Source organism: Virgifigura deserti, from assembly GCA_003576685.1.
GTDB lineage: Bacteria > Pseudomonadota > Alphaproteobacteria > Dongiales > Dongiaceae > Virgifigura > Virgifigura deserti.
The window spans coordinates 1-57671 of the sequence record QOZR01000014.1 but is presented as its reverse complement, the minus strand read 5'-3'; the positions used below and the strand labels follow the sequence as shown (position 1 = coordinate 57671).

General features: G+C 65.7%; 51 protein-coding genes (1 of these 51 running past the window's edge). 23 read left to right on the top strand and 28 right to left on the bottom strand.

What is annotated here, in order from left to right:
• The 4 genes from DT069_RS21045 to DT069_RS21030 form a co-directional block, all read left to right on the top strand.
• Positions 1-1101 carry the 3' end of a vitamin B12-dependent ribonucleotide reductase gene (locus DT069_RS21045; RefSeq protein WP_119462309.1) on the top strand. The gene continues 2577 nt to the left of window position 1, outside the view, so only the last 1101 of its 3678 coding nucleotides appear in the window; its start codon lies beyond the left edge, outside the window; the stop codon is at positions 1099-1101.
• A 276-nt stretch (positions 1102-1377) separates the two neighbouring features.
• On the top strand, positions 1378-1542 hold the full coding sequence (locus DT069_RS25080; protein ID WP_425450441.1) for a hypothetical protein: 165 nt from the start codon (positions 1378-1380) through the stop codon (positions 1540-1542).
• A gap of 95 nt (positions 1543-1637) precedes the next feature.
• Positions 1638-2105 (top strand): RidA family protein, encoded by a 468-nt coding sequence (locus DT069_RS21035; protein ID WP_119462308.1) that lies wholly within the window; start codon positions 1638-1640, stop codon positions 2103-2105.
• Between the two features lie 88 nt (positions 2106-2193).
• Complete coding sequence (locus DT069_RS21030; RefSeq protein WP_119462307.1) at positions 2194-3354, top strand: GNAT family N-acetyltransferase; 1161 nt, start codon at positions 2194-2196, stop codon at positions 3352-3354.
• Between the two features lie 56 nt (positions 3355-3410).
• Here DT069_RS21030 and clpA read toward each other — a convergent pair whose 3' ends face one another.
• From clpA to DT069_RS21010, 4 genes are all read right to left on the bottom strand, one after another.
• Entirely contained in the window at positions 3411-5756 is a 2346-nt protein-coding gene (gene clpA / locus DT069_RS21025) for an ATP-dependent Clp protease ATP-binding subunit ClpA (RefSeq protein WP_119462306.1), read from the bottom strand.
• Positions 5757-5763: 7 nt separating this feature from the next.
• Entirely contained in the window at positions 5764-6090 is a 327-nt protein-coding gene (clpS, locus tag DT069_RS21020; protein WP_119462305.1) for an ATP-dependent Clp protease adapter ClpS, read from the bottom strand.
• 202 nt (positions 6091-6292) lie between these two features.
• Complete coding sequence (locus DT069_RS21015) at positions 6293-6817, bottom strand: phasin family protein (RefSeq protein ID WP_119462304.1); 525 nt, start codon at positions 6815-6817, stop codon at positions 6293-6295.
• 136 nt (positions 6818-6953) lie between these two features.
• Positions 6954-7634: a hypothetical protein gene (locus DT069_RS21010; RefSeq protein ID WP_119462303.1), complete on the bottom strand. Its 681-nt coding sequence runs from the start codon at positions 7632-7634 to the stop codon at positions 6954-6956.
• 314 nt (positions 7635-7948) lie between these two features.
• Here DT069_RS21010 and DT069_RS21005 point away from each other — a divergent pair, with 314 nt between their 5' ends.
• Positions 7949-9208 carry a serine hydrolase gene (locus DT069_RS21005; RefSeq protein WP_119462302.1) on the top strand — a complete coding sequence of 420 codons (1260 nt, stop codon included), beginning with the start codon at positions 7949-7951 and terminating at the stop codon, positions 9206-9208.
• Between the two features lie 136 nt (positions 9209-9344).
• Here the strand turns inward: DT069_RS21005 and dmeF are convergent, their stop codons facing one another.
• The 8 genes from dmeF to DT069_RS20965 all read right to left on the bottom strand — a co-directional run bounded on the left by dmeF (position 9345) and on the right by DT069_RS20965 (position 18669).
• Positions 9345-10292, bottom strand: a complete 948-nt coding sequence (dmeF, locus tag DT069_RS21000) for a CDF family Co(II)/Ni(II) efflux transporter DmeF (protein ID WP_119462301.1) — start codon at positions 10290-10292, stop codon at positions 9345-9347.
• Between the two features lie 99 nt (positions 10293-10391).
• Positions 10392-11792, bottom strand: coding sequence for a phosphoglucomutase/phosphomannomutase PgmG (gene pgmG / locus DT069_RS20995; RefSeq protein WP_119462300.1), 1401 nt, complete (start codon positions 11790-11792; stop codon positions 10392-10394).
• Complete coding sequence (locus DT069_RS20990; RefSeq protein ID WP_119462299.1) at positions 11789-13123, bottom strand: UDP-glucose dehydrogenase family protein; 1335 nt, start codon at positions 13121-13123, stop codon at positions 11789-11791. The genes pgmG and DT069_RS20990 overlap by 4 nt, the downstream gene beginning before the upstream one ends.
• 39 nt (positions 13124-13162) lie before the next feature.
• On the bottom strand, positions 13163-14062 hold the full coding sequence (gene galU / locus DT069_RS20985; protein WP_119462298.1) for a UTP--glucose-1-phosphate uridylyltransferase GalU: 900 nt from the start codon (positions 14060-14062) through the stop codon (positions 13163-13165).
• A 102-nt stretch (positions 14063-14164) separates the two neighbouring features.
• A complete protein-coding gene (locus DT069_RS20980; RefSeq protein ID WP_119462297.1) occupies positions 14165-14938 on the bottom strand; it encodes a DnaJ domain-containing protein in 774 nt (257 codons plus the stop codon).
• A 9-nt stretch (positions 14939-14947) separates the two neighbouring features.
• Positions 14948-15661 (bottom strand): vWA domain-containing protein, encoded by a 714-nt coding sequence (locus DT069_RS20975; protein ID WP_119462296.1) that lies wholly within the window; start codon positions 15659-15661, stop codon positions 14948-14950.
• Between the two features lie 42 nt (positions 15662-15703).
• Positions 15704-16612 (bottom strand): division plane positioning ATPase MipZ, encoded by a 909-nt coding sequence (locus DT069_RS20970; RefSeq protein WP_425450440.1) that lies wholly within the window; start codon positions 16610-16612, stop codon positions 15704-15706.
• Positions 16609-18669, bottom strand: a complete 2061-nt coding sequence (locus DT069_RS20965) for a molybdopterin oxidoreductase family protein (RefSeq protein WP_119462294.1) — start codon at positions 18667-18669, stop codon at positions 16609-16611. Before DT069_RS20965 ends, DT069_RS20970 begins: the two co-directional genes overlap by 4 nt.
• 138 nt (positions 18670-18807) lie before the next feature.
• Here DT069_RS20965 and DT069_RS20960 point away from each other — a divergent pair, with 138 nt between their 5' ends.
• From DT069_RS20960 to DT069_RS20950, 3 genes are all read left to right on the top strand, one after another.
• Positions 18808-19797, top strand: coding sequence for an aldo/keto reductase (locus DT069_RS20960; RefSeq protein WP_119462293.1), 990 nt, complete (start codon positions 18808-18810; stop codon positions 19795-19797).
• 86 nt (positions 19798-19883) lie between these two features.
• Positions 19884-20801, top strand: a complete 918-nt coding sequence (locus DT069_RS20955; protein ID WP_119462292.1) for a DMT family transporter — start codon at positions 19884-19886, stop codon at positions 20799-20801.
• A complete protein-coding gene (locus DT069_RS20950; RefSeq protein ID WP_119462291.1) occupies positions 20798-21901 on the top strand; it encodes an NAD(P)/FAD-dependent oxidoreductase in 1104 nt (367 codons plus the stop codon). Before DT069_RS20955 ends, DT069_RS20950 begins: the two co-directional genes overlap by 4 nt.
• Positions 21902-21932: 31 nt before the next feature.
• Here DT069_RS20950 and DT069_RS20945 read toward each other — a convergent pair whose 3' ends face one another.
• On the bottom strand, positions 21933-22313 hold the full coding sequence (locus DT069_RS20945) for a PRC-barrel domain-containing protein (protein ID WP_162913336.1): 381 nt from the start codon (positions 22311-22313) through the stop codon (positions 21933-21935).
• A gap of 162 nt (positions 22314-22475) precedes the next feature.
• Positions 22476-24374: a potassium/proton antiporter gene (locus DT069_RS20940; RefSeq protein WP_119462289.1), complete on the bottom strand. Its 1899-nt coding sequence runs from the start codon at positions 24372-24374 to the stop codon at positions 22476-22478.
• A gap of 399 nt (positions 24375-24773) precedes the next feature.
• On the opposite strand from DT069_RS20940, the gene DT069_RS20935 reads away from it, so the two are divergent.
• On the top strand, positions 24774-26318 hold the full coding sequence (locus tag DT069_RS20935; RefSeq protein WP_119462288.1) for an amino acid permease: 1545 nt from the start codon (positions 24774-24776) through the stop codon (positions 26316-26318).
• Between the two features lie 93 nt (positions 26319-26411).
• Here DT069_RS20935 and DT069_RS20930 read toward each other — a convergent pair whose 3' ends face one another.
• Positions 26412-27128: a YoaK family protein gene (locus DT069_RS20930; RefSeq protein WP_162913335.1), complete on the bottom strand. Its 717-nt coding sequence runs from the start codon at positions 27126-27128 to the stop codon at positions 26412-26414.
• Positions 27129-27261: 133 nt separating this feature from the next.
• Between DT069_RS20930 and DT069_RS20925 the strand changes: the two genes are divergently transcribed.
• The gene (locus DT069_RS20925; RefSeq protein ID WP_119462287.1) at positions 27262-28653 is read left to right on the top strand and encodes an aldehyde dehydrogenase family protein; all 1392 of its coding nucleotides are present in this window, start codon (positions 27262-27264) and stop codon (positions 28651-28653) included.
• 95 nt (positions 28654-28748) lie between these two features.
• Complete coding sequence (locus DT069_RS20920) at positions 28749-29924, top strand: iron-containing alcohol dehydrogenase (RefSeq protein ID WP_119462286.1); 1176 nt, start codon at positions 28749-28751, stop codon at positions 29922-29924.
• 24 nt (positions 29925-29948) lie between these two features.
• Here the strand turns inward: DT069_RS20920 and DT069_RS20915 are convergent, their stop codons facing one another.
• From DT069_RS20915 to phnD, 6 genes are all read right to left on the bottom strand, one after another.
• Complete coding sequence (locus DT069_RS20915; RefSeq protein ID WP_425450439.1) at positions 29949-30929, bottom strand: MBL fold metallo-hydrolase; 981 nt, start codon at positions 30927-30929, stop codon at positions 29949-29951.
• Between the two features lie 41 nt (positions 30930-30970).
• Entirely contained in the window at positions 30971-32119 is a 1149-nt protein-coding gene (locus tag DT069_RS20910; protein ID WP_119462285.1) for an acyltransferase family protein, read from the bottom strand.
• Between the two features lie 170 nt (positions 32120-32289).
• Positions 32290-33090, bottom strand: a complete 801-nt coding sequence (phnE, locus tag DT069_RS20905; protein ID WP_119462284.1) for a phosphonate ABC transporter, permease protein PhnE — start codon at positions 33088-33090, stop codon at positions 32290-32292.
• Positions 33091-33116: 26 nt separating this feature from the next.
• Entirely contained in the window at positions 33117-33926 is an 810-nt protein-coding gene (gene phnE / locus DT069_RS20900; protein ID WP_119462283.1) for a phosphonate ABC transporter, permease protein PhnE, read from the bottom strand.
• Positions 33923-34720: a phosphonate ABC transporter ATP-binding protein gene (gene phnC, locus DT069_RS20895; protein ID WP_119462282.1), complete on the bottom strand. Its 798-nt coding sequence runs from the start codon at positions 34718-34720 to the stop codon at positions 33923-33925. The genes phnE (DT069_RS20900) and phnC overlap by 4 nt, the downstream gene beginning before the upstream one ends.
• Positions 34721-34790: 70 nt before the next feature.
• Positions 34791-35813: a phosphate/phosphite/phosphonate ABC transporter substrate-binding protein gene (phnD, locus tag DT069_RS20890; protein WP_425450438.1), complete on the bottom strand. Its 1023-nt coding sequence runs from the start codon at positions 35811-35813 to the stop codon at positions 34791-34793.
• 271 nt (positions 35814-36084) lie between these two features.
• On the opposite strand from phnD, the gene DT069_RS20885 reads away from it, so the two are divergent.
• On the top strand, positions 36085-36297 hold the full coding sequence (locus DT069_RS20885) for a (2Fe-2S)-binding protein (RefSeq protein WP_119462281.1): 213 nt from the start codon (positions 36085-36087) through the stop codon (positions 36295-36297).
• 228 nt (positions 36298-36525) lie between these two features.
• Here the strand turns inward: DT069_RS20885 and bfr are convergent, their stop codons facing one another.
• Positions 36526-36990, bottom strand: coding sequence for a bacterioferritin (gene bfr, locus DT069_RS20875; RefSeq protein ID WP_119462279.1), 465 nt, complete (start codon positions 36988-36990; stop codon positions 36526-36528).
• Between the two features lie 99 nt (positions 36991-37089).
• Complete coding sequence (locus tag DT069_RS20870) at positions 37090-37593, bottom strand: hypothetical protein (RefSeq protein WP_119462278.1); 504 nt, start codon at positions 37591-37593, stop codon at positions 37090-37092.
• A gap of 153 nt (positions 37594-37746) precedes the next feature.
• Here DT069_RS20870 and DT069_RS20865 point away from each other — a divergent pair, with 153 nt between their 5' ends.
• Positions 37747-38244: a hypothetical protein gene (locus DT069_RS20865; protein ID WP_162913334.1), complete on the top strand. Its 498-nt coding sequence runs from the start codon at positions 37747-37749 to the stop codon at positions 38242-38244.
• Positions 38245-38330: 86 nt separating this feature from the next.
• A complete protein-coding gene (locus DT069_RS20860) occupies positions 38331-39374 on the top strand; it encodes a Fe(3+) ABC transporter substrate-binding protein (protein ID WP_119462276.1) in 1044 nt (347 codons plus the stop codon).
• 75 nt (positions 39375-39449) lie between these two features.
• Here DT069_RS20860 and DT069_RS20855 read toward each other — a convergent pair whose 3' ends face one another.
• Entirely contained in the window at positions 39450-41150 is a 1701-nt protein-coding gene (locus DT069_RS20855) for an ABC transporter permease (protein WP_119462275.1), read from the bottom strand.
• 288 nt (positions 41151-41438) lie between these two features.
• Between DT069_RS20855 and DT069_RS20850 the strand changes: the two genes are divergently transcribed.
• Positions 41439-41879, top strand: coding sequence for a hypothetical protein (locus DT069_RS20850; protein WP_119462274.1), 441 nt, complete (start codon positions 41439-41441; stop codon positions 41877-41879).
• A gap of 32 nt (positions 41880-41911) precedes the next feature.
• Here the strand turns inward: DT069_RS20850 and DT069_RS20845 are convergent, their stop codons facing one another.
• From DT069_RS20845 to DT069_RS20835, 3 genes are read right to left on the bottom strand one after another with little or no spacing between them, the layout of a single operon-like run.
• Positions 41912-45145: an error-prone DNA polymerase gene (locus DT069_RS20845; protein WP_119462366.1), complete on the bottom strand. Its 3234-nt coding sequence runs from the start codon at positions 45143-45145 to the stop codon at positions 41912-41914.
• A gap of 14 nt (positions 45146-45159) precedes the next feature.
• The gene (locus tag DT069_RS20840) at positions 45160-46794 is read right to left on the bottom strand and encodes a Y-family DNA polymerase (protein WP_119462273.1); all 1635 of its coding nucleotides are present in this window, start codon (positions 46792-46794) and stop codon (positions 45160-45162) included.
• Positions 46679-47521, bottom strand: coding sequence for an ImuA family protein (locus DT069_RS20835; RefSeq protein ID WP_162913333.1), 843 nt, complete (start codon positions 47519-47521; stop codon positions 46679-46681). Before DT069_RS20835 ends, DT069_RS20840 begins: the two co-directional genes overlap by 116 nt.
• Positions 47522-47742: 221 nt before the next feature.
• Here DT069_RS20835 and DT069_RS20830 point away from each other — a divergent pair, with 221 nt between their 5' ends.
• Both DT069_RS20830 and DT069_RS20820 read left to right on the top strand, forming a co-directional pair.
• Entirely contained in the window at positions 47743-48672 is a 930-nt protein-coding gene (locus DT069_RS20830; protein ID WP_162913332.1) for a PhnA-like protein, read from the top strand.
• A 437-nt stretch (positions 48673-49109) separates the two neighbouring features.
• Complete coding sequence (locus DT069_RS20820; RefSeq protein WP_119462269.1) at positions 49110-49544, top strand: PaaI family thioesterase; 435 nt, start codon at positions 49110-49112, stop codon at positions 49542-49544.
• Between the two features lie 319 nt (positions 49545-49863).
• Here the strand turns inward: DT069_RS20820 and DT069_RS20815 are convergent, their stop codons facing one another.
• Positions 49864-50643 carry an enoyl-CoA hydratase/isomerase family protein gene (locus DT069_RS20815; RefSeq protein ID WP_119462268.1) on the bottom strand — a complete coding sequence of 260 codons (780 nt, stop codon included), beginning with the start codon at positions 50641-50643 and terminating at the stop codon, positions 49864-49866.
• A 134-nt stretch (positions 50644-50777) separates the two neighbouring features.
• Between DT069_RS20815 and DT069_RS20810 the strand changes: the two genes are divergently transcribed.
• The 6 genes from DT069_RS20810 to DT069_RS20785 all read left to right on the top strand — a co-directional run.
• Positions 50778-51473, top strand: coding sequence for an orotate phosphoribosyltransferase (locus tag DT069_RS20810; RefSeq protein WP_119462267.1), 696 nt, complete (start codon positions 50778-50780; stop codon positions 51471-51473).
• A 73-nt stretch (positions 51474-51546) separates the two neighbouring features.
• Positions 51547-53229 carry a peptide ABC transporter substrate-binding protein gene (locus tag DT069_RS20805; RefSeq protein WP_119462266.1) on the top strand — a complete coding sequence of 561 codons (1683 nt, stop codon included), beginning with the start codon at positions 51547-51549 and terminating at the stop codon, positions 53227-53229.
• 92 nt (positions 53230-53321) lie between these two features.
• The gene (locus DT069_RS20800; RefSeq protein WP_119462265.1) at positions 53322-54650 is read left to right on the top strand and encodes an NAD(P)/FAD-dependent oxidoreductase; all 1329 of its coding nucleotides are present in this window, start codon (positions 53322-53324) and stop codon (positions 54648-54650) included.
• Positions 54651-54666: 16 nt separating this feature from the next.
• Positions 54667-55635, top strand: coding sequence for an ABC transporter permease (locus tag DT069_RS20795; RefSeq protein WP_119462264.1), 969 nt, complete (start codon positions 54667-54669; stop codon positions 55633-55635).
• Positions 55632-56603 (top strand): ABC transporter permease, encoded by a 972-nt coding sequence (locus DT069_RS20790; RefSeq protein WP_119462263.1) that lies wholly within the window; start codon positions 55632-55634, stop codon positions 56601-56603. The genes DT069_RS20795 and DT069_RS20790 overlap by 4 nt, the downstream gene beginning before the upstream one ends.
• 113 nt (positions 56604-56716) lie before the next feature.
• Positions 56717-57671, top strand: a 955-nt coding sequence (locus DT069_RS20785; protein ID WP_119462262.1) for a mannose-1-phosphate guanylyltransferase/mannose-6-phosphate isomerase, incomplete at its 3' end; no start/stop codon positions are given.

Genomic DNA, 57671 nt, shown 5'->3' with positions numbered 1-57671 from the left:
GAGAGCCACATCCGGATGATGGCGGCGGCACAGCCCTTCATCTCCGGCGCGATCTCGAAGACCATCAACATGCCGAACCCGGCGACGGTCAAGGACTGCAAGGACGCCTACATGCTGTCCTGGCGCCTGGGGCTGAAGGCCAACGCGCTCTATCGCGACGGCTCGAAGCTGTCGCAGCCGCTCTCGTCTTCGATCCTCGGCGACGAGGAGGACGATCTCGACGAGATCATCGAGGCGCCGGCGGCGGCGCGGGCGCCGATGCTGGCCGAACGCATCGTCGAGCGGGTGATCGAGCGCGTGGCCGCGGCCGAGCGCCACAAGCTACCCGGCCGGCGCAAGGGCTATACCCAGAAGGCGATCGTCGGCAACCACAAGGTCTATTTGCGGACCGGCGAGTATGAGGACGGCAAGCTCGGCGAGATCTTCATCGACATGCACAAGGAAGGCGCCGCCTTCCGCAGCCTGATGAATAATTTCGCCATCGCGATCTCGATCGGCCTGCAATATGGCGTGCCGCTCGAGGAGTTCGTCGAAGCCTTCACCTTCACTCGGTTCGAGCCGTCGGGCATGGTCGAAGGCAACGACGCGATCAAGATGGCAACCTCGGTGCTCGACTACATCTTCCGCGAGCTCGCGATCTCCTATCTCTCGCGGACCGATCTCGCCCATGTCGAGCCGAACGATTTGCTGCCCGACAGCGTCGGCCAGGGCGTCGGCGAGAGCAACCTGCCCGAGCCGGCCCAGGCCGACGCCGCGCTCGACGCGGTCAAGCGCTTCGCCAGCGTCGGCTATGTCCGCAACAACTTGATCGTCCTGCATGGCAACGGCGATGCGGGCGGCGGGCGCAGCGCGGCGCGGGGGACGGCCGAGATCTCCGGTAATGCCGCGGCAGCCGCAACGGCACCGGGGCTAGTCACTGGAACCGCCACAGCTGCGGCCCCAGTCGTCCAGGCCGTCGATGATCGCTTCGACCGGGTCCGCGAAGCGCGCCTCAAGGGCTATGAGGGCGACGCCTGCGGCGAGTGCGGCAATTTCACGCTGGTACGCAACGGCACCTGCCTGAAATGCGCGACCTGCGGCGGGACATCGGGTTGCTCGTGAGGAGCCATCACATTTGACGTAACGATGGCCTGAACTCTCCCTGTAGACTTCCGGGCTCGCGTCGACGGCGCGAGCCCGGTTTTCCATTGGAGCGTTTCACCGGCAGACGGCCATGAATCACGACTGGCACCGCGACGGCCTCACGATCAGCACCGACAAGCAGCGGCTCAATATCGACTATATCCACGGCTTTCTCGCCGAGTCCTACTGGGCGACGTCTTCATCGACTCGGCATTTCGCGGGAATGACCTCGGCCGTTGGCTGGTCGGCGCCGTCATGGCGCATCCGGAGCTGCAAAACCTGCGCCGCTGGAGCCTCGTTACCCGCGACGCGCACGCCCTCTGCCGCCCGCACGGCTTCGCCGCCCTCGCCAATCCCGAGCGGCATATGGAGATCTCCGATCTCGGAATCTATCTGCGAGCGGAGGCCACGGCCGTCTGACCTCTCCGGAGCGCCTCAGCTCTCTGGATCAAGCCATGCGATCTGGCTATGCTGCCGCTCCTTTCAAACCTGAGCGGAAGCAGGAGCAGATAAAGATGGCCGGAAAGATCGACCAGCGGTTGGCGGAACTGAAGATCGAGCTGCCGAAGGCGGCGGCGCCCGTCGCAAACTATGTGCCGGCCGTCGCCACCGGCAATCTCGTCTTCATCTCCGGCCAGGTGACGGTCTGGAACGGAGAGTTCAAATATGTCGGCAAGCTCGGCCGCGACTTTTCGGTCGAGGACGGACAGGCCGCAGCGCGCCTCTGCGGCCTGAACATCATCGCGCAGCTCAAGGCAGCGTTGAACGGCGACCTCGACCGAGCGCGGCGCTGCGTCAAGCTCGGCGTCTTCGTCAACTCGACCGAGGATTTCACTGACCAGCCGAAGATCGCCAACGGCGTCTCCGACCTGATGGTCGAGGTGTTCGGCGACGCCGGCAAACATGCCCGCTTCGCCGTCGGCACCAACGTGCTGCCGCTCAATGTGGCGGTCGAGGTCGACGCCGTCTTCGAGGTCGCCTGAGGCGCAGGGGCCGGTTTTCCTCTTGCCCGGGGGCGCATGGCTACCAATCTGGTTGCCATGACCAAGCCACTCGCCACCGGACCCGCCCGTGCCTGACGGGCGGGAACCGGTCACCGCCCGCGTGACCGAGCGCATCGGCACGGTTGATGCGGCCCAGTGGGATGCCTGCGCCGGCGGCGACAACCCATTCGTCTCCCACGCCTTCCTCGCCGCGCTCGAAGACAGCGGCTCTGTCGAGGCCGAGACCGGGTGGCTGCCGCAGCATCTGCTGGTGGAGGATGCGGCAGGCGCGCTCTGCGCCGCCGCGCCGATGTATCTGAAAGGCCACTCCTACGGCGAGTATGTCTTCGACCATGGCTGGGCCGCCGCCTATGAGCGCGCGGGCGGCCACTATTACCCGAAGCTGCAGGTCGCCGTGCCCTTCACCCCCGTTCCGGGCCCGCGACTGCTGGTGCGGCCGGGGCCGTCGGCGGACACGGTCCGCCGGACGCTGATCCAGGCGATGGTCGAGGTGGCGCGCCGCCACAAGGTGTCGTCGCTGCACGTCACCTTCGCATCCGAGGCGGACAGCCGCGCCCTCGCCGAGGCGGGCCTGATGCTGCGCGCCGGCTATCAGTTCCACTGGACCAACCCGGGCTATGACAGCTTCGAGGACTTCCTGGCCGCGCTCTCCTCGCGCAAGCGCAAGGCGATCCGCAAGGAGCGGCGCGAGGTCGCCGAATCGGGCATCGAGATCCGGGCGCTCACCGGCGATGCGATCGAGGAGCAGCATTGGGACGCCTTCTACGGCTTCTACATCAGCACCAGCGATCGAAAATGGGGCTCACCCTATCTGACGCGCGAGTTCTTCTCGCGGCTGGGCGAGCGGATGGCCGACCGAATCGTTCTGGTGATGGCGGAGGATCGCGGCCGGCCCGTGGCGGGCGCCCTAAACCTCCGCGGAACGGACGCGCTCTATGGCCGCAACTGGGGCTGCGACGGAGACTACAGGTTCCTGCATTTCGAGGCCTGCTACTATCAGGCCATCGAGTACGCGATCGCCCATCGCCTCGCCCGCGTCGAGGCCGGGGCCCAGGGCGAGCACAAGATCCAGCGCGGCTATCTGCCAGTCATGACCCACAGCGCCCATTGGATCCGTGACGAGCCGTTCGCCGCGGCAGTCGAGGGGTTTCTGCGCCGCGAGCAGCTGGCCGTCGAGCAGGATATCCGGACGTTGGCGGACTATTCTCCGTTTCGGCGCGGTAATTAAGAGGCCGGGTGACTGAGGGGTTGGGGCGGGTTTGAAACCCGCCCCTACTCCACCCTCTACTCCACCAGGGCCGGCGTCTTGCCGGGGCTGTTCTCGGGCGGCGTATCGCTGCCCGGCGCTTCGTCGCCGCCGGACCCGCCGCTGGGCTTGCCGGGGATGTAGGAGAAGGTGAGCGCGTCGTCCTTGACGTCGACGCGGACCACGCCGCCCTTCTCCAGCTTGCCGAACAGCAGCTCCTCGGCAAGCGGTTTCTTGATGTGCTCCTGAATGACCCGGGCGAGCGGCCGGGCGCCGTAGAGCGGATCGAAGCCCGCCTTCGCCAGCCAAGCCCGCGCGCCGTCCGACAGCTCGATCGTGACGCTGCGGTCGGCGAGCTGCACCTCGAGCTGCATGACGAACTTGTCGACGACGCGGGCGACCGTCTCGGGCGCCAGGTTGGCGAACCCGATGACCGCGTCGAGCCGGTTGCGGAACTCGGGCGTGAACATCCGGTTGATCGCGTCCGTATCCTCGCCGAGCCGCTGCTCGCGGGCGAAACCGATCGCGGGCTTCGCCATGTCGGCCGCGCCGGCGTTCGTGGTCATGATCAGGATCACGTTGCGGAAATCGACCGACTTCCCGTTATGGTCGGTCAGCTTGCCGTGGTCCATCACCTGCAGCAGCACGTTGAACAGGTCCGGATGCGCCTTCTCGATCTCGTCGAGCAGCAGAACCGCATGCGGATGCTGGTCGATCGCGTCGGTGAGCAGCCCGCCCTGGTCGAAGCCGACATAGCCCGGCGGCGCGCCCAGCAGGCGCGATACGGTGTGCCGCTCCATATATTCCGACATGTCGAAACGGATCAGCTCGATAGCCAAGCTGCGCGCCAGCTGCCGCGCGACCTCGGTCTTGCCGACGCCGGTGGGGCCCGAGAACAGATAGCTGCCGATCGGCTTCTCCGGCTCGCGCAGACCGGCGCGGGCCAGCTTGATGGCGCTCGACAGCGCCACGATCGCCTTGTCCTGGCCGAATACCATCGTCTTCAGGTCCCGCTCCAGGTTCTGCAGCGTCGACTTGTCGTCGCGCGACACGCTCTTCGGCGGGATCCGCGCGATCTTGGCAACCACGGCCTCGACGTCCTTCACGGTGATCGTCTTCCGCCGCCGGCTCTCCGGCACCAGCATCTGGGCCGCGCCGACCTCGTCAATGATGTCGATCGCCTTGTCTGGCAGCTTGCGGTCATTGATATAGCGGGCCGCCAGCTCGACCGAGCTGCGGATTGCCTCCGCCGTGTAGCGGACGCGGTGATGCTGCTCGTAATAGGGCTTCAGCCCGCGCAGGATCTTCACCGAATCCTCGATCGAGGGCTCGCTCACGTCGATCTTCTGGAACCGGCGGACGAGTGCCCGGTCCTTCTCGAAGTAGTTGCGGTATTCCTTATAGGTGGTCGAGCCGATGCAGCGGAGCGTGCCGCTCGCGAGCGCCGGCTTCAGCAGGTTCGACGCGTCCATCGCGCCGCCACTGGTGGCGCCGGCCCCGATCACGGTGTGGATCTCGTCGATGAAGAGGACGGCCTTGTCTATCGCCTCGAGCTCGGCCAGCACCGCCTTCAACCGCTCCTCGAAATCGCCGCGATAGCGGGTTCCCGCCAGCAGCGAGCCCATGTCCAGGCTGTAGATGGTGGCGTCGCGCAGGACCTCGGGCACCTCGCCATGAATGATCCGCCGCGCCAGCCCTTCGGCGATGGCCGTCTTGCCGACGCCCGGATCGCCGACATAAAGCGGATTGTTCTTCGACCGGCGGCAGAGGATCTGGATCGTCCGCTCGACCTCGGCCTGACGGCCGATCAGCGGGTCGATCTTGCCGTTCTCCGCCTTCTTGTTGAGGTTCACGCAGTAGGCGTCGAGCGCCTCCGTCCCGTTCTTCACCACCTTCTCGGCGGCCGCGTCCGCATCGGCGCCCTGCACCCGCCGGGTCTCCGACCGGCCGCGCGCCTTGGCGATGCCGTGACTGATGTAGTTAACCGCGTCGAGCCGTGACATCTCCTGCTCCTGCAGGAAATAAACGGCATGGCTCTCGCGTTCCGAGAAGAGCGCGACCAGGACATTGGCGCCAGTCACCTCCTCCCGTCCGGAGGACTGGACATGGATCGCGGCGCGCTGCAGCACCCGCTGGAAGCCGGCGGTCGGCTTCGCATCACCGAGATCGCTGCCGACAAGGTTGGCGAGCTGCCCGTCGATATATTCGATCAGGTCCCGCCGCAGGCGCTCGAGGTCGAGATTGCAGGCGCGCAACACGGCGACCGCATCCTGATCCTCCGTCAGCGCGAGGAGGAGATGTTCGAGCGTTGCGTATTCGTGGCGCCGCTCATTGGCATAAGCGAGCGCCCTATGCAGGGTCTTCTCCAGGTTCGACGAGAGCATTAACAGCCTATTCCTTTTCCAGCGTGCATTGGAGAGGGTGCTCGTTGCGGCGCGCGAAGTCGATCACCTGCGTCACCTTCGTTTCGGCCACTTCGTAGGTGTAAACGCCGCAGATACCCACGCCCCGACGATGAACGTGCAGCATGATCCGGGTAGCATCGTCCCGGTTCTTGTTGAAAAAACGCTCAAGCACGAGAACGACGAACTCCATGGGCGTATAATCGTCGTTGAGCAACAGCACCTTGTACATCGACGGCTTCTTCGTCTTCGGCTTGCTTTTGACGACGACGCCGGTCGACGGACCATCCTTTCGAATTCTATCGTTGTCGCTCATGCCATCCGGTTAAGTCTCTTCACCCCTAGGCTGCCCTCCACCGCATGATATTGAATCAGCCCGGTCGCGGCAAAGGGCATTGGGACAGGATCATCGGGACAGAATGAAGATATGGCTGATTGGTTAGAAAATTAAGACCTTGAAGAAACAAAAGGGCCCGACAGGGTACCGTCGGGCCCGAAAATCCGCCGCGAAGAATGGGTTACGCGGTTGGGCGGGACGTTCTCTCCGCCCTCTCGTCGAGGCGCGCCTGGATCGGCCGCATCGCCTCCTGGGTCAGCCCCTGCGCCACTCGGACCGAGAGCTCGGACAGCTGCGCGGTCTCGGCCATCAGGCTTCCGAAGCTGTTGCGGGCGTAGTCGCTCTGCACCCCGACCACGTCATGCAGCGTTCTGGCCTGCAGCATCGCCCGCGCCGCGGCGACGCCGTTCTCCATGGATTGCTGCGTGAGGCGCAGCCAGGCCTTGCTCATATCCTCGACGCCCTTGGCGAAGACTGTGCCGGAACCGGCCCAGGCGTCGACCGCCGTCTTGTTGAGTGCGGTCGCCTCGTTCGCCGCCCGCGACACATCCGAACGCAGCGTCTCGACCTGCTCGCGACCTGCCGCGGCCGCCTCCGCAGGGATCTTGGACGTCTCCTTCACGCTCTCGGTCCTCACGGCTGCCGCCTTTCCGGCCGCGCGCTTCCGCGGCGCCGACCGGCTCGATTTCGATTTCACGGTTCGCATCGGTATTCCTCCTTCAGCGGTACGAGGATCCCGTCGGCCGTCTGACCATGATCCGGCCGGAGCGATCCCAAGTTCCGAATATTACCCACCGTGCTGCGATGCAGCATCGTCTCTAGACCAGACCAGATAGGTAGAGTCACGAAAGAATCAAATTAAACTTGTGCAACGCAGCACAGCGGAATGGGTTCAGAACAACCCGCGCGGACCGAAACGCGCGCTGGTAACGGGCCGGGGGTGGATTCACCGGTACGCCGGTTGCGTCATGGACAAAAAGAAACGCAGGAAAGTCCAGGTCCGCCGCATGGTCCGGCGTATAGCGCCAAGCGCCGAAATGGAACGCTTCATCGATACAACCGGTGGCAACCCACCAGAAATCGCCGGAGAACAGCCGCAAGCCGACGGGGAGCGGCTCGAAGAAGCCGCTGTCGACCATAGTCTGCTCGAACGCGGCAAAAGTCGCTTCGTCCAAGCGGGCCTCGGAGCGCGCCCAGCGCCACGGCGACAACGGAGCACCCACCACGTGGAGAGGAGCCGTGGATCCAAGGACTCGTGCGACAAGAATGGCGCCGCCCGCCCCGTCTGCCACGACTTCATAGGTCCGCAGTTGCTCTTCGTAGCGGGCATTGTAGACAAGCCGATACCAGTCCAGCATCCCCGGACCGCAGGCGGCACGGATATCGTCACCGCCGATATAGCTGAACCAGGTGAGGCGCCGGGCAATCGGCTTATCGATATTGCCGCGGTAGCTGCACCCCGCTACTGCGAGAAGCAGGGCAGGCCATAGCCGGACCATCCAGCTTCGAATCGTTCCGTCCATCCGGCTTCTCCGAAATCGTTCGACCGGGCGACGATCTTCGGGCGGCGCCCGTTGCGGACCTGCCGGTATCACGAAACGCCGGAGCCGGATAATCGAGCAGGCTCGCGATTGGTCATTGTTAACCATTACGGCCGAAAATCGTGCTGTTGCACCGGTCCGTCCGGTCGCGAAAGCCGCCGTTCAGGCCGCTTCGGCGCCGCATTTCAGACGGATTCCCGTTAAACCTAATTTAAAGTTTCTTTTGCTAGGTAGACAGGAAATCTCGGATTTTTTATGCTGTTTGCCTAGGGGCGCTCAGGCTAGGGGGGAATCAAATGCAGGAAGGGCGAGCCGGCGGGCTGCAGAGTTGCGGCGGCCAGATTCATCGGTGGACCCTCGCCTTTCTCGCCCTCATCTTGTGCGCGACCCTCATTGCAGCCCCGGCGGAAGCGCGGCGCTACGCGTCGATCGTGATCGATGCCCAGACCGGCACCATTCTGCATGAGGACAATCTCGACCGGAAAGTCTACCCGGCCTCGCTGACGAAGATGATGACGCTCTATCTCTTGTTCGAACACTTGGACAAGGGCGTCTTCAGCATGGATCAGAAGCTCAAGGTATCGCGGCGCGCGGCAGGACAGCCGCAGACCAACCTTTCGCTGCGCACCGGCGACAGGATCAGCGTCGAGGATGCGATCTACGCGCTCATCATCCGGTCGGCCAACGATGTCGCGACCGTGGTCGCCGAAGCGATTGGCGAAACCGAATCCAAATTCGCCCGGATGATGACCAAGAAGGCACGTGAGCTCGGCATGGCGGACACGGTCTTCCGCAACGCCTCGGGCCTGCCGAACAGGGCGCAGGTGACCACCGTCCGCGACATGGCGACCCTCGCCCGGGCGTTGATGCAGGATTTCCCGCACTATTACGACTATTTTTCCGCGCTGAAATTCACCTACGGCGGCAAGACCTATGAAACCCATAACAACGTCTTGACGCGTTATGATGGGGTCGACGGGCTGAAGACCGGCTACATCAGCGCCTCCGGCTTCAATGTAGCGACCTCCGTGATCCGGGACGGGCGACGCTTGATCGCGGTCGTCGTCGGGGGCCGCACTGCGCGATCCCGCGACGATCATATGATAGCCCTGCTGGACCGCAGCTTCGCGAAAGCGGATTCGATCCCGATCTACGTCGCCGGTGCGGCGCCGGAGAACTTCGTGGTTCCGGGCCGCAAGCCCGAGCCGCCGACCTCCATCCTGTCAGCCGCCGTCGCGGCCTTGGCGCCTGCGGCCGTGGCCGCGGAAACGGATGGACCGATGGCCGGTCCTTGGGGCATCCAGGTCGGCGCCTTCAGCCAGTTCGAGCCGGCACACCGGGTCGCGACGAAGGCGGCGGAAAGCGCCGAGATGCTGCTGCGGGATGCACGGGTCGTCGTCCACGAGCGAGCGAAGAACAGCAGGAGGCTCTATCGGGCGCGCATCATCGGGCTGAGCGAAAAGGATGCCCGAGCGGCCTGCCGGCTGTTGGAATCGAAGAAGATGCCCTGCCTCGTCGTGCGGCTCGACCTCTCTACGGCGATGAGCAGGCAGTAGGACGCGGCTTTTACGCTGCGCACCGGCCCTTGCCTGATCCGACCACATCGAAACGATGTGATCGGATCAGGCCCTAATAATTTGAGTTAGAGGACGATTCACCGATCAGGTTGAATCAACCTGATCGGATCGTACTCTAGCCGCAGGGCTGCACCTCCACCGTGACATGCGATAGGCCGCGCAACTCCGCCAGCCGCTTCTTGTAGTGGTCCGGCGGTTTCGGATGGTCCGACACGAGCGCGACAACCGCCGCATTATGCCCCGGCCCGACCCGCCACAGATGTAAATCCGTTACGCGATCGCCCTCGATCTCGAGCTGGCGGCGGACCGTCTCGGCAAGACCCCGGTCGGGGACGGCGTCGATCAGAACGGCCCCGGCGTCACGCATCAATCCCCATGACCAGCGGGCAATGACCGCAGCGCCGACAATACCCATCAGCGGGTCCATCCAGACCCACCCATAGCTGCGGCCGGCCAGCAAGCCGAGGATCGCCAGCACCGACGTGGTCGCGTCGGCGATGACGTGGAGATAGGCCGAGCGCAGGTTGTTGTCCCGCGCCGCGCCATGGTGATGATGATGGTGATCGCCATGATCATGTTGGTCGTGATGATCGTGACCTTGGTGGGATCCGTCATGCAGGAGCCAGGCGCTCATGAGGTTGACGGCAAGGCCGAGCACGGCGACCGCGATCGCCTCGCCGAAGCGGATCGGCACCGGCGCGGCGAAACGCATGAACGACTCGTAGCCGATTAGAAGCGCGATCAACGCCAATATGATCGCGCTCGAGAAGCCGGCGAGGTCGCCGAACTTGCCCGTGCCGAAGGCGAAGCGCGGGTCGCGGGCGTGGCGCCGGGCATAACGGTATGCAAGCGCCGAAATAGCGAGGGCGCCGGCATGGGTGGACATGTGCCAGCCGTCGGCCATCAGCGCCATGGATCCGAAGACCGCACCGCCGACGATCTCGGCGACCATCATCGCGGCCGTAAGAGCGATGACGATCCATGTGCGCCGCTCGTTGCGGGAATGGTCGCCGCCGAGAAAGACGTGCTCGTGGCGCCAGGAGTCGATGGAATGGGTGTGCATGGGAGTGAACTCTCGTCAGAGATGCCGGCTGTAGCCGGCAGCCGCGTCGGCAATGACGGCCTCACACCACCGGTGCCGGAATCAGCGCACCATCGCGCCTCAGAACTGCGGCGGGACGATTCCGCTTTCGCGAAGCTGCGCCACCACCGCCTGCTTCAAACGCTCCAGGCCGGCCTGGTCGCGGGCCTCGCAGCGGGCGACCAAAACGTTCTGCGTGTTGGAGGCGCGCAGCAGCCACCAGCCGTCCGCCGTCCGAACCCGCACGCCGTCGATATCGGAAAGATCGGCGTCCTGGGCCTGGAGGCGTTGCTTGACCTCCTTGACGACGGCGAACTTGCGCGCCTCCTCGCAGGGGAAGCGCAGTTCCGGCGTGTTGACGACATCCGGCAGGCCGTCCCGTATCTCGGCCAGGCTCTGCTCCGATCGGCTGAGGATGCCGAGCAGCCGGACGGCCGCATAGAGCGCGTCGTCGAACCCGTAATAGCGGTCGGCGAAAAAGATATGCCCGCTCATCTCACCGGCGAGCGGTGCGCCGGTTTCCGCCATCTTCGACTTGATCAGCGAATGACCGGTGCGGTACATCAGCGGCTCGCCGCCGGCGCGCGCGATCTCGTCGAACAGCACTTGGCTTGCCTTGACGTCGGCGATGACCGTGGCGCCGGGCTTCTCGGCCAGGATCTCGCGGGCCAGTACGACCATCAGCTGGTCGCCCCACAGAATCCGGCCGCGGCCGTCGACCACGCCGATGCGATCGCCATCGCCATCGAAGGCGACACCGAGATCGCAGCGATGATCGGCAACCGCCTGTTGAAGCTGCATCAGGTTCTCCGGCACGGTCGGGTCCGGATGGTGCGCGGGAAAGGTCCCGTCGATGACCTCGTTCAGGATGATATGCCGACCGGGCAGGCGCGCGGTCAGTTGCTGCATCGCCTGACCGGCCGCACCGTTCCCAGCATCCCAGGCAACGGTCAGGGGGCGACCCTCCCGACCCTCGGCGCTGCGATAGTCCTGGACCAGCCGGTCGACATAGGCGTCGAGCACCGGCCGGTCGCTGACCGCCCCACGCGACCCTTCGGCGTAAGCCCCGGCTTCGGCGATCTCGCCCATGCGCTGGATGGCGGCGCCATAGAACGCCTTCTTGCCCAGCATCATCTTGAAGCCGTTATAGTCCGGCGGGTTGTGCGAGCCGGTCACCATGACGCCGCCGCCCGCGCCGAGCGTTAGCGTCGCATAGTATAGCATCGGCGTCGGCCCGAGGCCGACACGCCAGACCTCAAGCCCGCAGGAACTCAGGCCATCGATCAGCGCCGCTTCCATCTCCGACGAGCTGAGGCGGCCGTCATAGCCGACGCAGACCGCCTGCCCACCGGCCTCGCGGACGAGCGTGCCGAAGCTGCGGCCGACGGCCCGGGCGTCCTCGGCCGACAGAGTGTCTCCGACGATGCCACGGATATCGTATTCCCGAAGAACGGTCGGTTCGAATCGATGGGTGTTGCTCATACCTGCTGCGGGCTCCCTGCTCCGTTGAAGCGCCGGCCGATGCAGTCGTACTCGAAGCCTGCCGCCGCCATTTCGGCTGGATTATAGATGTTTCTGAGGTCGAGAATGAGCGGGCGTCGGAGGAGTTTCTTCACCCGGTCGAGATCGAGGGCGCGGAACTCGTTCCACTCGGTGAGGATCACCAGCGCGTCGGCGTCGGCCATCGTCTCATAGGCGTCGCCGCAGAAGGCGATGTCCTGTAGCAGGGCCCGCGCTTCCCGCATGCCCTCGGGGTCGAAGGCGCGAATCGTGGCACCCGCCCGCTGGAGCGCCGGGATGATCGTCAGGCTGGGGCTGTCCCGCATATCGTCGGTGTTCGGCTTGAAGGTCAGGCCGAGGATCGCGATTGTCTTGCCCGCGACCGAGTCTCCGCAGACCGAGATGATTCGATCGGCCATCCGGGCCTTGCGCGCATCATTGACGGCGACCACCGTCTCGATGATCCGAAGCGGCGAATCGACCTGCTGCGCGGTGCGCACCAGCGCCAAGGTGTCCTTCGGGAAACAGGAGCCGCCATAGCCCGGGCCGGGATGGAGGAATTTCCGCCCGATACGGCCGTCGAGCCCGATTCCCCGGGCAACGTCATGCACGTCGGCGCCGACCCGCTCGCACAGGTCGGCGATCTCGTTGATGAAAGTGATCTTGGTGGCGAGAAACGTGTTCGCCGCGTACTTGATCATCTCCGACGTTTCCAGGTTGGTGAAGATGATCGGCGTCTCGATCAGATAGAGCGGCCGGTAGAGCGCCCGCATAACCTGGCGGGCGCGGTCGCTGTCGGTGCCGATCACCACCCGATCAGGCCGCATGAAGTCGTTGAGCGCCGAGCCCTCACGCAGGAATTCCGGGTTGGACGCGACATCGAAATCCGCGTCCGGGCGTGCCTCTCGAATGATACGGGCGACCTCGCGGCCGGTGCCGACCGGCACCGTGGATTTCGTGACGATGACAGCATAGCCGGTAAGCGAGGCGGCAATCTCCTCGGCGGCGGAAAACACATAGGACAGGTCGGCATGACCGTCGCCGCGGCGACTCGGCGTCCCGACCGCGATGAACACGGCATCGGCCCCATCCACGGCGGCCTTCAGGTCCGTGGTGAAGGACAGGCGGCCGGCCCGGCAGTTGGTCTCGACCATCGTGTCCAGCCCCGGCTCGTAGATCGGTATTTTCCCGGCGCACAGATCCTCGATCTTGCCGCCATCCTTGTCGACGCAAACGACGTTGACGCCGAACTCGGAAAAGCAGGCGCCCGATACCAGCCCGACATACCCGGTCCCGATAACCGCAATCCGCATCTTCTTTTTCCCCTATAGCGCTTGTCTTGACACGCCGCCTCAGCGTGCCGGGTCGCCGGACTCGAGTTGCTGGACCTGGTCAAGAAGGATCTGCCGGACCGCGGTTCCGATCTTCTCATGATCCAGCCCGAAGGCGATCGTCGCCGCGACGAAGCCCGCCTTGTCCCCGCAATCATACCGCGTTCCCTCGAAGCGGTAGCCATGAAACGGCCCGTGTCCGATCATCCCGGCCAACGCGTCCGTCAATTGCACCTCATTGCCGGCACCGGGTTCCTGATTCTCCAGAAGTTCGAACACCTGCGGCTGCAGAATATAGCGGCCGATGATGGAGAGGGTCGAAGGCGCCGCCGCCGGCTTCGGTTTTTCCACCAGCGCCTGCACCTCGACCAGACGATCCTTTTCCCGGCCGCATTTGAGAACGCCATAGCGGTCGGTATGTTCCCGCGGCACGTCCATGACCGCGACGATATTCCCGCCGACCTCGTTATAGACCTCGACCATCTGCTTGAGGCAAGGGGTCCGTGCCCGGACCAGATCGTCGGGCAGCAGCACCGCCACCGGCTCGTCCCCCACCAGATGGCGTGCGCACCAGACCGCATGGCCGAGCCCGAGAGGCTCCGGCTGGCGTACCGCGGCGATCTGGCCGGCTTCGAGATACAGCTCGTCGAGCAGCTCGAGCTCGCGCGTCTTGCCGCGCCGGACAAGGGTTTCGTGCAACTCGGGGGAGAAGTCGAAATGATCCTCGAGAACCGATTTGCCGTGGCTGCTGACGAAGATGAACTGCTCGATGCCGGCCGCCCTCGCCTCCTCGACCACATATTGGATCAGGGGCTTGTCCACGACGGGCAGCATTTCCTTCGGCATCGCCTTCGTCGCGGGGAGAAAGCGGACGCCGAGACCGCCGACCGGAAAGATCGCCTTACGAACGCGTTGCTGCATATTAACTTTCTCTAACGGATGGGATGGCTAACGCCAGGATGGTCGTCCCAAGATGGCCGTCTTTTTGCCATAGGGTACTTGAAGAAGGCAAATCCGGCCGATTCAGTTCCCTAGAAGAAGATCCTTCGCCATGTTGATCTTGGCCGCAAGATAGGTCGAGCCGCCGTGATCCGGGTGATTCTTCAGCATCAAGCGGCGATGCGCCTCCTTGACCTCGTCGGGGCTGGCGCCAGGGCGAAGCCCGAGGATCTCATAGGCCTCCTCGCGCGTCATTCCGCCTTTCGGCGTATTCCTTTTCCCTTCGGAGCGTCCGCCCGCCGATCCGCCGGCAGACCCGGCCCCCGCCCCACCGGCCCCACTGGCATCCGCGTCCCCAGCTTCCGCCTGGGCGCGCCACTCCGCGCCATGGGTGCGATCGAGATAGGCTTCCAGCACGGCCGCCGATTGCGGATCCGCGACCCGGCACTCGGCCAGCAGGTCGAACAGGGCGTTGAGCGGCAGGTCGCCCAGCTGCCGCCCCTTATAGCGACCCGCGACGACGGTGCCGTCGAGTTCGCCCGTGTCATGGTCCAGCGTCATGCTGAGATAGCTCGTATCGACATGGGACGCCCGGCCGCCGGCAGGGCCGGATGCCGCCCGCATCCGGTCGCGCACGGCGCGCCAGCGCATGAACATCGGCATGAGTCCGGCGATCAGCATCAGCACCAGGCCGAGCCGCCCGCCCAGAATCAGCAGAACGACCGCAAAGCCGCCGAGGAAGATCGCCGCCCACTTCAGCACGCGAGCAAGCGTCGCCGGGTTCGCGCCGACATACATGTAAAGGAGGGAAACCACACCGACCAGGACGAGCAGACCGAGGAACAGATAGGCGAGCACCGCCCGGCCCTACTTGTTCAATTGATGCGTGATCTGGAGCGCAGCGCCGCCGGTCCGACGGCTGAAATCCTCGAGAGCGTTCCGCCCGCCGGCGGCGAAGATGGCGACGGCATTGAGAAGATCGCGAAGCTGCTTGGCACTCCGCGAATCGAAGGAGCAGTAGGCGCCGTTGGTGAGACGTGCGATCTGCTTGAACGCCCGAGCGGCGACCGGTTCGCCCCCCTCGTGGAAGAGAAAGACTGGGACGCCCAGGACGCCGAGCTCGCCCGCAAAGTGGCAGAGCTTGTCGACATCCTCCTCCATGCAGTCACCGACGAAGACGAGGGCGTTGACCTTCTGCTTTTTGGTCTCCGCCACGGTGTGACGGAGAACCTTGGCGATCTGCGTCTGGCCGCCGAGGCAGAATACCCCGGTCATGCGCTTCAAGAGATCGGCCGCGTTGTTGAGCCAGGGCTCCGCCTTGAACTCGCCGAAGCCGCGGTAATAGGCAAGCTGGATGTCGAGGCCGCCAAGGGCCGCCGTCTCCTTGAACATCTGCCCCTGGATATGACAGGCGCGGTCCCAGGTCGGCTCACGGCTGGCCGTCGCATCCATCGCGAATATCAGCCGGCCGCGCCGGTCGGCCCTGCGCGGTGCGGCGGGCGTCGCCGCCAATTTGCGCAGAAACTGATCGATCTCGTTGCTGGAAGCGGTGCTCGGGAGTTTGTCGCGATCATCGGCCATGGTCGAACCTACCTGTCCCTCGTTTTGAGGTAGTGTGACCGATCAGGGGCTTCCAGTCTGAACCTGTGTTAAAGGGAGGCTTTCACGTACCTCCGAAGCACCCGTATCGAAAGACCCGGTAAGGCCGATCGCGTTCAGCAGGGCGCGAACCTCCTGCCGGGCCGCGACATGCGACATGCTGAGCGGCATGCCGGCCTTGCTCTCGCGGATATCGAGCAGGGTCAGACCGCGCGGGAAGAGTTCGCGGAAAATGACCCGCTCGCTGAATCCGGGCGCCAGGCGAAAGCCGATACGGTGCGACAATTGCTCGAGCAGGCGGCCGATATTACGCTTGTTGCGGGCGTCGAGACTGCTCAACCGGTTGCGCATCACGATCCAGTCGATCGATCCGCCATCGGCCAGCGCGCGCTGCTTCTTCTGCTCCCAGGCCATCTCGCTGTAGAGGCTGGGGCCGAGGATGCGCCGCCCCGGCCCGTCCAGCCGCGCCAGCAGATCGAGATCGAGGAAGCTGTCGTTCAGCGGCGTGATCAGCGTGTCCGCGCGGGCATGGCCCAGTCGCGACAGGCTGTTGTCGCTGCCCGGCGTATCGATCACGATGAAATCGTACGCGCTCAGCGAAGCCATCGCCGCGGCGAGCCGCTCGGTCTCGTCGTCGCGCGCGGCGCTCGCCGAATCGAGCGTGCTGCGCGGCACCCGGTGGTGGGTTGGAACCGGAAGCGCCAAGCCGTCCTCGGCGCTGCACCTCTGCCGGTTCTCGATATAGCGCGACAGCGTGCCCTGGCGCGCGTCGAGGTCGATACTGCCGACGCGATAACCCTGACGCAGCAGGGCGACGATCAGATGCATCGCAGTGGTCGATTTCCCGGACCCGCCCTTTTCGTTGCCGAGAACGATGACGTGCGGACGCCGTGAAGGGTGCGGCACGACGGCGGCGGGAGATTGAACGTTCACGCCGGGCGCATCCAAACCGCGGTGTCGTGGAACACCCCGCCGCCGCGCGGCGGTCCGGCATCGGCGCTGACCAGCGCGTTGATGCCCAGGCCCTCCTCGAAGGCGTTGTTCGGCCAAATGCTTTCGACCACGAGAACCCCCGGCTGCAACCCATCGAAAACGCGGGCATGCAGCACGACCGAGGCGAGCCGGTTGCCGAGGCGCACCCGCGCCCCTTCGGCGATGCCGAGCCGGTCGCAATCGGCGGGATGGACGAGGACCGTGGGCCGCTTCTCGCGGGCTTGCGAGGACGGCGTCTCGGTGAAGCTGGTGTTGAGGAACTGCCGCGCCGGTGCAGCGACGAGGCGGAACGGATGCTCCGCGTCCGCCGCGTCGATGATCGGCGCGAAATCGGGGAGAGCCGGCATCGACTTATGATCGGGGCCGACGGCCGCCCAGTCGGGCTTGAACCGGAACCGGCCGTCGGGATGGCCGAAGCCGTCGAGGAAATGCGCCGTTTCGAAATCGAGCGCGCAATCGAGCCAGCGCGCCGCATGGATCTCCGTCGCGCTCGGTTTTCCGGACGTCGCGAGCATGTCCTCGATGAGCTCCCACTCACTCATCCGAAAACCGGGATGGTCGGCGCCGAGCCGTTCCGCCAGCGCGCAGAGAACCGCGTGATTGGAGCGGGCCTCGGCGAAGGGCTCGACCACCTTGCGGGCAATCTGGATATGCGTGTGTCCGCTGGCGACATAGAGGTCGTCATGCTCGAGGAACGTGGTCGCCGGCAGCACGATGTCGGCCATCGCCGCCGTCTCGGTCATGAACTGCTCATGCACGCAGACGAACAGGTCGTCGCGGGCGAAGCCGGCGCGCACCTTCGTCGTGTCCGGGCAGACGACCATCGGATTCGTGTTCTGGATGAAGAGCGCCGTGATTGGCGGCCCGTCGCCCAGATCGCGGCGATCGCCCAGGAGGATCGGGCCAATGCGGCACTGGTCGAGGATCCGCACCGAGCGGTCCTTGACGTCGAGCCCCTCGATCAACGTCTTGTCGAGACCGTAAAGCCCGCCATTGCTGTAGAGCGCGCCGCCGCCGCGATACTGCCAGGCGCCGGTCACCGCCGGCAGGCAGCTCACCGCATGAAGATTGGCGGCGCCGTTGCGCGAGCGGGAGAAGCCGTAGCCGATCCGGATGAAGCTGCGCTTGGTCTCGCCATAAAGCCGGGCGAAATCGATGATCACCTGCGGATCGAGCCCAGTGATCGCCGCCGCCCATTCCGGCGTCCGCGTCGCCACATGGGCCGCCAGCTCCTCCGGCGCATCCGTGTAGCGCGCCATATAGGCGCGGTCGACCAGCCCCTCCTTGAACAGCACATGCATCATGCCGCAGACGAGCGCGCCGTCGGTGCCCGGACGAAGCGCCAGATGCGTATCGGCAACCGCCGCCGTGCCGGTCCGGTAAGGGTCGACCACCACCAGCTTGGCACCGCGATCCTTGCGGGCGCGGCTGATGTGGGTCATGGCGTTGACCTGGGTCGAGACCGGGTTGCCGCCCCAGACCACGATCAGGTCAGATTCGGCCATCTCGCGCGAATCGAGGCCGCGCCGCACGCCGGCGCCGGCGAGCCACCCAGCGTCGGCGAGCGCGACGCAGATCGTCGAGTGCTGGCGGGAATAGCGCATAACATGGCGCAGCCGCTCGATCCCATCGCGCTGCACCAGCCCCATGGTGCCGGCATAGAAATGCGGCCACACGGTTTCCGAACCATAGCGCTGGGTCTGGCGAATCAGCGCCTCGGCGACGCTGTCGAGCGCGTCGTCCCAGGAGATCGGCTCGAAGGCGTCGATCCCCTGCCCTTTCGCCCCCACCCGGCGCAGCGGTTGCCCGAGTCGCGCCGGATGATGCTGCCGCTCGGCATAGCGCGAGACCTTGGCGCAGATCACGCCCGCAGTATAGCTATTGCCGGCCGCCCCGCGGACCTTGCCGATGCGCGAGGAATCGAGCCGCTCGACCTCCAGCGCGCAGGTGCTGGGACAGTCATGCGGACAAACGGACGGCACGATGTCGAGCGGCATGGAGCAACCTTACCACAGCATCCGGGCGGACGACCGCAGATTATGCCGATCGTTACCGGCAGGCAATCATCGGCCGCAAGTGAACTGGAAGACGGCGGAGATCGTTCCAATCTATCGTGTTCAGAAAAGGATCACCCGATGAAAACTCGTACTTTGGGCACAAGCGGCCCTATCGTTTCCGCGATCGGCCTCGGCTGCATGGGCATGTCGGAGTTCTACGGATCGAGGAATGACGAGGAGTCGCTCGCCACTCTGCAGCGTGCGATCGAGCTCGGCATCACGCTGTTCGACACGGCGGACACCTATGGCCTCGGCCACAATGAGGAACTCGTCGGCCGTTTTCTCCGCGGACACAGGGATCGTGTCGTGCTTGCCACCAAGTTCGGCATCGTCCGCAGCCCGGACAGCGGGTACGGCCGTTCGATAGACAACCGGCCCGACTACATCCGGCAGGCCTGCGAGGCGTCGCTGCGACGCCTCGGCACCGATGTCATCGACCTCTATTACGTGCATCGCGTGAATCCGTCGCACCCTATCGCCGACACGATGGGCGCCCTGGCCGAACTCGTGCGCGAGGGCAAGATTCGGGCGATCGGCCTCTGCGAGGTTTCCGCCGCGACGCTGCGCCGCGCCCATGCCGAACATCCCGTGGCCGCCGTGCAGAGCGAATATTCCTTGTGGAGTCGCGATCCGGAGCAGGAAATTCTTCCTGCGTGCCGGGAACTCGGCATCGGCTTCGTGCCCTATTCCCCGCTGGGCCGCGGCTTTCTCACCGGCGCCATTACCGCGACGGCCGACCTGCCGGAGGACGACTTCCGCCGCATGGCGCCGCGGTTCCAGGACGGAAACCTGCAGCACAACCTGACCCTGGTCGACGCGGTCAAGCAGGTTGCCGCCGAGAAGGGCTGCACGCCGGCGCAGTTGGCGCTCGCTTGGCTGCTGGCGCAAGGTGACGACATCGTTCCGATTCCCGGCACGAAACGGCGCAAATATCTCGACGAGAACGCCGCCGCCGCGGAGGTCGAGCTCACGCAAGACGACCTGTCCCGCATCGCCGCGGCGGCACCGGTCGGCAGCGCCGCCGGCGCCCGCTATACCGAGGAAGGCATGAAGGGCGTCAACGTCTGACCGCGGAGCAGCTCTGCAGGAATCCCGCTGGCGGTCGGCCGAATTAACCGGTAGGGAAGAAGCGATCGACAATCGCGAGTAACCCCATGGCCGAAGCACAGGTCGGAGCGACGCCGCGCAACCTGCCCGTGAGGGCGGTGCTCTATATGTTCGCTGCCGTGTCGGCGCTGGCCGTGCTGGATGCTGCCGTGAAATGGCTGACGACCGGCTACTCGGTGCCGCAGATCGCGTTTCTGCGCTACATTGTCGGATTGGGCCTCGCAATCGCGCTTGCGCTACGCCTGGGCGGGGTCCGTACGCTGCGGACCCGGCGGCTGCCGGGCCATGCCCTGCGGTCCGTTTTCAACATCGCGACGATGCTGACCTTCTATTACGCGCTGGCGCTGATGCCGCTCGCCGACGCGGTCGCCATCGCCTTCGCGGCGCCCCTGTTCATGACCGCGCTTTCGGTACCGATGCTGCGCGAGCGCGTCGGGCCGCGACGGTGGACCGCGGTCGTCATCGGCTTCGCCGGCGTCCTGATCATTCTCCGCCCGTCGGGCGCCGGGCTCGATCTCGCGGCACTGCTGGCCCTCACCTCCGCCCTGCTCTATGCGCTCACCTTGATCTCGTCGCGCCAGCTCAGCACCACCGAGCCCAGCCATACGATCCTGTTCTATTACTCGGTCTCGGTGCTGCTCGCGACCGGAGCGGTACTGCCCTGGCAATGGACGACGCCGAGCCTGGCCGATGTCTGGATCTTCCTGCTGGCCGGCGTGGCCGGCAGCTTCGGGCAATTCTTCCTGGCCCAGGCCTTCCGCTATGGCGAGGTTTCGCTGCTAGCGCCGATCGAGTATAGCGCGCTGCTCTGGGCGATCCTCTTCGGCTTCGTCCTGTGGGGCGAGGTGCCGAGCTGGACGGTCCTCGGCGGCGCCGCCCTGGTGATCGCCAGCAGCCTCTATATCGTGCATCGCGAGGCCGTCACGGCGCGCCGCCAGTTGCCGAACCCCGGAAGTGCCGGATGACGGCGGACGTCGACTGCGTGGTGGTCGGCGCCGGCGTCGTCGGCCTTGCGATCGCCCGGGCGCTGGCCCTCGCCGGCCGCGAGGTCGTGATCCTCGAAGCGACAACGACGATCGGCAGCGAGACAAGTTCGCGCAACAGCGAGGTGATCCATGCCGGCCTCTACTACCCGCCCGGCAGCCTGAAGGCGCGCCTCTGTCTCGCCGGCCGACGACGGCTCTACGACTATTGCGCCTCCCGCGGCATCGCCCATCGCAGAGTCGAGAAACTGGTCGTCGCGACCATGGAAGATCAGCTTCCCAGCTTGAAGCGGCTGCAGCAGACGGCCCGGGCCAACGGCGCCGACGATCTCGAACCACTCGACGGCCCCGCGGCGCGAGGCCTGGAGCCGGCGCTGCGCTGCGTGGCCGCGCTCCGCTCTCCATCGACCGGCATCATCGACAGCCATGGGCTGATGCTGAGCCTGCTCGGCGAGGCGGAAGCGGCCGGCGCGATGCTCGCCCTCAACAGCCCCGTCCTCGGCGGCGGAGTGGCCAAGCATGGGTTCACGCTGGATGTCGGCGGCACGGAACCGATGCGGCTTTCCTGCCGACGGCTCGTGAACGCGGCCGGCCTCCATGCCCAGGATCTCGCCCGCCGTCTCGACGGCCTGCCGCCGGACACGGTCCCGCCGCTGTTCCTCGCTAAGGGAAACTACTTCACCCTGGCCGGGCGCTCGCCGTTCCGACGGCTGATCTATCCCATGCCCGAGGCGGCGGGACTCGGCATCCATCTTGGGCTCGACCTCGCGGGTCAAGCCCGATTCGGGCCGGACGTGGAATGGGTCGACCGGATCGACTATGGCGTAGACCCGAGTCGCGCGACCCAATTCTATGCAGCCATCCGGCGCTATTATCCCGACCTCGCAGACGACGTGCTGCTACCGGGCTATGCCGGCGTCCGGCCGAAGCTGCAGGGGCTGGGCGATCCGGCCGCGGACTTCGTCATCCAGGGCGCGGACCGCCACGGCATCGCCGGACTCGTCAATCTCTACGGAATCGAATCGCCCGGGCTGACATCGGCACTGGCGATCGGCGATCTCGTCGCGTCACGCCTCGGCTGAGCAGGAAGGGACCGCCCCAGGACGTTTGACCTCAGTCGTCCCAAACCTGGAGCGACTTCAGCTCCGTGTCGGTCAGCGCCGTCGTCACCTCCCGGCCTTCCTGACCGAACTGCAGTTGATCGACTGGCATCACCACCTCGCGCTCGCCCAGATCGAGGAATCCATCGTCATACTCGACGACGACCGCGACGATCTCGTCCTCGGCGTTCGCCAGAACCTCCTCGATCTCGCCGATCTTCTGGCCGGTGCCGGCGACGACATGCGTATCCTCGAGCTCGTCGACGGACCGGCCCTCATACGTGATCTCCGTCTGGTCGTCGTCGACCTCACGAAGGCTCTGCGGATTCAGATCCTGAGCCAAGGCCGTCCCCGGCAAGGCGAACGCAAGCACCACCGCGAATCGCGAAAGCATTCCTCGATTCGACATCATAACCTCGTTCTTCAATGTGGACTTGGTTGCCGGAACATCGTCTCCGACACCCTCTCCTGTAACGCGAAGCCGTCCTGTCGGTTCCGAGCCGCCTGCCCGCCGATCCCGAGGATGAGCCGTTCGGCGCGCAGGAATTCGATGCGATTATCGATTCTCTTGTTGGTCGCCAGAGAGGGGGCCCTGACTGGTTTCTCTGCTCCGCGACAGACCGAACCATGCCCGCTTCGAGAGCTGCGACAAAGCCATCTGGACGCGCCGCGCCCAAGCAACCGCCGGTGTCAGGAAGCGCCGGACTCCCTTCCGCAGGAGCGGTGAACCCACCGCCCCCGCGGCTTCGGGGAGCTGCAACCCGGCCCGGACGACCCTGTCCCCATCGACCTCGCGCACCACCAATGTCGCCTCGCCGAGCGGCAGGCGGTCGCCGGTCTGCGGCTCCTCCTCGAAACGCTCATCGAACAGGTCCGCGATGGTGGTGCCGCGTATCTCCGGCGGAATCGTCAGGCCATAGATGTCCGTCAGCACGCCGAGAGCGACGTTCCCGTTGATCGCAAACTCGCCGAACAGCTCTCCGTCCGCCTCTCTGGCTTCGGCCGACGTCGCGAACAGCCGATCGAGTCGGTAAACCTGCCAGGGCGGCGCCAGAAAATAGGCGTAATCGCCGACCCGAAGAGGCCCGGCCTCGGTGGGATTCAGGACCCGGTTCTCGCGGATCACCAGCACGAGCCGCGCCCAGCCGGGCACCGCGACATGCTCGAGGACGGCGCTGTCCGCCGAGATCGGATAGCCGACCATTTCATAGTCGAGCTGGCCCGGCAGGTCGAGCTCGACGCGTCGCACCTCGGCGCCCTTGCGCGGCAATGCCAGACCGAGCCGCTTGGCGGCGGCGTTGATGGTCCAGCCCTGAACCACCAGCGAAACGAGAACGACGAAGAACGCCACGTTGAAATAGACTTCGGCGTGAGGAAGACCCGTCAGCATCGGGATCGCCGCCAGAAAGATGCTGACCGCGCCGCGCAGTCCCACCCAGGAAACGAAGACCGTCTCGGCACGGGAGTACTTGAACGGCAGGACGCAGAGCCAGACCGCCAACGGCCGTGCGAAGATGATAAGCCACGCGGCGATAAGCAGCGCCGGGATGGCGTATTCGAGAAGCCGGGACGGCGTGACGAGCAGGCCCAGCACGATGAACATGGCGATCTGGCAGAGCCAGGTGGCGGCATCATGGAAGCTTGTGATGCTGGCGAACGCGCGGATTGGGCGGTTCCCGAGCACGAGGCCGGCAAGGTAGACGGCGAGAAAGCCGCTGCCGCCGCCGACCGCGGTCAAGGCGAAGATCAGCACAGCGCTCGCGACCACGAACAGGGGGTGCAGGCCCGCCGGCAGTTCGACCTTATTGAGCAGCCAGGACGCGGCAAGGCCACCGGCAACGCCGACCGTAGTCCCGATCAACGCCTGTCGGCCGAGCATGCCAACGACGTCCCAGGTTGGCCCGCCTTCGCCCGCGAGCAGGAGCTCGACTAGGACGACCGTCATGAGTACCGCGGCCGGGTCGTTGGTCGCCGATTCGATCTCCAGGGTCGAGCCGACCCGTCGCCTGAGCTGCAAGCCGCCGGCGCGCAGCAGAAAGAACACCGCCGCAGCATCGGTCGACGCCACGATGGAGCCGACCAGCAGGCCCTCGATGAGTGACAGGTCGAGAAGATAGAGTGCGGCGATGCCGGTGAGCGTGGCCGTGACGACGACGCCGACCGTGGCCAGAAGCATCGAGGGCACGAGCACTCCGCGGAAGCTCGACAGCTTCGTGCGCAGGCCGCCATCGAAGAGGATGACGGCCAGCGACAGCGAGCCGACCAGATAGGCGAGCTGATAATCGTTGAAGAGGAGCCCGCCCGGCCCGTCTTCTCCCGCGAGCATGCCGATGATCAGGAAGACCAGCAGCAAGGGTGCGCCGAATCGGGAGGCGATCAGGCTCGAGAAGATGCCTGCGAGCACCAGCATCGCGCCGAGCAACAGCAGTGTATTGACGAAGCTGATGCTTGCCATTCTCTCTGGAACCGATGGCTGGATTGACGTCGCCCAAGGGTGGAGCCACCCCTCGCAGCGGCGCTTCTTTCCATAAGATATAGAGAAAACATAGCGCCACCAAGCCTTCAGCACCTGTTCAGGGCCTTTCGGGCACCGACATTGAAGGACGACTGAAGCTCGGCATGCGCGACGAGCCTTTACAAAGTTTTTTTTTGAGCGGCAATATTTCTGCCGAGCCGCAGAGGGGGCGGCTTGCTGCCGGAGTCGGAACTCCGGCTCGATCGGAAAGCGGGGCTCGCTCGCTTCACGTCATCGTTTCAAATCTTGTTCTGGAGGGAGTGCCCCACTGTACTCGCCCACGACCGATCGGATGAGAGGGCAGAAGGCCTTTCTTTAACGAATCAACGGAGGGGGCTTATGGCAAGACAAGAAGATGCAGGCACGCCCAGTTCCCGCGTGTCCTACGAAGGCGTTCACTACGAAACCGTCGGCCAGGAATATTTCGAGAAGCGCGGACTCAGGCGCTATGCGGGCGTCGGCTCGCTCTGGGCACTTGGCGTCGGTGCCGTCATCTCCGGCCATTTCTCCGGCTGGAACCTCGGCATCGGCGTCGGCGGTTTCGGCGGCCTCCTGATCGCCGCCATCCTCATCGGCACCATGTATGTTTGCCTGTGCTACTCGCTGGCCGAGATGTCGCCGGCACTACCGCATACCGGCGCCGCTTATTCCTTCGCACGCAGCGCCATGGGACCGTGGGGCGGCTTCGTCACAGGACTGGCCGAAAACATCGAATATGTCATCACTCCAGCGGTCATCACCTTCTTCATCGGCGCCTATCTCAGCGGCATTTTCGGGACCGGGCCAGCGTTCCAACCGGTCTGGTGGATCTTTGCCTATGCCGTGTTCCTCACTCTCAATCTCCTGGGGGTCGAACTCTCGTTCAAGGTGTCGGTCACGGTGACGCTGCTTGCGCTCCTCGTGCTGATCGTGTTCTGGATCAGCGCAATCCCGCATGTCGATTTCAGCCGCTGGGCCTTGAACATCGGTGTCGGCCCCGAGGGCAATCTGATCGAACTGCCCGAGGGCGGCGGACCGTTCCTGCCGCTCGGCATCAGCGGCATCCTCGCGGCCCTGCCCTTCGCGGTCTGGCTTTTCCTCGCCATCGAGCAGTTGCCGCTGGCAGCCGAGGAGAGCCACAATCCGAAACGCGACATGCCGCGCGGCCTGATGCTGGGGATCCTGACCCTCTGCATCTCGGCGATGCTGGTGACGTTCCTCAATTCGAGTATTCCGGTCACCAACGGTACTGCCTCCGGCGCGTTCTATCTCGGCCAGTCCGGCGAGCCGATACTCGATGGCTTCCGGATAACCATGCCGGGCATCGCCAACATTCTGGCGCTGCTTGCGGTGATCGGCCTCATCGCCAGCCTACACACCATCATCTATGCGCAGGGGCGGCAGATCTATTCGCTGTCGCGCGCCGGCTATTTCCCGCGCGTGCTCTCGGTGACGCACGGCAAGCACAAGGTGCCCCATCTGGCGCTGCTCACCGGCTGCACCGTCGGCTTCCTCGTCATGCTGCTGGTGTTGTGGTGGAAGGGCGAGGATGCAGGCGCGGTGATCGGCGGGACACTTCTGAACATGGCCGTCTTCGGCGCGGTGATCTCCTACGGCTTCCAGGCGATCTCGTTCATCCTGCTGCGGAAGAACCTGCCGCATATCGAGCGGCCCTACCGCAGTCCGGTCGGCGTTCCCGGTGCGGTGATCACGCTGGTGATCGCGATCGTCACGCTGATCATGCAGCTCCAGGACCCAGTCTACCGGGACGGCGTGTACGGCGCGGCAATCTGGTACGCCGTCGGCATCCTCTATTTCGCCCTGATCGGGCGGCATAAGCTGGTCTATTCCCCCGAGGAGGATTTCGCCGTCCGCGAGCGCCAGAAGGCGCTCGGCCACATCTAGAAGAAACTGTTCGTCGCCTGGACCCCGGCCCTCCCCCACCTCGCGGGGGAGGGTCGAGGTGGGGGTATCCCTTGCGATATCGCGCCTCTACAATCAACGAAAAGTCCGTTTTGCCGCTTGGTTGCGAGACCGCCCTGCCACCAGGATCCATAGGGTCGCGGAGAGGCTAAGGCTTGCAAGGACTATCGCAGGCGCCATCAGCGCTCCGTCATAATCAATGCGCTTATAGGCGACCGCCCCGCCGATGGCGCCGAGCGTGAGCCCCAGCCACATGACCGCATAGAGGCTCCATGTCCAGCGCCCGGAGCGACCGAGAATGGCCTCGGCGAGGCTCTGGCCGAGCTTCACCAGCGCGCCGGTGACGTAGGTCAGGCTGACGCTGATCCGCCCGACATGCTGCAGCGCTGCGTTCTGCGCGCCCATAGCGACGGCAATCGGGACAAGCGGCGGAGCGAGCACGCCGCTAGATCGCGGCAGCGCAAGCGCAAGGGCAAGAAGGACCGCCTCGAGCGCGAGGATGGCCGGCATCCGCCAGCGCCCGGTCACGGCGGCGGTGAGCGTGCCCAGGAACGAGCCGAACACGAAGGCTGCGATGGCCAGGACCGGCGTGATCGCGGCGGTCCAGTTGCCGCCTCCGACTTCGACGCCGAAGATCGTGCTGTTGCCACTCATGAATGACACGAACAGATGCGCGAAATGCAGATAGCCGACCGCATCCACCCAGCCGGCGATGGCCGCGAGCGTGACGGCGAGCAGGAGGCGCGGCGCTTCGCTCCGAAAAACGACTCCTGGTCCGGTCACCGTCTTCATCTTTCTATTCCACTGGCTGGTAGGCTGAAGAATACTTAACAGAAAGAAACCTGAGGGCGCCCTATTTGACTTTTCTCCACTCTCCGTGTCTCTGTGGCTTGAGTTCTGCTTTCGACAAAAGGGAAGAGGAATCATGGCCGGGAGCCAGCAGACGATCACGCCGATCGACGGCAGCATCTATGTGGAGCGGACGCTGGCAAGTGGCGCGGAAATCGACAAGGCGCTGACGGCGGCGCGAAAAGCCGCCCAGAAGTGGAAGGACCTGCCGGTCGAAGAACGCGGCAAGATCCTTTCCCGCGCGGTCGACGCCTTCGTCGCTCGCAGGGACGAGATCGCCGAGGAGATCACCCGGCAGATCGGTCGCCCCCTCTCCCAGGCGCCGGGCGAGGTGCGCGGCTTCGAGGAGCGGGCGCGGCATATGATCGCGATCGCACCCGAGGCGCTGGCTGATGTCGCGGTCGGCGACAAGCCGGGCTTCACTCGCTTCATCCGCCGCGAGCCGCTCGGCGTCGCCTTCGTGGTCGCGCCCTGGAACTTCCCCTATCTGACCGCGGTCAACGCCGTCATCCCCGCGCTGATGGCCGGCAATGCCGTGATCCTGAAGCATTCGGCGCAGACGCCGCTCTGCGCCGAGCGCTTCGCTCAGGCCTTCAAGGCGGCCGGCCTGCCGAAGGGTCTGTTCCAGTTCCTGCATCTGAGCCACGCCGACACCGCGAAGCTGATCGGCAGCGACGGCGTCGACTTCGTCGCCTTCACCGGTTCGGTCGCCGGCGGCCGCGCCGTGCAGCAGGCGGCGGCCGAGCGCTTCATCGGCATCGGCCTCGAGCTCGGCGGCTGCGACCCGGCCTATGTCCGGCCCGACGCCAAGCTGCCGCACGCCATTGAGAACCTGGTCGACGGCGCCTTCTTCAATTCCGGTCAGTCCTGCTGCGGCATTCAGCGGATCTACGTCCATGCCGACGTCTACAAGCCGTTCCTCGAGGGTTTCGTCGACCTGACGCGGAACTATCGCCTGGGCAACCCGCTCGACGCCGACACCAATCTCGGGCCCGTCGTGCGGGCGAGCGCGGCCGACCAGATCCGCAAGCAGGTTGCCAAGGCCGTGCGTAACGGCGCCAAGGCGCTAATCGACGCGAAGCCGTTCAAGGCGGCGAAGAAGGGCACCGCCTATCTCGCGCCACAGGTCCTGACGGTGACCAGTAACGGCAATCCGATCATGCAGGACGAATGCTTCGGCCCGGTCGCCGCCATCATGAAGGTGCGCAACGACGACCAGGCGATCCGGCTGATGAACGACAACGCCTATGGCCTGACCGCCGCGATCTGGACTGCGGACGAAGACGCCGCGATCCGCATTGGCGACCGCATCGCGACCGGCACCTGGTTCATGAACCGCTGCGACTATCTCGACCCGGCTCTGGCCTGGACCGGCGTCAAGGATTCGGGCCGCGGCTGTACGCTGAGCAAGGTCGGCTACGAGCATTTAACCCGGCCGAAGTCCTTCCATCTGCGGACGGCCATTTGAAGGCGCAGCAATAGAATTCAGAGGCGAACGGAGCCGGTAAGGCGCTACGATACCGCCTCGTTTCGACAACGGTGCAGTCGCGAAGGATCATCCCCATGACCGATAATGCCGCCGCGCTCCGCGGCAACTGGAACTACCCCACCGCGATGCGCTTCGGCCCCGGCCGGATCGCCGAGCTGCCGGACGCCTGCAAGGCCGCCGGCATGGGCCGGCCGTTGCTGGTCACGGATCCCGGCCTCGCCAATCTGCAGATGGTGAAGGACGCGATCGCGCGCAACGAGGCGGCGGGGATTCCCACCGGCCTCTTCGCGGAGGTGAAGGGGAACCCGATCGGCAAGAATGTCGAGGACGGGCTCGAGGTCTATCGCGCCGGCGGCCATGACGGCGTGATCGCCTTCGGCGGCGGCAGCGCGCTCGACGCGGCCAAGGCGGTGGCGCTGATGGCCGGGCAGACCCGGCCGATCTGGGACTTCGAGGATGTCGGCGACAACTGGATGCGCGTCGATCCCGACGGGGTCGCGCCGGTGATCGCGGTTCCCACGACCGCCGGCACCGGATCGGAGGTCGGCCGCGCCTCGGTCATCACCAACGAGGCGACACACGTCAAGAAGATCATCTTCCACCCGAAGATGCTGCCGGTGATCGTGATCTCGGACCCGGAGCTGACCGTCGGCCTGCCGCCGCATGTGACGGCGGCCACGGGGATGGATGCACTCGCCCATTGCCTCGAGGCCTACTGCGCCCCCGGCTATCACCCGATGGCGGACGGCATCGCCGTCGAGGGCATGCGGCTGGTCAAGGAGTGGCTGCCGGTCGCGGTGAAGGACGGCAAGAACGTCGCCGCCCGCGCCCATATGATGGCGGCGGCCAGCATGGGCGCCACCGCCTTCCAGAAGGGCCTCGGCGCGATCCATGCGCTGAGCCACCCGGTGGGCGCCGTCTACGACACCCATCATGGCCTGACCAACGCAGTCTTCATGCCCTATGTGCTGGCGTTCAACCGCAAGGCGATCGAGCCGAAGATGACGCGGCTCGCCGCCTGGCTCGGTCTGCCCGACCCCTCCTACCAGTCGGTGATGGATTGGGTGCTGGCCCTGCGCAAAGACCTTGGCATCCCGCATACGCTGAAGGATCTCGGCGTCGGCAATGACCGGCTCGACGAGCTGTCGGCGATGGCGGCCGACGACCCGAGCGCCGGCGGTAACCCGGTCCCGATCGGCGCGCCCGAGCTCAAGCAGATGTTCGTGGCCAGCCTCGAGGGGCGGCTATAGCTGAGGGCGGAGCGCGGGGGACCTTCAGCAGCCTTTGACGCAGCTGCCGTCGCCGTCGAACTCCATCGTCCGGCCGCTCAGTGGCAGATGGACGGGAATGTTTTCGACGAGCTCGACGAATCTCTGCGTCCGGGTTCCCGGAACCACCGCGCCGCCCTCGGTCGCCGCCTCATTGGCGTGCGACGGAATCACCGCCTTGGGCTTGATCAGTTCCTCGACCGCCCAAGCTGCCTCTTCGGGCCCCATGGTGTAGATGTCGCCCATATTCATGATCGCGAGCTCGGCCTGGTAATAGCGCTGTACGATCGTCTCCATGTCCGAGGTATGCCCCGTGTCGCCGGAGAGATAGACCACGAGCCCGTTGCTGAAGGAGACGACATAGCCATTATCCGGGCCGACATAGGCGGTCAGCCCGTCGGGCTCGAGTGCTGCGGTTATCTCCGTATTGAGGAAGTCCGGTGATACGCCGTTCGCATGCACCACCGGAATGATCGCGATCTGAACACCGTTCACCGTCCGCTTGCCGCCGAAGCGCAGGATTTGGACCTGATCCGCGGACCCGCCGGCTTGCTCCAGCTTGGCAGCCAGGAACTCGTGCATATGGCCGCCGACGATGATCGTGGCCCCCTTTCCCGCGGAGATCAGGGCGGTGTTGGAAGCTGGCGTCGTCGCGACCGTCGTCGCCGGCTCGGCGCAGCTTCCGGCATTGACCTCCGCAATCCTCTGGTCACCGATATGGTCGCCATGCACGCCGCTCAGTAGCACGACATCGACTTCTCCGAGGCGCGGATCCTCCGGTCCGGCGACGGTCCGTCCGACGTCGAAGAGCAGCGTGGTTCCGTCGGAGTCCTCCAGCAGGAATGCGCGATCGCTGCGGCAGAACTCGCCGTCATGGCTGCCCAGCGGCGTGATCTTCACGGTCTGCGCCCAACCGATCGAAACGGCCGGAACCGCAAACCAAACGGTCAGCGCCGCCACGAAGACGGCAAAAGTCCTTCCCATCATGGTGACCCTCCCTCGTCGCCTGCCTTATCGTGCCGATTGTTCTAAGAGTCTCGCAGGCTCCCCCCGACCGCCGGGCCGACGAGACGCGGCGAAGCCCTGCCGCCGAACCGCGCCGACGTGAATCGGTAGATATGGGTCCGGGCCGGCACCTCGAAGAAGCGATGCGTCAAACCGGCGACACTAAGCAATACCATCATGAAGACGGCAAGGTAAGTGGCCGCCAGCAATGGGCTTCCGATCCATTCTTGCGGCAGGCGTGTGCTGATCGGCCCCCAGGCGGCGAGAAGAGGCGCATGCAGCATATAGATCGCATAAGATGCAGAGCCGAGCCACAGCAGCGGCGGGAGTGCGAAGAAGCGGGAGAACCCGCCCTGGTTCAGCGAGCCGCTGAGAATGACCAGTGCACAGGCGCCGATGATCGCTAGTTCCGGCGCCCCGAAATGCATCGCCATAACGAGGGCCCCGAAGCCTCCGAACGCGATGGCATCTCCGCCGATCCAACTCATCCGCCGGGACGCGGACAGAAAGCCATAGGCTCGGTAGAGCAGCATGCCGAGCACGAACTCGAACAGGCAACGTATGACCCCGGTGTCATAGGTTGCGTGCTTCAGGGAGTGCTTCGATTCCAGGGCCTGCAACAGCGCCAGCCCCACGACACATCCGAACGCCGTCGCAATCGACCTCGATCGAGGTCCCCAGCCGACGAACAGGCACAGCCATGGAAACAGCAGATAGGCGGCGACCTCTGCGCTGACGGACCATGCGGGATAGTTCCAATACAGATCCTGAAGCCACCCCCACCCTTGCATCATGAACAAATGAATTGGAATCACGGCCGGGTCGACATGACCGGACGTTCGCACATCGGCCATCAGCTTCGTGATCGCCCACGCCCAGAAGAAGCATAGGGTCAGAAGGTGAAGGGGATAGATTCGGGCGAACCGCTTCGCCAGGAACCGCCGGGCCGTTTTCGCCGTGACGCCATGGGTGAAATCGCCTGCATAGACGTGGCTCATCACGAAGCCCGACAAAATGAAGAAGAAGTCCACCCAGAGATAGGCCATTTCGATGTAAAGCGTATGGCCGGCGAAGTTCCAGCTATAGCCGAAATCCCGGTGCACATGGAGGGTGGCGACAGACAGCGCCGCAACGCCGCGCAGCGATGTGAGGGCGTGGATATCGCGCGTCATGGGTCACAACCGCGCTCGGTGACGCGGGCCCCGGCCGATCCGGCCGCAGGCCCGCACAGGACCGAAACTCTTGCCCTACGATATCACGCTGTCGAGGCTCGGCATCGCGACCTTTGGGCTTATGCCTTTCGCGGCAGGTCGCACGGCCGGTCCCAACCGCATTGCAGAGGTCAGATCACCTTGCTGCGCAGCCAGCCGGAGATCGCCTCGCCGAGCAGTACCAGAACGATGATAGCCAGCAGGATGGCCGCGACTACCTGCCACTGGAAGGTGTCGATCGCACCCTGCAGGAGCAGGCCGATACCACCGGCGCCGACGAGGCCGAGCACCGTCGATTCCCGGAGGTTGATGTCCCAGCGCAGGATGCTGACGGCGAAGAAGGTCGGCACGACCTGTGGCACGATGGCATAGAGGATGACCTTGCCGCGCGAGGCACCGGTCGCCTCGATCGCCTCGACGGGATTACGGTCGATCTCCTCGATCGCCTCGCCGAGCAGCTTGCCCAGGAAGCCGACAGACCGGAAGGTGATGGCGAGAATGCCGGCCAGCACGCCGGGACCGAAGATCGCCACGAACAGTAGTGCCCAGATCAGCGTGTTCACCGACCGGCTCGAAACCAGGATGAAGCGCCCGAGCCAGAGGAACGCCTTGTTCGGTGTCGTGTTCTGGGCCGCGATATAGGCGACCGGCAGTGCCATCAGGATTGCGAAGAATGTCGCGATGGTGGCGATGTTCAGCGTCTCGAGCAGGGCCCGGACGATATCGCTCCAGCGCGAGAAATCCGGCGGCACCATGCGGCCGAACAGATCGCCCATTGCGTTGGGTGCATCGAAGAGCCACGGCCAGAAGATGTCGACCGAGCGAAGCGCCCAGACGGTGACTGCGACGAACAGCAGATAGGAGATGAAACGGACCAGCCGCTGACGCGGCGTGTAGCGGTGCCACTGGCGCGACTCGCCGCCGCGTGCCATGGGGGCACGTTCCATTGGGGATTGGGTTACCATATCCTCTTCCGGATCCGGCCGCTGATGGCCTCGCTCACGAGAATCACCGCGATGATCACCATCGTGATCGCCAGCGCGAAGTCATAATCATAGCGCCCGAACGCGTTCATCAGCGTCGACCCGATTCCGCCCGCACCCACGATGCCGACGACGGCCGAGGCCCGGAGATTGCTGTCGAGCTGATAAATGCTGAGCCCGATCTGGCGGGGCATGACCTGCGGAAAGACGGCGTAGAGCAGCGTCTTGAAATAGCCCGCGCCGGTGGCCCGCACCGCCTCGACTTGGCCCCAATCGATCTCCTCGAGCCGCTCGGCGAGGAGCTTGGCCACGAAGCCGATCGAATAGACGATCAGGGTCAGGATGCCGGCAAGCGGCCCGAACCCCACGGCCTTGACGAATAGGATCGCGACGATCACGGGATGGAAGCTGCGGGCCACGATGATGATGGCGCGGCCGAGCAGATAGATTGGTTTCGGCGCCAGATTGCGGGCCGCCATGATGGCGAGCGGGATGCTGAGCAGGAGACCGAAGATGGTGGCGAGGATCGCGATCTGGAGGCTTTCCACGAAGCCTTCGATCAGCAGGCCCGAGCGTTCGAAGCTCGGCGGAAAGGCGCCGTTGAAGATTCGCGCCGCCCGCGGTAGGCCCTCCTGGATGCGCTCCCAGTCGAACGGCAGGGTGGTCATCACCCAATAAATGTAGACCGCCGCGGCAAGCAGCAGCCCGTATCGCAGCACTGGATTGCGGATGAAGGGCGGCTTGCGCCATTTGCGCCCGGCGCCGGCAACCACCTCCGCACTCATGACGGGACGGTCTCCAGCGGCCGGCCCGCTGCTTGATCGGCGGCGCGATCGTCGACGGGCGTTCCGGCGTAGATCTCGTCCATCGCCGCCTCATCGAGCGAGGTCGGCGCTCCATCGAAGATGATCCGGCCATAGCGCATGCCGACGATCCGATCGGTATAGGCCTTGGCTTCGGTGACGTTGTGGATGTTGATCAGCACCGGCAGCGACAGCTCCTCGGACAGCGAGCGCAGCAGCGCCATGATCTGCTCGGAGGTCTTCGGGTCGAGCGACGCCGTCGGCTCGTCCGCGAGCAGGATTTCCGGCTCCTGCATCAGCGCCCGGACGACGCCGACCCGCTGCCGCTCGCCGCCGGAGAGCTCGTCGGCGCGCTTGTTGGCATAGTGGGCGATGCCAACGCGCTCCATGAAATGGAAGGCGCGGTCGATGTCCGCCTGCGGAAACCGGCGGAACGCCGCGCGCAGGAACGAGACATAGCCCAGCCGCCCGGACAGTACATTCTCCATGACCGTCAGGCGCTCGACCAGGTTGAACCCCTGGAAGATCATCCCGATGCGCTGGCGCGCATGTCGGAGCTGGCCGCCGCGGAGCTTGGTCAGGTTGACTCCGTTCAGCTCGATATCGCCGGAGGTCGGCTCCACCAGCCGGTTGATGCAGCGCAGCAGCGTGCTCTTGCCGGCGCCGGAGGCGCCGATCACCGACACGACGTTTCGCTCGGGAACGGTCAGGCTCAGATTCTTCAGGACCGGCTCGTCGGAGCCGTAACGCTTCACGAGATTTGTAATTTGCAGCATTTGGATATTGCGGGTGCCAAGGATCAGGAGAGGGTGGCCGCCATCCCGACGGCCACCCGAAGAAAGGCGGTTACTCTTCCGCCAGCCTTTCCGGCGTGTATTCGACGCCGTTGGCCTCCTGGATCTCGCGGATCACTTCCCAGTCTTCCTTGTACTCGATCGGAACGAACTTGCTGACGCCGGAGAACTCCTCCCCCAGCGCCGTTCCCTCCAGATCGAAGGTAAAGAAGGCTTCCTTGATCTTCTCCACCAGCGCCGAGTCGAGATTATGGGCGTAGGTATAGGAGGTCGTGGGGAACGGCTTCGATTCGTAGATGATCTTCACCTCCTCCGGATCATAGAGGCCGCGGTCGGCCATCCGATCCACCACCTCGGAGGCGACGGGCGCCGCGTCATAGTCTCCCGCGACCACGCCCAGCATCGACTGGTCATGCGAGCCGGAATAGACGACCTCGTAATCCTCGTCCGGGACGATCCCCTGCTTCGGGAACAGCGCGCGGGGCGCCTGGTTGCCCGAGTTGGAGGTCGGCGAGGTATGGGCCACGCGTTTGCCCTTCAGGTCCTTCATCGAATCGATGCCGCTGTCCTTGCGGGTGTAGAGCTGGAGCGTATAGCCGAACCGCCCATCCTCCGAGCCCATGATCGCGAACGGAACGGCGCCGGCCAGATTGACGGCGAAGGGCGTGGGCCCGGTGGAGAAGCCGGCGATGTGGAGCCGGCCGCTACGCATCGCCTCGACCTCGGCCGAATTCGACTGCACGGCGAAGAACTGGACGTCGCGGCCGGTCACCTCCTCCAGATGGTCGATGAAGGGCTGCCAGATGTCCTCATAGATGGCCGGGTCCTCGACCGGGGTATAGGCGAAGACCAGGGTCGACGGGTCGACGAGCTCGGCGGGCGGATCGGCGACCAGATCACCATTCGCATCGCAATACATCGAATCGAGATCGCCGCGATTGGGACAATCCTGCGCCTGCGCCTCTCCACCGGCGACGAGCGGCACGGCGAGAAAGACGAGCGAGCACAGGGCTACGCCAAGCGTCCGCAGCCCGTAGGCCGGTCCGGGAGACATCGGGGACGCCGCATCCGTCATTATTCTTCCTCCTTCTTGTAATTTTTCGCCCGATGCCGGGCCTATCCGGTTCTCCACCACAAGCAGGCCCTGCGACTTTAGGTCGCGGGGTCGGCTTCGGCATAACCCTAGTCATAAATCTGACACATTCGCAACGACTCCGGGCAGGGCATATACCCCCGCCCCGCTCCATGGAACCGACCGGAATATTGCTCCATTAGCTAAGAATGAAATTGACAATCATTCTTAGTTAGCGGCATTCTGTCATCGAATTGAGGAGGGTCGGCACGACATGTATGTCTGCATTTGCAATGCCCTGACCGACAGGCGGATTCGCGGCGCGATCGAGTCGGGCGCCGCATCTCTCGGAAGCGTCTACCGCAATTGCGGCGTCGCGCCCCAATGCGGCAAGTGCGGCGAAATGATTCGGTCCTTTCTCGATGGCGATGGCAGCAGCAAGGTGCCGCAGGTCGGCCCCGCCAACGCACGCCACGCCGTCGGCTGAAGGGAGGTCGTAGCCGATGATGATTTGGCGAAGCCTGTCCCCGCAGACCTTGGCGAACGTTCTCGCATTCGCCATCGAGCGGCGAGGCCGAAGCCGCCCAGCGGAAAAGGCCGCCGACGCAGCCGGAAGCAGCGATTTCAGCCCGGCTCCCGTCGATGTGGCTTCAAACGGCCGACCGGCCGGAATGGCGGATAGGGTGACCCGTTAAGCTCCCTGCTCGGCCTCCGTTCAGGCCTGCGACTGGATGTAGTTCTGTAGTCCCATCTTGTCGATCAACCCAAGCTGGGTCTCCAGCCAGTCGACATGTTCCTCCTCGTCTTCAAGAATATCCTCGAACAGATCGCGGCTGACATAATCGCGCTCCGTCTCACAATAGGCGATCGCTTCGCGCAGCAGGGTTAGGGCGGTCTGCTCGACCTTGAGATCGCACTCCAGAATCTCCTTCACGCCCTCCCCGATCAGCAGCTTGTTGAGGTCCTGGAGGTTCGGCAGGCCTTCGAGAAACAAGATCCGCTTGATCAAGTCGTCGGCATGCTTCATCTCGTCGATCGACTCTTTGTATTCGTACTCGCCGAGTTCCTTCAGTCCCCAATTTTCGAGCATGCGGGCATGCAGGAAATACTGATTGATCGCCGTCAGTTCGCCCTTAAGGACCCGGTTGAGATACTCGATGACCTTCGGATCGCCCTTCATGCCGGCTGTCCTTCCCTGAATCGATTTGCTGAAAAGGAAGCTAGCCCGTCCGGCCCGGAACCGCAACGACGGGCCGTGGATAAGGTCTGTTCGACACTCTTATTGAATGCGGTGGAGGCCCGGGTCGGCGCAGGGCATGAGGCGACCATCGGCATGGTGCTGCGGAACCGACGGCCCCGGATCGGCTACCGGGACGCGCATGCCGATGCTATCGAGCAGCATCGCGAGAATCATCACCGGTCGCAACGCCGTTCGGGCCGCGGCGGGCGGCAGCCAATCCATCAGCACCCGATCGATCTCGGGCGCGGGGCCGGACTGACAGGCCGCCAGACAGCGCAGCAGCAAGGCTTCGTCGGCACCGACCTTGCGACACTTCACGCAACGGAAGTCGAGCGGCCGCCGCGCCGCCGAAGCGAGCAGCCCCATCAACTCATCCAGGGCGAAGAGTCCGTCGGGAATGCCGGCCACCTCGAACCCCTGCCTCAGATGGGGATACACCGGCTGCCGATGCTTGAACGCGGCCACCCAGCTGCGGGCCGTCCATAGAACGAACTGTTCCGAGCAGGTCAGTTCGTCGGTTCTGCGCTCGTCTCCGCTGTTCATTGTCGTCTTCCGCCTCCGAGCCAGGGGTGGCCTCTCGGGTTGGCCAGGGTTGGGACATCACGTCGATAACAATACGGATCTCCATTTGCAATTGCAACTCATTCTCATTATCGTAACTTCAGCGTTGTCAGCGTCGAGGGCATGGAGGATCGGATGAGCGAAATGGCGGCCCGGCACGCGGATACAGGCCCAACAGCCCTCGCGCTGAGCGGCGGTGAACGCCTCCTCGTCTGGGCGACACGCAAATATGCGTTCCGCTGCGCCACCGCCTGCCTCGTCGAACGTGCGTTCCGGGAAGCCTGCGGAGATCGCGACGGTCGGGCGGCGTCCACCGCGTTTCGGCAGATGCTTCTCCTGCTGGCCCGGCACGGCAGGCGCCCCTTGGCGCTCGGCCCGCCCGGATGGCCCGGCGCGACGCCGCACGAGCATCGGCTGCTGCGGCTCTTCTCGGCGGCGCAGGCGCGATCGGGTGAGCAGATGCAGATGCACCTCGCCTGGCTCATGCCGGCGGACGCCGCCCGGCAGGCGTTGCCCCTGGTCGAACTCATCGCGGCGGCGCTTCGCGACCATGGTTGCGTCCTGCCGCTTGCCGTTTCCCCTGCTCCGCCGGCACAAGGCTCCGGCCTTGCCGACCTAAACGAGACGCGCTGAGCGGCTTGACGGGCTGCCGCGATCCTCTATTGTTCGCGAATGAGAACTGTTCTTATTTGCGTCCACCACTGTTCGGGAGTTACACAATGAACGGAAAGCTTCGGACTGTGCTGTTGACCTCGCTGGCGGCGGTCACCGGCATCGCACTGCTCGCCGGCGCAGGCGGCCAAGCCGCGGCTCAAGAGCTCAACATCTATTCCTCGCGCCACTACCAGACCGACGAGGCGCTCTATTCGACCTTCACCGAGCAGACCGGGATCCGGATCAATCGGATCGAGGACAAGGAAGACCCGCTGATCGCGCGTCTCAAGGCGGAAGGCATGAACAGCCCGGCCGACGTGCTGATCACCGTCGATGTGGGCCGGCTGTGGCGCGCCGACCAGGAGGGCCTGTTCCAGCCAATCAACTCCAAGGTACTGGAGGAACGCATTCCGGACAATCTGCGTCATCCGGACGGCCATTGGTTCGGCTTCTCGACCCGGGCGCGGGTGATCTTCTACAACAAGGACATGGTCGATCCGGCGGAGATCAGCACCTACGAGGATCTTGCCGACTCGAAGTGGAACGACATGATCTGCATCCGCTCCAGTTCGAACATCTATAACCTGTCCCTCCTCGCCTCCCTGGTGGCGCATCACGGGGAAGAGAAGGCTCAGGAGTGGGCCGAGGGCGTCGTCGCGAATTTCGCGCGCGACCCGCAGGGCGGCGACACCGACCAGATCAGGGCTGTCGGGACCGGAGAATGCGGGCTGGCCGTCGCCAACACCTACTACTTCGTGCGGCTGCTCCAGTCCGACGACCCGGCCGATAAGGAAGTCGTGGAGAATGTCGGCGTGATCTTCCCCAACCAGGACGGGCGCGGCACGCATGTCAACATCTCCGGCGCCGGAGTCCTCAAGAATGCACCGCACAAGGAAGCGGCGGTGAAGTTCCTCGAGTATCTCGCCAGCGACGAGGCGCAGCGCTATTTCGCGCATGGCAACAACGAGTACCCCGTCGTAGAGGGCGTGACGGAGAGCGACGCGCTCTCGACGCTCGGCGATTTCAAGGCCGACAAGATCAACGTCAGCCTTTACGGCGAGAACCAGCCGCTGGCGCAGAAGATCTTCGACCGCGCCGGCTGGAAATAATCCGTCGAAGCAGAATGCCTCGACCCGACTGCCGGACCCTGCCCTCTTCGGGCAGGGTCTTTTTTTATGGTCGGTTTATAGCTGGTCGCCGTCCTGCCCCGGACGCGAGCGGGTGATCGTGCGCGAGAGAAGGATCAGCGGCAGAAGGCCGACGGCGACGATCGCGAGTGCAGCGGTCGACGCCTCGCTCAGCCGTTCGTCGGAGGCGAGGTGATAGGCCTGCACCGCCAGCGTATCGAAGTTGAACGGCCGCATGATCAAGGTGGCCGGCAGTTCCTTCATGATATCGACGAAGACGACGAGCCCGGCGGTCAGCAGGCTGCTCCACATCAGCGGAATATGGACCCGGCCCAACATGCGCAAGGGGCGAACGCCGAGCGAGCGCGCGGCATCGTCCATGCTGGGCCGGACCTTTCCCAGGCTCGCCTCCACCGCCTGCAGCGACACGGCGAGGAAGCGGACCATGTAAGCGAAGATCAGCGCCGCGATGGTGCCGGTGAGGAGCAACCCGGTCGAGATGCCGAACGTCGCGCGCATCCAGGCATCGAGCGTATTGTCGAACAGCCCCAGCGGAATCAGCGCGCCGACCGCGATCACGGACCCCGGCACGGCATAGCCCATCCCGGCGACACGGTTGGCCAGCAGTGCAAGGTGGCTCTTACCGTGCCGCACGGCAAACGCCATGAGCAATGCAAGCAGGACCGCCAGCAGCGCGCCGATCGTCGACAGCGTAAAGCTGTTGAGCGCCAGCCCGATGAAGCGCGGTCCGAACTGCGCATCGCCGTTGGTCAGCGACATTTCAAGAAGAATCCCGAACGGCAGCAGAAATCCGAGCGTCAGCGGCAGGGCGCAGGCGGCGGCGGCCAGTGCAGCGCGGCTACCGGTCAGCCGATAACGTCCGAGATTCCGATAGCGGTTCGAGGTGTGGTGATACCGGCCGCGGCCGCGGCTCCAGCGTTCGAGCAGCAGAACGGCGAAAACGAATGCCATCAGGCCCGTCGCAAGCTGCGCCGCCGCGATCCGGTCGCCCATCGAGAACCAAGCCCGGTAGATGCCGGTGGTGAAGGTCGGGACGCCGAAATAGGAGACGGTGCCGAAATCGGCCAGCGTCTCCATCAGCGCGAGCGCCACGCCGGCGGCAATCGCCGGCCGCGCGAGCGGCAGCGCGACGCGGAAGAAGCTGGACCAGGGCGTGCAGCCGAGCGTGCGGCTGACCTCGAGCGCGCAGACCGACTGTTCGAGAAAGGCGGCGCGGGCCAGCAGGTAGACATAGGGATAGAGCACCAGGATCAGCATCGCGATCGCGCCGCCGGGCGAGCGAATCTCCGGGAACCAGTAGTCGCGCGCACCCCAGCCGGTGATATCGCGCAGAAGGCCCTGCACCGGCCCGGCGAACTGCAGGAAGTCGGTATAGGCATAGGCCATCACATAGGCCGGAACCGCCAGGGGCAGGATCAGCGCCCACTCGAAGACCCGCTGTCCCGGGAAGCTGCACATGGTGACGAGCCACGCAGTACTGACGCCGAGCAGCAGCACACCGACCCCGACACCGACGACGAGCGACAGGGTGTTCGTGACGTAGAGCGGCAGCACCGTATCGGCGAGATGAGCGAGCGTGCCCTCGCTCGGCACGAAGACATGGACGAAGACGGTCGCGACCGGAATCGACAGCAGCACGGCCACGATCAGCGCGACCATGGTCAAACCGTCGGGCCGCCAGGAGCGGCGGCGAACAGGAGGGCGATCGGAGGTCAGGTTATAGACGGCTTCGCTCATCGGGGTTCGTGCCGTGGTCCAGATTCTCGCCAGACTACCCGATACCCTTGTCTTTGCGAAGCATTCTCAATAAACGAGAGCGCCTTCCGTTCGAGTCCATCACCCGGTCCTCGTCCTTCGACGGGCTCAGGACGAGGACCTCATGTTGAGCTTGTCGAAACATGAGGTCCGATCCGCAGCGGTGTGAAAACAAGCGCAAAGATGAGAACAGACCAGCCGCCCGCTTCCTTGACGAGTCAGGAAGCATCCCCTAAGGTTTTGTAATAATTTTAGTTTGAAGGAAGCTCGATGACCTCTTCGACCGCCGGAGACGAGGCCGTCTTCGCCGAATATGCGAAGCGCTTCGTCTTCTCCGCCTGGCATGTTTCGCGTGCGATGAATACCGCCGACGCAGCCAACTTCCGAACACACCAGCAGCAGCTCTTCTCCCTGTTGACGGCCATGGTGCAGGCGCGGACGCGGTGCACGGAATCATTTCCGGCGATCGACCGCAGCCTGCGACGGCTGGTGACGCAGGCGATGCGGTTCGTCATGTGCAGCCACGACAATCCGCGCACCGCCCGCAGCTTTGCGCAGGGGTTGGGGGAACGGGCCTTGCCGCTCGTGCACTATTTCAACGACAACCCGAACTGGCCGGTGCCTGCCCTGCCTCCCTCCGGTCAGCCCGCCAATGAGCCCGCCAACGAGAACGTGATCCGAATCGATTTCCGCGCCCGCCAGCAGCATTAGGCTGGCAACTTTCAGGAAATCCACGCTCACTCTCAGCGGAAATCCCGCGACGGGAAATCCGGATGGCGCCTATCAGGTACCGGAGGTCCATTGGCTAGGCCGCGCAGCAGCGGCGAGAGGTCGACGAGGCTGTCGGCCACTACATGGGTGACGATGCCTTCCCGCTGCAGCTTGCCCTCGACGCCGAGCAGGCTTGCCGTCAGGACGGTCTTGCGAAAGCGCTCGAACACACGCGGCCAAAGGACGATATTGGCGACGCCCGTCTCGTCCTCGATGGTGGAGAAGATGACGCCGCTGGCGGTTCCCGGGCGCTGGCGCAGCAGCACGATTCCGGCAACCCGGACCCGCCGGCCGCTCGCGAACTGCGCGAACTGCACGGCCGGAGTCCAGCCGTCGCGGGCGAGGCCTTCGCGCAGGAGCGCCAGCGGATGCTGCTTCAGGGAGAGGCGCAGGCTGGCATAATCGTCGGCGACATGCTCGCCAAGCGACATCGCCGGCAAGGCGACCTCGGGCTCGGCCCCCTGCTCCTCTTCGCCCATGGCGGCGAACAGCGGCAGAGGACCTTGCGTCCTTATCCCTCCCAGCCCCTTCACCGCCCACAGCGCCTCGCGCCGGTCGAGCCCCATCGAGCGGAAGGCGTCCGCGCGGGCCAGCGCTTCGAGTGCCGGCGCGTCGAGGCCGCCCTTGCGCCATAGCATCAGCGGATCGGCATAGCCGTTGCCGCGCGCCGCCACCAGCCGGTCGGCATCGGTGCGGCCAAAGCCCTTGACTTGGCGGAAGCCGAGGCGGAGCGCCTGCCCGCCGTCAGCCGCCGGCTCGAGCGTGCAGTCCCACAGGCTGGCATTGACGTCGACCGGTCGCGCCTCGATGCCATGTTCGCGCGCGTCGCGGACGATCTGCGCCGGCGCGTAGAAGCCCATCGGCTGGCTGTTCAGCAGCGCCGCCGCGAACACCGCCGGGTAGCGGCATTTCAGCCAGGCCGAGACATAGACCAGCAGCGCGAAGCTGGCGGCATGGCTCTCTGGAAAGCCGTATTCGCCGAAACCCTCGATCTGATTGAAGCAGCGCTCTGCAAAGCCACGGTCGTAGCTGCGCGCGACCATGCCCTCGATGAACTTCTCCCGGAGCGTGTGAATCGTTCCGGCCCTGCGGAAGGTCGCCATCGCCCGGCGCAGCTGGTCGGCTTGCGCCGGGGTGAAGCCGGCGGCGGCGATCGCGATGCGCATCGCCTGTTCCTGGAACAGCGGCACGCCCTTCGTCTTCTCCAGGACCTCGCGCAGTTCCGGGGAGGGGTAGTCGATCTTCTCCTCCCCGTTGCGACGACGTAAGTACGGATGCACCATGTCGCCCTGGATCGGCCCCGGCCGGACGATCGCCACCTCGATCACCAGATCGTAGAATTCGCGCGGTCTGAGGCGCGGCAGCATAGTCATCTGCGCCCGGCTTTCGACCTGGAACACGCCGATCGAATCGGCCGCGCAGAGCATGTCGTAAACCGCGGGATCCTCGGCCGGTACAGTGGCGAGATCGTAATCGACCCCGTAATGACGCCGCAGCAGGTCGAAGCCCTTGGCGAGGCAGGTCAGCATGCCGAGCGCCAGCACGTCGACCTTGAGGATGCCGAGCGCATCGAGGTCGTCCTTGTCCCATTCGACCATCGTGCGGTCCGGCATCGCCGCGTTCTCGATCGGCACCAGCTCCTCGAGCAGCCCGCGGGTCATGACGAAGCCGCCGACATGCTGCGACAGATGGCGCGGGAAGCCGATCAGCTGCCTGGTGAGGGTGAGCGCCATCGCCAGGCGCGGGCTCTCGGGGTTGAGCCCGACCTCGCGCACATGCGCCTTCGTCATTTCGTCGCGGCTCCAGCTCCACACCGTCTCGGCCAGCGCGCCAACGGTGTCGAGCGACAGCCCCATCGCCTTGCCGACCTCGCGGATGGCGCTGCGGCCGCGATAGCGGATCACCGTTGCGGCGAGTCCGGCCCGCTCGCGCGTATATTTTTTATAGATGTACTGGATCACCTCCTCGCGCCGCTCATGCTCGAAATCGACGTCTATATCGGGCGGCTCGTTGCGCTCGGCGCTGACGAAGCGCTCGAACAGAAGATCGATCCGGATCGGATCGACGGCGGTGACGCCGAGGCAATAGCAGACCACCGAATTGGCCGCCGAACCGCGGCCTTGGCAGAGGATGTCCTGTTCCCGGGCAAAGCGCACGATGTCGTGCACGGTGAGGAAATAGGGCGCGTAGCCGAGCTGCCCGATCAGGCCGAGCTCGTCTTCCAGCGCCTTCTTCACCTTGGCGGGCAGGCCGCCTGGATAGCGCTGCCGCGCGCCCTCCCAGGCGAGATGGACAAGCTCCTGCTGCGGCGTGCGACCCTCGCGCGTCAGCTCCGTCGGATATTCATAGCGCAGCTCGTCGAGACTGAAGCGGCAGCGCTCGGCGATCTCGACGGTGCGGGCGATGGCATCGGGATAGGCGGCGAACAGCCGCGCCATCTCCGCCGGCGATTTCAGATGCCGCTCCGCATTGGCGAACAGCCGGTAGCCGGCCTCGTCGATCGTGCAATGCTCGCGGATACAGGTGAGCACATCCTGCAGCGGCCGGCGGCCGGGCTCATGCATGTGCACATCGTTGGTCGCGACCAGCGGCGTGCCGCAGCGCGCGGCGAGGTCCGCCAGCTCCGCCAGCCGGCGGGCGTCATCGCCGCGATAGAGATGATGCGTCGCGAGATAGGCGCGGTCGGGAAACTCCCAGCACAGCCTCTGCAGGGTCTCCACGAAGCCATCGGCCTCCATCCCCCAGGGGGTGTCCGGCGGCAGGGCGACGACGATCTGCCCTTCGCCATGGGCGAGAAGGTCGGTGAGGGCCAAATAACACTGCCCCTTCGGCGCGCGGCGCTTGCCCAGCGTGAGCAGCCGGGCCAGCCGGCCATAGGCGGCACGGTCGATGGGGAAGACGAGAAGGCTGAGACTTGGTTTCGAAGCATCCCAGCCTGAGGCCTTACCTCCTCCCCACCCATCCCCCGTCGAGGGGGAGAGAAGAGATTCTCGCAAATCCACGCGCGCGCCGACGATAAAGCGGAGGCCGGCGACCTTCGCCGCCTGATGCGCGCGCACCACCCCGGCCAGGCTGTTGCGGTCGGTCAGCGCGATCGCTGCCAAGCCCAGCTCGGCAGCGGCGGCGGCCAACTCCTCCGGATGCGAGGCGCCGCGCAGGAAGCTGAAATTGCTGGTGATCTGCAGTTCGGCATAGGCCCGTGTCATCCTCACCACCTTGCTCAAGCGAACAACCCGTGCAGGTACCATCGTCCCGCCCCCTCCGACCCTTCGCGATAGAGCCAGAAGCGGCGGCCGTCTTCGTCCTCGACCTGGAAGTAGTCGCGGATCACATCAGATGACGCATCCTGGCGCGGCGCTCTCCACCATTCGGGGGCGATGCGTTCCGGTCCCCCGGCGCGGGCGACGCGGTGCAGCCGCGCGCGCCAGCGGAACAGGACCGGCGGATGATCGGGCAGCAGCGCCGTCACCTCGACAGGCTCGGGGCGCGCGAGCAGGCGCGACGGCCGTGGCGGCATCGGATGCCAAACACCGGATGCCCCCGGGTCGAGTGCCCTCTTCGCCGCCACGGCGCGCTCCGGCAGATGGCTTTCCCGGGGGCCGAAGCGGAGGATGGCAGCAAGGCCGGGCCGGTTGCCGAGACGGTCGACCAACGGCGCCAGTGCGTCATCCGCCGGGGTCCCGAGCGGCGCGCCTTGCCTGCCCGCGAGCCCTAGTTGCAGGGCAGGCAGGGGGGCGACCTCGAGAGCGGTCAGAGTCATCGCCTCGATACCGAAGCCGAGATCGAGATCTTCGAGCCGTTCCGCGAACAGCCGCTGCAGGGCGGCGGGATCGCGGGTCGGGCGGCTGGTACCGATGCGGGCGCGGCGCACGCCACCGTCGACCCGGTAGAGAGCCAGCTCGAGTCGCCGCGCGCCGAGAGCCGCTGCGGTCAGAACGCGGCAGAGTTCCGCGGTCGATCGTCGCAGCCCTTCGGTCAAACCCTCGATATGGAGGATCGGCTCGGCGAAGATCAGCCGCGCGACGAGATCCGCCGCCGGCGGGCGCGGCGAGATCGGCTCGGCGACACACCCCAGCGCCTGATCGAGACGGAGTCCCGGCGACGGCCCGAAGCGGCGCACCAGCGTTGCCCGCGGTATCGGATAAAGATCGACGATCCGCCGCAGACCGAGCCGGTCGAGCCCCTCTGTTACTTCTGGCGCGAGGCGCAGCGCGGCCACCGGAAGCGGTGCCAGCGCGGCCCGCGCCCCGCCTGGGACGAGGACGACACTCCCACCAGGACCGGTTGTCAGGGTATCGTCGATCGTCTCGCCCCCAGCAGCTCCATCCTTGAAACGCGCCAGTGCCCAGGCTGCGCCGGGCGTATCGGCAAGCGCCGCCCGTGCCGCATAGCCCCAGCGGCGGAACCGGCCGAGCAGATCGTCGAGCAGCGCCGCCTCGCCGCCGAAAAGATGGGCGCATCCGGTGACATCCAGCCAGAGTCCCGCCCCGTATCCAGCCCCGGTCCCGTCCTCCGCGGCTTCGACCGCCGTCCAGGGGCTGTAACGGCCACACCATTCGGCAAGGCGGGCAAGCGTCGCCGCTTCGCCCTCCGGATCGGCCGGCCGGACCGCGAGATCGGGCGCGAGTGCCCGGGCATCGGCAAGCGGCAGCCCGGGACGGAGTCCCGCCGCCGTGGCCCTCCGGTCGACGGCGACCACCATTTGCCGACCGCCGGCAGTCAGGACGGTGACGAGAGGCTTATCCTGTTCCGTCGGCAGCCTGCCGCGCGATATCCCATTGGAGGATGTCGTTGCGAGCCGGCGCAGCCGATCCGTCGCAAAGCGCGGCAGCCAAAGCGAAATCACCCGTCTCATCGCGCCACTCCACCAACCATTCGCCCGTCCTGCCGCCGCGGCACCGCAGCAGTTCCACCCGCCAGCGCGGCCGACCCAGCAAAGGCGGCCCCCCCACCGAGCCCCCCGAGGAGCCCTGGGCCGAACCGACACGTCTTGCCGCGCTCGGCGCCGCGGCAATGCGCCAGCGCGTCACGGCAGCACTCGCCCGCCCCGTCCCTTGGCCTGCCGAAGGAGGCGGCTGGCGACACAGGAGAAGTCCGGTCACGCCATGGGCCTCAGCCGCCAATTGCAGACGGCGACCGGCTGTCAGATCGAGGAGGTCCGATTCACACAGCACGGCCGCCAGAGCGGAACAGCGCATGCCCTCCTCCATCGCCGTAAGCCGGTCGGCGGGCCGTGAGGGATCGACCGTGATCAACCGTCCGGGGTCGAGGCCGAAAGCAAGTAACCCCGGCGCATAGAGTTCATGGCCGATCCACAGGATCGGCTTGCTGTCCGCGGCGAGCCGGCCGAGCAGCGCGGCACAGAAGCCGGTCGCGGCATCGTCACCCTCCACGGCCGCGACGATCTCATGCAGGCAGCCGAGGGACAGACCGCCGCCAAGCGCGTCGTCGATCGACGGTAACCCGAAGACCAGCGGCGGACGATCGGCAGCCACGCTCCCCTGCTCCAGTCGCCGCAGCATGGCCCGTAAGCCGGCCAGCCGCACCGCCTTGTCCAGATCGCCCTCCGGCCCCTCCATCACTCCCCTACGTCAATAGATGTTCTCTATTTGTTCTAGAATTGGGGCAGGCTGGAGTCAAGTAGATGCAGTAATCAATGGAGAATCGACCGTATGCCTGGGCTACCAGCCGAATTCCGACCTGAAAAGAGATTCCTCGCCAACCTTCGGAGGAACTTTTCGCTCCGTCCCCTGTTTGTTCCAGCGATTCCGGCCCGCAATTCCCAATTGTGAGGAGTCACCTCATGACTACCCGGACCGACTACGACTTGGACCGAGGCGCGTCGGCGCCCGTTACCACAGCCACCCCGATGACCAGCGCGCTCCGTCGAATTTCCTGGGGCGCCGTATTCGCCGGCGTCGTGATCTCGCTCATCACGCATCTGCTGCTGACGACACTGGGGCTCGGCATCGGCATGAGCACCATCGATCCGACCCGCGGCGGCTCGCCGGACGCCACCCCGCTCACGCTCGGGGCCAGTATCTGGTGGGCGGTCTCCGGCATCCTCGCCGCCCTCGCCGGCGGCTGGGTGGCGAGCCGCTTGGCCGGCATACCCGTCCGGACGGACGGCGTCCTGCACGGGCTGGTGACCTGGGCGGCGACCACGCTTGTCGTTATCTACCTGCTGACCAGCACGGCCGGCAGTCTCCTCGGCGGCGCCTTCGGCGTTCTGGGAAACGCCGTTTCGGGACTCGGCCAAGCGGCCGGACAGGCGGCGACCACGGCGGCCTCCGCCGTCACCGGCGGCGCGGGAAACCCCCTGGAAACCCTGCAGCAGCAGGCGCGTGACCTGTTGGCCGCCAATACGGACAACCCGCAAGCCGCCGCAGACTCCCTTACCGCGGCGCTCGCCCGCATCGCGGCCTCGGGCGGCGAGCCCTCACCCGCCGACCGGCAGACCGTCATCGACATCCTGTCGCAGCAGACCGGAATGACGCCGCAGCAGGCGGAGCAACGTCTGCAGGAATGGGTCAACAGCTACCAGCAGACCATGGCCCAGGCAGAGCAGCAGGCCGTCCAGGCCGCCGAGGCGACCACCGATGCGGTCTCGACGGCGGCGATCTCGAGCTTCATCGCGCTGCTGCTCGGGGCGATCGCCGGCGCGATCGGCGGCCGTATGGGCACGCCCCGCGAAGAGACGGTCCTGACAGCAACGACGACTACGCGCTATTAATGACGGTGCTCGGTGACGACATCCGGCCGGACGCTCACGGCTTCCGGCCGGTTTCGTCTTTCGAGCCATCGCCCTCGTCCTCGGCGGGTGTCGGAAGATATCGAGCCAGCATCCGCCCTTCCGACATCACGGTCACGCTCTGTCCCCGCGCCAGGGCCCCGACAACCATTCCGACCAGCGCCGCGATCTGACTCGCTGATAAAGGCGATGAGGCGGGCTCACCCGACGTCATCGGCAGGTCAGCATCCGGAGCGGCATCAAGGGGCGGCATTTCGGCAAACCTTGCAGGGCCATGCGTGTGTCGTCGCATCATAACAATGGCTTACCCGCCCTTCCACAGGATTTGGTTGATTACCTCCTTCCGACTCTCTCAAAAATTCCTTGAGTCTTGGTAGTGCCCTGGACAGGCGAGAGGCGATCCGGCACTCTCGCCGCCCATGCAGGAGTCGCTGGAAGTTCCGGGACAGTTCGGCCGTCTCGTCGGCTATCGCCTGATCGCCTGGCGGGAGGGATATGCCGAGGTCGCGCTGACCGTCGGCCCCGATCATCTGAACCGGACCGGCGTTCCGCATGGCGGGCTGCTGGCCACCCTCATCGACACGGCCTGCGGCTATTCCGGCTGCTACTGCACCGTGCCGGGCAACCGGCGCCGGGCGGTGACGCTCTCCCTAAACACACAGTTCGTCGGCCAAGCCCGCGCCGGTGACATCCTCACCGCCGTCGGGCGGGCAACCGCCGGTGGGCGCCGGATCTTTTTCACCCAATGCGAAGTCCGAGACCAGGCCGGCCGGCTGATCGCCCAGGGCGAAGGCGTGTTCCGCTATCGCTGCGGCAGCGAGACACCCGAAGGCGAGCCTGTCGCCGAAAGGTAGCTCCGCCCAAAGAATAAAGGCGGCTCCGAACTGGAGCCGCCGCTCTAAAGAATTTCGACAGTCTTGTTAGGCCGCGCGGCGACGGCGCAGCAGGCCCAGGCCGAGCAGGCCGGCGCCCAACCAGTGTAAGCGTTGCCAGCTCCGACACAGCAGTGGTGAGGCCGGCCACCGAGAAGTCATTGTCGAACCACTCGCCGTCTGGGCTGGCGCTGAAGACGATGCTGGAAACCAAGGTCGCGCCAAAAAATTAACCATTATATGCAAAGTCGATTGACACAAATTTGGCATTAGTTGCGGTTAATTTCTACCGGACGCACCCTCACCGCCCCTCAAACCGCGGCTTCTCCTTGGCGAGGAAGGCGCGGATACCGGTCCGGTAGTCCTCGGTCGCGCAGGCGGCGAAGCTTTCGGCGATCTCGGCCGCGGAGAAGGGCGCGGGGTCGAGGCAGCGGCGGGCGAACTTCTTGTGCCAGCGATGAACCAGCGGCGCGCCGTCGGCGATGCGCCGGGCGGCGGCCATCGCCTCCTCCGCCACCGCCTTGTCGGGTACGACGCGGCTGACGAGGCGCTTGTCATAGGCCTCCGCCGCATCGAAGACGCGCCCCTCGAGCAGGATCTCCAGCGCCGTGGCCCGGCCAACGAGCTCGATCAGTGCGGCGATCTCTGGATAGCCCATGGTCAGGCCGAGCCGCTGGATCGGCACGCCAAACCGGCTCGACCGGCCGCAGATCCGGAGGTCGCACAGGCTGGCGATCTCCAGCCCGGCGCCGACGCAAAGGCCCTGGATCATCGCCACAGTCGGCTGCGGACAGTCGCGCACCGCCCGCAGCGCCGGATACATCACCTCGGCATAGGCCTCCGCCTGCGCCGGCGTCGCTCGCAGGCTCTCGAACTCGGAGATATCGGCGCCGGGGCTGAAGGCCTGTCCGCCGGCGCCGCGCAGCACGACGCAGCGGACGCCATCGTCGGCGGCGACCTCCCGCATCACATCGCCGAGCCGCCGCCACATGGCGAGGTTCAGCGCGTTCAGCTTCTCCGGGCGGTTCAGGGTGACGGTGGCGATATCGCCTTCGCGGGCGAGCAGGACGACGTCGGACATGGTCGGACCTTTTCGAAGCAAGAGAGCGCCGCAAAGCTAGCAGCTATGAGACCCCACACAAGCGCCGCAAGCGCCGGTTGTCGCGGTCGCGCTTTGCCGATAGATAGAGGGCGCCTGACCGAAGGAGCCGACCGATGACTCTCCCGTCCCCCTCCCCCGCAGCGGCCGAGGCCGGCCGCACCACTGCCCGCATCCTGCTGGAGATCGAGGCGGTGCATTTCCGCCCGGACGACCCGTTCATCCTGACCTCCGGCCGGGCGAGCCCGGTCTATATCGACTGCCGCAAGATCATCTCCTTCCCGCGGGCACGGCGGAAGGTGATCGACATGGCGGTGGCGCTGATCGAGCGCGAGATCGGCTTCGAATCGATCGACGCGGTGGCCGGGGGCGAGACCGCGGGCATTCCCTATGCCGCCTGGATCGCCGAGCGTCTCGGCCTGCCGATGCTTTATGTCCGCAAGAAGCCGAAGGGCTTCGGCCGCGGCGCCCAGATCGAGGGCGCCATGCCGCCCGGCTGCCGCACGCTTCTGGTCGAGGATCTGGCGACCGACGGCGGCAGCAAGCTGAACTTCGTCCACGCGATCCGCGACGGCGGCGGTGCGGTGGCCGACGCGCTCGTCGTCTTCCACTACGGCATCTTTCCGCAGAGCGTGGAGACCCTGGCGGCCGAGGGCGTGCGGCTGCACGGGCTCGGCACTTGGTGGGACGTGCTCGCCGCCGCCGAGGAGTCCGGCGCACTCGATGCCAAGGGCATCACACAGGTCCGCGCCTTCCTCGAGGACCCGGAGGGCTGGTCCGCCAAGCATGGCGGGAAGGCGGAGTCGGCATAAACCGCCGCCCGATTTTGTTTCGCCGTCGGTGGTTGCTAACATCGGCGACAAACAACGTCGAAGGGAGGCGGCGATGGTGAAAATGCTGCCTGCATCGCTTCGTGCGATGCTCGGGGCGCTTGCGCTGCTGCTCGTCGCATCGGGTTCGGCCGCGGCGCGCGAGCAGCTCGTCATCGGCATGACGCAGTTCCCCTCCACCCTCAATCCGAACATCGATTCGATGATGGCGAAGGCCTATGTGCTGGGCATGGCGCATCGGCCCTTCACCGCCTATGACGCCGATTGGGAACTCGTCTGTCTGCTCTGTACCAAATTGCCGACGCTGGAGAACGGCCTCGCCAAGCTGGAGACTCTGGACGACGGGAGGCAAGGCATCGCCGTCACCTACAGCATCCATTCCGACGCCACCTGGGGCGATGGCGTTCCGGTCACGACCGAGGACGTGATGTTCACCTACGAGACCGGCGCCCATCCGCAGAGCGGCATCGCCAATGCCGAGTTCTATCGGCGGATCCTCCGGATCGACGTGAAGGACGACAAGACCTTCACGATGCATTTCGACCGGGTCGAGTTCACCTACAATGCGATCAACGATTTCGAGCTGCTGCCCGCCCATCTCGAACGCGACGCCTTCGCCGAGCCGGCCGAATATCGCAACCGGACGACCTACGATGCCGATCCCGCCAATCCGGGCCTGTGGTTCGGCCCCTATAGGATCGTCTCGGTGACGCCCGGCGCGCAGATCGTGCTGGAGCGCAACCCCACCTGGTGGGGAGAGCCGCCCGCCTTCGAGCGCGTCGTCGTCCGGGTAATCGAGAATACGGCGGCGCTGGAAGCCAATCTCCTGTCCGGCGCCATCGACTATATCGCCGGCGAGGTCGGCCTGACCGTCGATCAGGCGCTCGCCTTCGAGACCCGGCATGGCGACCGCTTCGATATCCTCTACAAGCCTGTGCTGTTCTACGAGCATCTCGACCTGAATCTCGAGAACCCGATCCTGGCCGACCGGCGCGTGCGGCAGGCGCTGCTCTTCGCGCTCGACCGGCAAAAGATCACCCAACAACTGTTCGGCGGACAGCAGCCGGTCGCATTCACGAGCGTGAGTCCGCTCGATTGGGTGCATACCGGCTCCGTGCCGCGCTACGCCTATGATCCGGAGCGCGCGGCAGCGCTTCTCGACGAGGCCGGCTGGACAAAGATGCGCGACGGCATCCGCCACAACGCCGCCGGCGATCCCTTGAGCCTGGAGCTGATGTCCACGGCCGGCGACCGCACCCGCGAGCTGGTGGAGCAGGTTCTGCAGAGCCAGTGGCGCGCGGTCGGCGTCGACATCCGCATCCGGAATCAGCCGGCCCGCGTCTTGTTCAGCGAGACGCTGAGCAAGCGGCAATTCGAGGGGATGGTGCTGTTCGCTTGGCTGAGCGCACCGGAGAACGTGCCGCGCACGATCCTGCATTCGGAAAGTATCCCGACGCCGGAAAACAATTTCACCGGCCAGAACTATACCGGCTTCCGAAACGCCAAGATGGACCGGCTGATCGACGCGATCGAGGTCGAGCTGGACCGGGCGAAGCGCGAGCAGCTATGGCACCGGCTTCAGGTCCTCTATGCCGAGGGGCTGCCGGCCCTGCCGCTGTTCTTCCGGGCGCAGGCCTTCATCCTGCCGCCGTGGCTCGATGGCGTGACGCCGACGGGACATTTGGACCCGTCGACGCTGTGGATCGAAGATTGGCGGGTGAGCAGCCCAGCCGAATAACATCGCGCTTTCGGCCCTTTGTATCACGACCTTGACACCGAGCCGCAAGCTAGCCTGTGATCGGGGGCTGCAGCATCATGAAAGCATGAAGAATGGCCCCGCGAGTCGATCCCGTAACAGCCGACGAAACCCTTCCCGCCCGCGCCGATGTCGTGATCGTCGGCGGCGGGATCATCGGTGTAAGCACCGCCCTGTTCCTTGCACAGAAGGGCGTCTCGACCGTGCTCTGCGAGAAGGGACATATCGCGGGCGAGCAGTCGAGCCGCAACTGGGGCTGGGTCCGCAAGATGGGACGCGACCCGCGCGAGCTTCCGCTGATCATCGAGAGCTCGCGTCTCTGGCAAGGCATGAACGAGCGGGTGGAGGCCGAGACCGGCTTCCGGAACACCGGCATCTTCTATCTCTGCGAGAGCAAGCAGGACCTCGCCAAACGCGAAGCCTGGCTCGCACACGCGAAGCCGTACCAGCTCGATTCGCGAATCGTCACCGGCGAAGAGTTCGACCGGCTCCTGCCCGGCTCGGCGGGGCGCTGGGCCGGCGCGCTCTATACCGCGAGCGACGGGCGGGCGGAGCCGCAGAGGGCGGCGCCCGCAATCGCCAACGCCGCAAGGCGGCTCGGCGCCACCATCCTCACGGGCTGCGCCGTCCGCGGCATCGAGACCTCGGCGGGCCGGACGGCGGCCGTCGTCACGGAGAAGGGGCGGATCGCCTGCGACGCCGTGGTGCTGGCCGGAGGCGCCTGGTCCAGTCGGTTCTGCCGCAATCTCGGACTGCGGCTCCCCCAGCTCAAGGTGCTGGCCTCCGTCATGCGCACGGCACCGGTCGATGGCGGGCCGGAGGCGGCAGCCTGGGGGCCGGGCTTCGCCTTCCGCAAGCGGCTCGACGGCGGCTACACGGTCGCGCATGGCAGCTCGAACGTCGCCGAGATCGTGCCCGACAGCTTCCGCTTCTTCTTCGATTTCCTTCCCGTGCTGCGAATCGAGTGGAAGGACATAAGGCTCAGACCCGGCAGGCGCTTTCTCGACGAATGGCGCATGCCCAAGCGCTGGGCGCTCGACGAGATTTCGCCGTTCGAGCGCGTTCGCGTCCTCGACCCCGAACCGGCCGCGGCGGATATCGACGCGGCGAAGGCGAACCTCGCGCGCGCCTTCCCGCTGTTCAAGGACGTTCCGATCGCGGAGCGCTGGGCGGGCCTGATCGACGCGACCCCGGACGCCGTCCCGGTCATCTCTCCCGTTGAGACGATTCCCGGCTTCTTCATTGCCACGGGCTTCTCAGGCCACGGCTTCGGCATCGGCCCCGGCGCGGGCCGGCTGATGGCCGATCTGGTCACCGGCGGCCCACCGGTCGTCGACCCCGCGCCCTTCCGGTTCTCCCGCTTCACGGACGGCTCGCGCCCGAGGCCGACGACAGGAGTATGAAACGGGCGCCGCTCGGATGATCCGCTTCATCCTGCAGCGGCTGGCCGAGACCGCGCTGGTGCTGCTGGTCATGTCATTCGTGATCTACGGGCTGATCAGCCTGATGCCGGGCGATCCGATCGACCTGATGATCGCCTCCGACCCGTCGCTGACGCCGGAGGATGCCGCCCGGCTGAAGGCGGTCTACGGCCTCGACCGGCCGCTGCATGAGCGCTATCTCGCCTGGCTCGGCGCGGCGCTGCAGGGCGATTTCGGCTATTCCCGGCTCTATGCCCGGCCGGTGCTGGAGGTGTTGTGGCCACGGCTCGGCAACACGGTCCTGCTGATGGGCGCGAGCTTCACCCTCGCCCTTCTGCTGGCGCTGCCGGCCGGCATCCTGGCGGCGGCGCGGCCGCACGGCCTGGGCGACAATCTCATCAATCTCGTTGCCTTCGCCGGCATTTCGATCCCGACCTTCTGGCTCGCGATCCTGCTGATCATCCTGTTCGCGGTGGTGCTCGGCGTCCTGCCGGCCGGGGGCACGGCGACGGTCGGCATCGCGCCCGGCAGTCTCGCGGCGCTGGCCGACCGGGCGACCTATCTGGTGCTGCCGGTCCTGACCCTGACGCTGGTCAGCGCCGGCACGCTGATCCGCTACATCCGGGCGGCGATGATCGAGGCGCTGCGCCAGGACCATATTCGCACCGCCCGCGCCAAGGGGGTCGGGCCGATACGGCTGCTGCTCCATCATGCGCTGCGCAACGCGATGATTCCGGTGGTCACGATCCTGGCGCTCGATTTCGGCACGCTGTTCTCAGGCGCGCTCGTGGCCGAGACGATCTTCGCCTATCTCGGCATGGGCAAGACGATCTACGACGCGGTGATGGGCAACGACTACAATCTGGCGCTCGTCGGCCTGCTGCTCGCGACGGCGGTGGTGCTGCTGGCGAACCTGCTCGCCGACCTCGCCTATGCCTGGCTCGATCCGCGGATCAGCTATCGATGAGCCGGGGAGTGGACAGGCAGGCGGATCGGATCGAGCCTCTCCTGAGCGCTGCGGCGCGGCTGCCGACCGGCGCAACCCTGCAACATGGGCGGTTGTGGCGGCGGTTCCTGCGTCATCGCCTGGCCGCGGCGAGCGCCGGGCTGTTGTTGCTTCTGGCGGTCATGGTGCTGGCGGCGCCGCTGATCGAAGCCTGGCTCGGCATCAACGCCAACGCTGTGGACCTCCTGAACCGGTTCCAGCCGCCATCGCCCGCCCACCCGCTGGGCACTGACGAGCTTGGCCGGGATCTTCTGGTGCGGCTGCTCTATGGCGGCCGGGTTTCGCTCGGGATCGGCCTCGTCGTCGCCCTGGCCGTCGGCGTGATCGGCACCGCAATCGGACTCGTCGCCGGCTATTTCGGCGGCCGCTTCGATGCGCTGCTGATGCGCTTGACCGACGGGGTGATCGCGCTGCCGCTGCTGCCGCTGCTGATCGTCCTGGCCGCGATCGACTTTTCCAAGCTGGGGCTGCCGGACGCCATCGCCGCGTCCGACCAGGCCAGCTTCTATCGCATGGCCATTCTGATCACGCTCGTCGGCTGGACCACCGTCGCGCGGCTGGTGCGGGGTGCCACCCTGTCGATGCGCGAGCGCGAGTTCGTCCGCGCAGCGGTCGCGCTCGGCGCCGGCCCGCTTCGGGTTATGGCGATGCATGTCCTGCCGAACGTGATCTCGCCGCTGGTGGTCGCGACGACGCTCTCGGTCGGCAACATCATCCTGCTCGAATCGGTGCTGAGCTTCCTCGGGCTCGGCATCCAGCCGCCGCTGCCGAGCTGGGGCAACATGCTGACTAACGCGCAGGAGCTGATCTGGGCCGCACCGGCGCTCGCGGTCTGGCCGGGGCTGATGATCTTCCTGACCGTGATCGCCTTCAACTTCCTTGGCGACGGCCTGCAGGACGCACTCGACCCCCGCGCGATCAACGGCTAGTCTTCCGAAGTTCTGAACCACAGAGGCACAGAGACACAGAGGGAATTTTTTACTTCTCCGTGTCTCTGTGCCTCTGTGGTTTTATCGTTCGGGCGTCAAAAGGCAGCGAGGCGATGAAGATCTACCCGGTCATTCTCTCCGGCGGCTCCGGCACGCGGCTGTGGCCGGTGTCGCGGGCGGCCTATCCGAAGCAGCTGATGCCGCTGACCTCGGAGCTGACGCTGCTGCAGGAGACGCTGCAGCGGGTCGCCGACCCCGCCCGCTTCGCCGCGCCGCTCGTCGTCTGCAACGACGAGCACCGCTTCCTGGTCGCCGAGCAGGCGCGTGAATTGGGCGGCGCACCGATCACCATCCTGCTGGAGCCGATCGGCCGCAACACCGCGCCCGCGATCGCGGCGGCCGCGCATCTTCTCGCCGCGCAGGATGGCGAGGCGGTGATGCTGGTGCTGCCGTCGGACCATTATGTCGCGGCGCCCGAGCGGTTCCGGGAGGCGGTCGACCAGGCCGTCCGCGCGGCGGATGCGGGCGCGCTGGTCACCTTCGGCATCGCCCCCGACAAGCCGGAGACCGGCTATGGCTACATCCGGCGCGGCGGTGTCCTCGACGGCTGTCCCGGCTGTTTTCGGGTCGACCGGTTCGTCGAGAAGCCCGACCGCGCGACGGCCGAGTCCTACCTCGCCGATGGCGGCTATGCCTGGAACAGCGGCATGTTCCTGTTCCGCGCCGCCCGCTATCTCGCCGAGCTCGCGCGGCTGGAGCCGGAGATGCTGGCGGCGACCCGCGAAGCCGTCGCGCGGGCGGTGCGCGATCTCGACTTCCTCCGCCTCGACCAGGAGGCCTTCGCCGGCGCGCCGGCGCGCTCGATCGACTATGCCGTGATGGAGCGGACCGACAGCGCCGCCGTCGTGCCGCTCGACATCGGCTGGAGCGACGTCGGCTCGTGGGCCGCACTGTGGGAGACGGCGGCGAAGGATGGCGCCGGCAACACGCTCATCGGCGACGTCCTCGCCGCCGGGCTCAGGAACAGCTACATCCGGGCCGAGAGCCGGCTGGTCGCCGCGGTCGGCC

Coding starts and splice junctions, on each gene's coding strand:
- DT069_RS25080 (WP_425450441.1), top strand. CDS start 1,378: ATGGCGCATCCGGAGCTGCAAAACCTGCGCCGCTGGAGCCTCGTTACC.
- DT069_RS20795 (WP_119462264.1), top strand. CDS start 54,667: ATGATCCGCTTCATCCTGCAGCGGCTGGCCGAGACCGCGCTGGTGCTG.
- DT069_RS20815 (WP_119462268.1), bottom strand. CDS start 50,643: ATGTCCGACGTCGTCCTGCTCGCCCGCGAAGGCGATATCGCCACCGTC.
- pgmG (WP_119462300.1), bottom strand. CDS start 11,792: ATGAGCAACACCCATCGATTCGAACCGACCGTTCTTCGGGAATACGAT.
- clpS (WP_119462305.1), bottom strand. CDS start 6,090: ATGAGCGACAACGATAGAATTCGAAAGGATGGTCCGTCGACCGGCGTC.
- phnE (WP_119462283.1), bottom strand. CDS start 33,926: ATGAGTGCGGAGGTGGTTGCCGGCGCCGGGCGCAAATGGCGCAAGCCG.
- DT069_RS20925 (WP_119462287.1), top strand. CDS start 27,262: ATGGCCGGGAGCCAGCAGACGATCACGCCGATCGACGGCAGCATCTAT.
- DT069_RS20810 (WP_119462267.1), top strand. CDS start 50,778: ATGACTCTCCCGTCCCCCTCCCCCGCAGCGGCCGAGGCCGGCCGCACC.
- DT069_RS20840 (WP_119462273.1), bottom strand. CDS start 46,794: ATGAGACGGGTGATTTCGCTTTGGCTGCCGCGCTTTGCGACGGATCGG.
- DT069_RS20855 (WP_119462275.1), bottom strand. CDS start 41,150: ATGAGCGAAGCCGTCTATAACCTGACCTCCGATCGCCCTCCTGTTCGC.
- DT069_RS20790 (WP_119462263.1), top strand. CDS start 55,632: ATGAGCCGGGGAGTGGACAGGCAGGCGGATCGGATCGAGCCTCTCCTG.
- bfr (WP_119462279.1), bottom strand. CDS start 36,990: ATGAAGGGCGATCCGAAGGTCATCGAGTATCTCAACCGGGTCCTTAAG.
- DT069_RS20865 (WP_162913334.1), top strand. CDS start 37,747: ATGAGCGAAATGGCGGCCCGGCACGCGGATACAGGCCCAACAGCCCTC.
- DT069_RS20930 (WP_162913335.1), bottom strand. CDS start 27,128: ATGAAGACGGTGACCGGACCAGGAGTCGTTTTTCGGAGCGAAGCGCCG.
- DT069_RS20975 (WP_119462296.1), bottom strand. CDS start 15,661: ATGGCCGATGATCGCGACAAACTCCCGAGCACCGCTTCCAGCAACGAG.
- DT069_RS20870 (WP_119462278.1), bottom strand. CDS start 37,593: ATGAACAGCGGAGACGAGCGCAGAACCGACGAACTGACCTGCTCGGAA.
- DT069_RS21035 (WP_119462308.1), top strand. CDS start 1,638: ATGGCCGGAAAGATCGACCAGCGGTTGGCGGAACTGAAGATCGAGCTG.
- clpA (WP_119462306.1), bottom strand. CDS start 5,756: ATGCTCTCGTCGAACCTGGAGAAGACCCTGCATAGGGCGCTCGCTTAT.
- DT069_RS20940 (WP_119462289.1), bottom strand. CDS start 24,374: ATGGCAAGCATCAGCTTCGTCAATACACTGCTGTTGCTCGGCGCGATG.
- phnE (WP_119462284.1), bottom strand. CDS start 33,090: ATGGCACGCGGCGGCGAGTCGCGCCAGTGGCACCGCTACACGCCGCGT.
- DT069_RS20860 (WP_119462276.1), top strand. CDS start 38,331: ATGAACGGAAAGCTTCGGACTGTGCTGTTGACCTCGCTGGCGGCGGTC.
- DT069_RS20885 (WP_119462281.1), top strand. CDS start 36,085: ATGTATGTCTGCATTTGCAATGCCCTGACCGACAGGCGGATTCGCGGC.
- DT069_RS21005 (WP_119462302.1), top strand. CDS start 7,949: ATGCAGGAAGGGCGAGCCGGCGGGCTGCAGAGTTGCGGCGGCCAGATT.
- DT069_RS20950 (WP_119462291.1), top strand. CDS start 20,798: ATGACGGCGGACGTCGACTGCGTGGTGGTCGGCGCCGGCGTCGTCGGC.
- DT069_RS21010 (WP_119462303.1), bottom strand. CDS start 7,634: ATGGACGGAACGATTCGAAGCTGGATGGTCCGGCTATGGCCTGCCCTG.
- DT069_RS20805 (WP_119462266.1), top strand. CDS start 51,547: ATGGTGAAAATGCTGCCTGCATCGCTTCGTGCGATGCTCGGGGCGCTT.
- DT069_RS20960 (WP_119462293.1), top strand. CDS start 18,808: ATGAAAACTCGTACTTTGGGCACAAGCGGCCCTATCGTTTCCGCGATC.
- galU (WP_119462298.1), bottom strand. CDS start 14,062: ATGCAGCAACGCGTTCGTAAGGCGATCTTTCCGGTCGGCGGTCTCGGC.
- DT069_RS20910 (WP_119462285.1), bottom strand. CDS start 32,119: ATGACGCGCGATATCCACGCCCTCACATCGCTGCGCGGCGTTGCGGCG.
- DT069_RS20800 (WP_119462265.1), top strand. CDS start 53,322: ATGGCCCCGCGAGTCGATCCCGTAACAGCCGACGAAACCCTTCCCGCC.
- DT069_RS20935 (WP_119462288.1), top strand. CDS start 24,774: ATGGCAAGACAAGAAGATGCAGGCACGCCCAGTTCCCGCGTGTCCTAC.
- phnC (WP_119462282.1), bottom strand. CDS start 34,720: ATGCTGCAAATTACAAATCTCGTGAAGCGTTACGGCTCCGACGAGCCG.
- phnD (WP_425450438.1), bottom strand. CDS start 35,813: ATGACGGATGCGGCGTCCCCGATGTCTCCCGGACCGGCCTACGGGCTG.
- DT069_RS20945 (WP_162913336.1), bottom strand. CDS start 22,313: ATGCTTTCGCGATTCGCGGTGGTGCTTGCGTTCGCCTTGCCGGGGACG.
- DT069_RS20850 (WP_119462274.1), top strand. CDS start 41,439: ATGACCTCTTCGACCGCCGGAGACGAGGCCGTCTTCGCCGAATATGCG.
- DT069_RS20820 (WP_119462269.1), top strand. CDS start 49,110: ATGCAGGAGTCGCTGGAAGTTCCGGGACAGTTCGGCCGTCTCGTCGGC.
- DT069_RS20915 (WP_425450439.1), bottom strand. CDS start 30,929: ATGATGGGAAGGACTTTTGCCGTCTTCGTGGCGGCGCTGACCGTTTGG.
- DT069_RS20845 (WP_119462366.1), bottom strand. CDS start 45,145: ATGACACGGGCCTATGCCGAACTGCAGATCACCAGCAATTTCAGCTTC.
- dmeF (WP_119462301.1), bottom strand. CDS start 10,292: ATGCACACCCATTCCATCGACTCCTGGCGCCACGAGCACGTCTTTCTC.
- DT069_RS20965 (WP_119462294.1), bottom strand. CDS start 18,669: ATGCCGCTCGACATCGTGCCGTCCGTTTGTCCGCATGACTGTCCCAGC.
- DT069_RS20990 (WP_119462299.1), bottom strand. CDS start 13,123: ATGCGGATTGCGGTTATCGGGACCGGGTATGTCGGGCTGGTATCGGGC.
- DT069_RS20830 (WP_162913332.1), top strand. CDS start 47,743: ATGACTACCCGGACCGACTACGACTTGGACCGAGGCGCGTCGGCGCCC.
- DT069_RS20955 (WP_119462292.1), top strand. CDS start 19,884: ATGGCCGAAGCACAGGTCGGAGCGACGCCGCGCAACCTGCCCGTGAGG.
- DT069_RS20920 (WP_119462286.1), top strand. CDS start 28,749: ATGACCGATAATGCCGCCGCGCTCCGCGGCAACTGGAACTACCCCACC.
- DT069_RS21015 (WP_119462304.1), bottom strand. CDS start 6,817: ATGCGAACCGTGAAATCGAAATCGAGCCGGTCGGCGCCGCGGAAGCGC.